Here is a 57,671-nt window from a genome sequence, read left to right as displayed (position 1 = left end):
CGACCTTGACCTCGCCGTCCGGCGGGACGTCGCCCTTCTTCACGACGTTCGCATAGATGTCGTGGGCGAAGGACGCCGCCGCCGTGATCGTCAGGCCGGCGACGACCGCGAGGATCGTCGCGAACGCGACCGCCGAGATGAACCCGAGCAGCAGCGGTCCGCCGAGAGCCGCCGCCAGCAGCGGTGCCGCGCTGTTCACGCCGCCCGGTGCCGCCCGGATGACGTCGGGGCCGACGAGGTAGGCCGCGCCGTAGCCGAGCACGAGGGTCAGCAGGTAGAAGAGACCGATCAGCCAGATCGCCCACACCACGGAGCGACGGGCCTCCTTCGCGGTCGGGACCGTGTAGAAGCGCATCAGCACGTGCGGCAGACCCGCCGTGCCCAGCACGAGCGCGATCGCGAGCGAGATGAAGTCCCACGGGTTCGCGCCGTACTGCAGGCCCGGAGCCAGGATGTCGGCCGGGTTCTCCGCCGTCGACGCCTCGACCGCCTTGCCCAGGAGGGCATCGAAGCTGAACCCGTTGATCGCGAGCACCCAGATCGTCATGACGATCGCGCCGCCGATGAGCAGGAAGGCCTTGACGATCTGCACCCAGGTCGTTCCCTTCATGCCGCCGATCAGCACGTAGACGATCATCAGGACGCCGACGACGGCGACCACGATCGACTGGCCGATCTGCTCCTGGATGCCGAGCAGCAGCGACACGAGTCCGCCGGCGCCGGCCATCTGCGCGAGCAGGTAGAAGAAGCAGACCGCGAGGGTGGTGATCGCGGCCGCGAGCCGGACGGGACGCTGCTTGAGACGGAACGACAGGACGTCGGCCATCGTGAACTTGCCGGTGTTGCGCATGAGCTCGGCGACCAGCAGCAGCGCGACGAGCCACGCCACCAGGAAGCCGATCGAGTACAGGAAGCCGTCGTAGCCGTTCAGCGCGATCGCACCGCAGATGCCGAGGAAGGATGCCGCCGACAGGTAGTCGCCGGCGATCGCGAAGCCGTTCTGCGGGCCGGTGAAGGACCGGCCGGCGGCGTAGTAGTCCGCCGCCGTCTTGTTGTTGCGGCTGGCGCGGATCACGATGAACAGCGTCACCGCGACGAAGGCGCCGAAGATCGAGATGTTCAGGATCGGGTTGTTCTCGGCGGTCGAGCCGGGAACGGCTGAGAGCAGGACCGGGTTCATCGCTTCTCCTGCTCCTCGAGCTCCTGGCGGATCTCGGACGAGATGGGGTCGAGCCTGCGGTTCGCGAACGACACGTACCCCATCGTGATGGCGAAGGTCGTGACGAACTGGCCGAGCCCGAACAGCAGCCCGACGGTGATGTTGCCCCAGACGTGCTGGCCCATGAAGTCGGGGGCGAACGACGACAGCAGGACGTAGACGAAGTACCAGACGAGGAACAGCACGGCGAGTGGGAACACCACGCTCCGATGTTTCCTCTTCAGCTCGACGAACCGCGGGGACGACTCCACCGCGACATAGTCGATGGCTGTCCCTCCCGCGGTCTCACGGGGTGACGGACGCCGGTGCCGCCGTCTCGCGCACGAGGTAGAGGCCGATGGGCATCGGGCCCGTGGCGGACTCGAACGCCGCGGTGCCGGTCGGTCCCGTGATCGCCGTCCAGCTCTGGCCGGTGGCCAGCGGAGCGGCTGAGGTGGGCGTCAGGCTGTCGGCCCGGGTCCACCCGGCGGCCGTCTGCAGGTTGACGTCGGGAACGAGCGTCGCCGTGAAGGTGACGCCCTCGATCGGCACGCCGTTCGGGATGCCGCCGGGGATCTCCTGACCCGTGCCGCTGACCTGCGGGCTCGTAGGGCCGAGCTCGTACTTGTGCACGGTGAGGCTGCGCGGGATGGACGGGTCGATGTTGCCGGGAGCGGCGCTGGCGGGTGCGGCCGCGCCGAGGCCGGCCAGCACCGCGAGGGCGGCCACCGCGAGGGTGGCGCCGACGCGCCTGGTGAACGTGGTTGACATGGTGTGTCTCCTGAGTGAGGGATCTGAGGTGAGTGAGGTGAGTGGGGTGGTCGAGGGATCTGGGGATCGGTCGGGAAAGGGGAAAGGGGTGGGAGCCGCGAGGTCGATCAGATGGCGCTCCTCCCCCGCCGTCGCCATGAGTAGGCGGCGGCCAGGATCACACCGAGGGCGACCGTGGCGCCCCCGGTGATCAGGAACGCGTCGGCGCTGAGCCCGCCGGTGAGCGGGAGGATCGTCGGCGGCGCGATCGGCGCATTGACGAACCGGTAGGTCGCCGACCCGCCGGGCGCCGGGGCCGAGACGGTCCCCGAGGCCACCGGCGTCCAGCGGGACCCGTCGAGGCGCTCCAGGCGGAGCAGGTCGAAGGCGAGGCGGCGCGAGGGATCGCGGACCGCCTCCGTCAGCGTGTAGCTGTGGCCGGGCCGGACCTCGAACGTGTTGGCGCCGTTGCCGCCGGCGTCGTAGTCGGCGCCGATGCGGGTCTGCGGAGGCAGCAGGCCGCCTGCGAGCGCAGCCGGCGTGGCGGTCAGAGTCCAGTCGGAGGGCTGAAAGCCGGGGACCGCGCCTTCCACCCGCTTCAGCACGGTGAGCGTCGCCGTGGCGTTCGTCACGGTGCAGGTGACGGCGCTTCCGCGAGCCGGGGCGACGTCGCCCGCGGCCGACACCGGGACCGTCTCGCCCGCGGCATCCGTGCACTGCCACGACCCGGACTGCACGTAGGTGGCGGGACCGCCGGTCTCGGAGAGGCGGTAGCCGGCGTCGGCGCTGACCTGGACGCCGGATGCCGTCGCCGAGCCGCTGGCTCCTGCGGGCCCTGCCAGGGCGCCGGTCGGCCCGGTGGCCGCGAGCCGCCACTCCGCCGGCTGGGCGGACCCGTTGGCCACGCGCTTGACGAGCGTCAGGGTGGCGACGGGCCGGTTGGTGAAGGCGCAGTCGACGGTCGCACCGGGGCTGACGTCGACGTTCACGGTGCCGCGCACCTGGCTGGTCGTCTGCGTCACCGTCGTGGCGGCCGTGGTCCCGTTCACCGTGCAGACGAGGCTCTGGTAGCGGTAGCCGGACTGGGCGGTCTCGGCCACCGTGATGCGGGCGCGGTGCGTGGACGCGCCGAACAGCAGCTGCCACGTCGCACGGCCGTCCGTCCCGGTCTGCTGCGACGGCTCGCGGGCCGGGAGGCTGGTGACGGTGCTCCCCGCGTTCGCCACGGCGGTCGTGGTCATCGTCCACCCTGCGGCCGGGTCGCGGTCGGCGCCGTTCCAGGCCTCGACGAACTTGGTCACCCGGACGGTCGCGATGGGCGAGGGCGAGTTGGTGAAGGTGCAGGCGACGCCCACGCTGAGCCGGTTCGGTATCCGCACCGCCCCGGACTTCTCGGTGCCGGTCGCGATGCGCACCCCGCCGGCCCAGCATTCGTAGACGGTGGTGTACGCGGCGAGGCTCGAGGCCGACCCCGCCGTCATCGTCTCGGCGATGGTGATCGTCGTGTCGATCTGGACCGGGATCGGCCCGATCGACACGCCGCCCGTTCCCGTGGTGGTCGTCGCCGCCGCCTCGACGGATCCGGCCGACACGGAGATCCGGAACTGGTCGGTCGCGCTCACGCGCCCGACGACGCGCTTGTCGAGCGACATCGTCGAGGGCGAGGTGCACGCAGCGAGGTCCGTCGCGGCCATGGTCGTCGTGCCGATGGTGGTGCGCGCGGATCCCGGGATGCGCGCCCACGTGGTGGGGTCGAACTGGTAGCCCAGCGTGCTGTTGCCGAGGTATACGGTGCCGCGGGGCGAGAAGGCCATGCCGTTCACGGCGGTCAGGTCGGAGCCGGCATCCGTGGCGCTGAGCGCGCGCCGCGTCGTGGCGGTCGACGACAGCAGGCCGCCGTTCGCCGCGGCGAGCGTCTCGCGGGTGACGCTGAACATGCCGACGTTCGTCGACGCCGCGCCGGTCTGGACCATGTGGAGGTTCCCCTCGCCGTCGAACGACAGGTCGCCGTTCTCGGCGGCGCTCGTTCCGGTGGCGATGCGGCCGAGGTAGAGGAATGCGCGCGAGCTGGCGCCGGGCGTGTACTCCCACAGGTGCACCGCTCCGGCCGCCGCCTTGCCGATGATGAACCGGTCGTCGTCCGCGACGGGGTCGACGGCGCCCGCGATGATCGAGCCGGCGACCGTGGCGCCGTTCCGGTCGACGAGCGCGCCGCGAGACGATGACAGCGTGGTGCGGGATGCCTGCACCGTCGTCCCCGGGATGGTGTACGAAATGACGGCCGCGACTCCGGTGTCGTCGGCATTGCGGTCGACGGCGTAGGCGGCGGTGCCGCGGCTGTTGACACCGAGGGCGTTCACATCGGTCGCGCCCGTGACGGCGCCGGAGAGCTGGGTCGCGGCGGCGGAGGTCGCGGCGTTCACCTGGGCGAGCGAGCCGTTCGCACGGACGGCGTAGTAGTACGTGGTGTCGCAGTACAGGGTCGCGGCCTGAGGCGTGTTCGTGAAGGTGCAGACGATCTCGGCGCCCGGCTCGTCGGGGATCGCGAGGACGCCCGTGACGGAGGTGCCGGTCGCGATGGTGACGTCGCCCCGCACGCATCGGTAGCTGCTCGCGTAGGTGTTCAGCGCGGACGACCCGACCGCCGTCTCGGCGATCGTGTACGACGCGCCTCGGGTGACGGTGATCGGTCCGATGCGCTGGGGCTGGATGCCGGTGGCCGTGCCCGCTGTCGTGATGGCGGCGATCTCGCCGCTGCCCGAGGCGACCGACAGCCGGAACTGATCAGCGGATGCGGCGCGGCGGGTGATGTCCTTCTGGACCGTCAGCGTGGTGGCCGGCGCCACGGTGATCGTCGCGGGCTCGGGCGCGTTGAGGACGGAGACGACGGCGTCGGGGTCGGTGGTGTACGTGCCGGCGGCAGCCGCCACGACGTCGACGGTGACGGTGCAGCTCGTCGCACCGGCGGTCAGGTCGCCGCCGGCCACCGCGATGGTGGATGCCCCGGCGGACGCCTGCACCGAGTAGGCGGTGCCGGTCACGCTGGTGCAGGTGCCGCCGACCGCCGGTGCGGGAGCCACGACCATCCCGGCCGGGAGCGGGTTCCGGAAGGTCCAGTTCGGCTTCGATGCCAGCTCCGACGTGTTCGTCACCGTGAATGTCAGGGTCGTCGGCGTGCCGGCCGTCGCGGTGTCCGAGTCGAACGCGACGTCGAGCGAGGGCGTCGCGTCGAGAAGGCGAAGCGTGTCGATCGCGAAGTCGTTGCCGCCGCTGGAGAGGTTGAGGTTCCGGACGACCGGGCGCAGGGCGGCGAGCTGCGCCGGGGTCAGCAGGATGCCGGCATCCGAGGTGAAGCGTCCGGCACGCACCGAGGCGCCGCCGTTGACCCAGCCGGACTGCCCGCTGATCGTCGGCGACGTGTAGAACGAGGCGCGGGAGTCGGTGCAGGCCGTGATCGGCGAGCTCGTCGCCGTCGTGGATCCCGTCAGCGAGATCGTCAGCTGGGAGCGGCTGGTCGTCGTCAGGCACGACGCTTCGACCGCGTCGATGGATGCCGTGTAGTAGCGATCCGACGGCGCCGTGACACCGAGGCTGGTGGTGCGGGCGAGCACGCGCGTCGCTCCGGAGGCACCGGAACCGGCCGAGGTCCACTCGGCGAGCGCCCGGTTGCTGCGGGTGGCGGCGGTGGAGCCGTTGACCGGCGCGCCGGCCGACGCACCGCCGGCGACGCCCGCGTTCAGCTGTCCCAGGACGTCGGCCATCCGGCGCACGTTGAGGCGCGCGTTGAGCTGGTTGTCCGCCGACGTGGACGTGCACTCCCCCGAGCCGAACCCCGTCGTGTTGTAGGTGACGATCACGCCGTTGCACTGGGCGTAGTCGAGCCAGTAGGCGTCGGCGGTGTACGCGCCGCCGCTGTAGGCCGGAAGCCGCAGGAGTCCGTCCCCGGCCGCGTCGAAGCCCTCCACGGCGACGACGGTCGGGTCCTCGGGGGCGTCGGCTGCGGCGATCGCGAGCCGCGACTCGCGGGCGCTGCGGCGAGCCGGAGCGGACGGCGCGTCGACCGGGGGGAGCACGACGGTCGGCTCCGGCGACGGCGACGGCGACGGCTGAGGCGACGGGACCGGAGCGGCCGACGGCGTCGGCACCGGCGTCTCGGGCGCGGGCGACGGAGCGGGGGCTGCCGATGTCGGCGAGGGCGACGGAGCGGGGGCTGCCGATGTCGGCGTCGGCTCAGGGGTCGCCGACGCGACGTCCGCGAGCGCCGGAGCCTGACCCACTCCGACGAGACCGGCGACGAGGGCGAGGATGAGGACGCCGACGAGTGCCGGCACGCCGGAGCGGGGCACGCGCGCGTGAGCACGCCGAAGAGGGGTCTTCGCGGGGGGCATGGAGCAGCCAGAGGAGAGCGGGCGAGCAGACCGGCAAGGCGCCCAGTCTGCAGGAGGGGAGACGGGCACGATGTGCGAAATCCCCCCGAATTTCACTAGACAGCCTACGCATAGGCTTCTCCCAGCGTCAACATAATTTCCCGTAGACGCTTCGTCGCGTTCTCGGAGGGGGGTCGCCGGCGCTCGGCGATGGAGCCGCTACGTCGCGAATGCCGCGTCGAAATCGCGCGGCTCCCGGCCCGGCGGCTGAGTCGGCCGCTCCTCCGGATCCGCGAGCGGCGGCGTCGGCACGGTCACGTCGGTGTCGGGCTCGAGCACGAGCGGCTCGCCGAAATGATGGATCGTCAGCGGCTCGCCGGCGGTGATCCGGTAGCTCGCGGCGTCCGGCGTGATCTCGACGCGCAGGGTGCGGCCGTGAACACGGATGCCGAAGCTCAGGCCCGCCAGCTGCGGCGGCAGCCGCGGCGCGAACCGCAGGCCGTCCGCCGTGTCGCGCATGCCGCCGAACCCGGCGGTGAGGGCCGTCCAGATGCCGGCGAGCGACGCGATGTGCAGGCCTTCCTCGGTGTTGTCGTGCAGATCGTCGAGGTCGATCGTCGCCGCCTCGGCGAGGTAGTCCGCGGCGAGGTCGAGGTGGCCGACTTCGGCCGCGATGACCGCCTGCACCGCCGCCGACAGCGACGAGTCGCGGACGGTGAGCGGCTCGTAGTAGCGGAATGCCCGCGCCTTCTCCTCGGCGGTGAAGTCGTCGGTGCAGAAGAACAGCGCGAGGACAAGGTCCGCCTGCTTGACGACCTGCTTGCGGTAGAGGTCGAAGTACGGGACGTGGTTCTGCAGCAGTTCGCCGTCGTAGCTCATCGCGTCGAAGTCCCACCGCTCGCGCTCGGTGAAGCCCGCCGACTGCGGGTGCACCCGGCGCTGTTCGTCGAACGGGACGTGCATCGCGTCGGCGGTGAGGGTCCACCCGCCGATCTCGTCGTCGTCGACCCCGAGGCTGCGGGCGACGTCGGGATGCCGGCGCGCGGCATCCGCCGCACTGAGCAGGTTCGCCCGCGCCATGAGGTTGGTGAACACGTTGTCGTCGACGATCGCGGAGTACTCGTCGGGGCCGGTGACGCCGTCGATGTGGAATCGGCCGGCGTCGTCGTGGTGGCCGAGCGACTCCCACAGCCGGGCCGTCTCGACGAGGATCTCGACGCCGGCGTCCCGCTCGAAGTCCACGTCGCCCGTCGCCCGCACGTAGTGGACGACGGCGGCGGCGATGTCGGCGTTGAGGTGGAAGGCGACGGTGCTGGCCGGCCAGTATCCCGACGACTCGCGGCCGTCGATCGTGCGCCAGGCGAAGGCGGCACCGCGCAGGTGCAGCTCGCGGGCACGCGCGCGCGCGTGATCGAGGGTGGCGTGCCGCCAGCGGAGGGCCTCTTTCGCGGCGCCCGGCGCGGTCGAGGTCAGCACCGGCAGGACGAAGGCCTCGACGTCCCAGAACGTGTGTCCCGAGTATCCGGCGCCGGTCAGTCCCTTGCCCGGCACGGAGCGCGCTTCGGCACGGGCGGATGCCTGGAACACCGAGAACAGGGCGAAGCGCACCGCCTGCTGCAGGCGCGGTTGCCCGTCGATGCGGACGTCGGCGCAGGCCCAGTAGTCGTCAAGCCGCTCCCGCTGTCCGGCGAGGAGACCGTGCCACCCGTCGCGCACGGCGTCGGCGACCGCGGCTTCGGCCCGGTCGCGCAGAGCGCCGACCGACAGGTCGCGGCCCCATTCGTGCCCGACGGTCTTGACGACCTCGAGCCGCTCCCCCGGGTCGATCCGCACCGTGACGGTGGTGCGGGCGAGGTCGCCGGACGCCTCGGTGCGCACCTCCGGGGTGGCGGAGCCCGACGCGGCGACCCGGTGGTCCATGCTGACCGCGACACCGAGCCTGCTGGTGCGGGTCTCGTGGACGAGCGTCGCGCTCGTGCCGAGGACGAAGCTGCCGGCGGTCTGCAGCGGACGCTCGAGGACCTCCTGCACGCGCGGGTCGGGATGGGGTTCAGGAAGGGGCTCGTTGGCGACCAGCTCGGACTGCAGCGTGAGGGTGACGGCGTGGTCGATCGCCTCGACCTCGTAGCGGACGGCGGCGACCGCGCGGTGGCCGAGCGACACGAGTCGCTCGGTGCGGACGCGGACGGTGCGCCCGGCGGGCGAGGTCCAGGTGAGGTCGCGTACGAGCGTCCCGGAGCGGAAGTCGAGCCGCTGCTCGTGCGCGGCGAGGGTGCCGCGCCGGACGTCGAGCGGCTCGTCGTCGACGGTGAGCCGCAGGACCTGGCCGTTCGGCACGTTGATGACGCTCTGACCCGCTTTCGGGTACCCGTAGCCGCCCTCGGCGTAGGGCATCGGGTGTTCCTCGAAGACGCCGTTGAGGTAGCTGCCCGGGATGCCGTGCGGCTCGCCCTCGTCGAGGAGGCCGCGCCATCCGACGTTGCCGTTCGAGAGCGCGAACACCGACTCCCGGTGCGCCAGCTGGGATTCGTCCACGCCGATCAGGCCGATGCTCCAGGGCGAGATGTCGAAGGGCAGAGCTCGAGTCACGCCTTCACGCTCTCACACGCCGGCGCGGGACGACGCGGGGTTGCACTCGGCGGATCAGCCCGTTCGGCGGTAGTGCCGCACGCGCTCGTCGCGCGTGAGGAGGAACTCGTCGTCCTCGGGATAGAACACGGCCCGGTCGGGGTCGTCTCCGGCGAACGCGACGATCGCGTCCCGGTTCTCCCATCGCGAGACGGTGGTCACCTCGGTGCGGCCGTCGCCGAGGTCGCGGGTGAGGAGCCAGCAGTCGAGGTTGCCGGGCGTGGCCCGATAGGCGGTCATCCCGGTGCGCTCGACGTAGGCGACGTATCGGTCTCGGTCGGCGGTGCGCACGACGCCGGTCCACATCCGCACGATCTGCTCATCGGTCATGGCCGGAAGGATGCCACGGCCCTCGGACACGCCGCTCACTCGTAGGTGTCGATCCACGAGGCGATGTCGACGCCGTGGTTGTCGGGAGAGGCGAGCGACCACCAGGCGGGGGCGCTCGAGTCGTCGACGAGGCGGCCGCCCGCGGCGAGCGCGGCGTCGACGCGCGCCTGGGCCTGGTCGGCGGGCACGAAGACGTCGAAATGGGTGCGGCCGCGACCGGGGGTGTCACCGGTGAGGGCGTTGAAGGCCAGTTGCGGTCCGCGGCGGAGCGGGTCGACGGCGTCGCCGTCGTCGACCGGTTCGTAGCCGAGGGCAGCGAGGAAGAACGGGCGCGCGTCGACGGCGGAGTGCTGGGCGATGTAGATGTCGACCGCCTGCACGCGGGACGGATCCGCGCGGAGCTCCAGTTCGGCGGCAGCGAGGGAGACGGCGGCGGCGAAGTCCGGCGTGGCCGCAGGGATGTCGGTCGCCGGGCTGCTCGGGATGCGCACGATGATCGCCTCGGGTCGGAGGTCGATGTCGGGCAGGACGTCGAACTGGTCCGCCGCCTCGAGGATCGCGGGGACGAGTTCGGCGGCCGCCGGGAGGGACGAGGCGACGAACACCGCCTCGGTCCCGGTCGCCGTGACGCGCCAGTCCGCGACGCCGGGCGCGCGGTGGAACTGTGCCGCCGTGAGCCGGGGCGCCTCGCTCGCTGATCCGCTCATGACGATCCTCCTCGGGGGTGCGCTGCCGCGCCGCTGCGGCATCCTGGGACGAACGGTACGCGCGCGCCGGGGAGCGCGCGAGGGCGATGGCGGCGAATCCGCCGGATCCGCACCTCCGCGCCTGCCCCGGATCAGGACGACGCGGGTTGTCGGACCGGCCAGGCGGTGACCTGCGTCACCGCGCGGGCCACGGAACGGATGCCGCGGGCCAGTCCGACCGACGGAGCTCGCCGAGCGCGTCGCGCTGGCTCTGCACGGCCTCGAGCGAGTCGGTGCGGAACGCCGTCGCGATGACGACGTCGCGCCAGTACTCGTCCCAGCCGCGGTAGGTCTCGAAGGCCTTGGCCGCGATGGGCTCGAGGAGCGCCCAGGTCTCGTCGGCGGTCAGATATCCGGCGACGTAGGCGTAGCGGATGCCGCCGACCGCACGTTCGATGTCGGCGGCGAGCAGCAGCCGGGCGGGTTCGGTGTCGCCGGCGCGTGCCAGGTCGTGGATGTCGAAGACCGGGAGGCCGGTGAGCGCGGCGATGCGCGACATCATGTGCTCGGCGCTGTCGCTCTGCGCGACCTGCGCGAAACGAGCCGAGTTCGGCCCGAGGGTGAGCGTGTCGGCGACCATCATCTCGGCATCCGACCGCGACACGATCTTGAACTGGTCATCGAGCGCCGCGCGGAGCTGGCGGAGCGACGACATCGGCAGCGCGAACCAGGGCCGGCCCTCCTCGCCGTCGCGGTGCGTCGCACGCACGTCCTGCGGCAGTTCGGCGAACGTGGGCGTGAAGGCGAGGGACGAGTTCCAGCCGCGGGCCGCGAAGTCGCTCGCCGCGTCGAGGGCGAGAATCTGCTGCTGGTGCGGCGTGAGCGCCGTGAGCCCGGCGCGGGCGAGGTACTGCCGCTGCGCACGTGCAGGCGCGCCCGCGTCGACGACCGCCAGGATGATCGAGGCGACCAGCAGGCCGAGGCACATGCCGATGAAGAAGGCGAAGAGGTTCAGCCCGAACTCGGTGACGTCCCACACGAGCGAGAGGGCGAAGGCGGCGATGCCGAACGGCGCCGCGATGAGCGTGACCGGGAGCGCCCGGCGCCGCATCTCCGCCGGATCGGCCCGGCGCCGCGCCTCGAGCAGCCGGGCGTACTTCCGCCGCATCCGCACCGGGAACTCGACGTCACCGGGATGATTCTGCAGCGCGGAGGCGGATTCGGTCACCGCACCATCCTGGCATCCGGCGGAGAACCGCGGTCGCCGGCGTCGCTCCCGCCCCGGCGTCGCGTCCGTCACGTCCGGATCCGACCCGGGCGGCCGGGCCGCGCACTAGCGTTGACCGCGCCAGGGCGATCTTTCACGAAGGAGCATGCGATGCCGGACACGCGCGCGGGAACGGTCAGTCTCGATCTCACCGGGAAGACCGCGGTGGTCACCGGATCGACGCAGGGCATCGGGCTCGCGATCGCCCGGCGTCTCGGCGAGGCGGGCGCCGACGTGGTCGTCAACGGCCGCAACGAGGAGCGGGTCGCCGACACCGCGGCCTCGCTCGAGGCGGACGTCGCCGCCTCGGTCCGCGGGATCGCCGCGGACGTGACGACGGCGGACGGCGCCCAGGCTCTCATCGCCGGCGCCGGACGGGTGGACATCCTCGTCAACAATCTGGGCATCTTCGGATCGACGCCCGCGCTCGAGATCGACGACGACGAGTGGCGTCGCTTCTTCGACACCAACGTCATCTCGGCGGCGCGCCTCACCCGGCTCGTCCTCCCCGGCATGATCGAGCGCGGCTGGGGCCGGGTGCTCAACATCGCGAGCGACTCCGCCATCGTCATCCCGGAGGAGATGATCCACTACGGGGCGTCGAAGAGCGCGCTGCTGGCGATGTCGCGGGGGTACGCGAAGGCGGCATCCGGCTCGGGCGTCACCGTGAACTCGGTGATCGCGGGGCCGACGCACACCGAGGGCGTCGAGGACTTCGTGTACGAGCTCGTCGACCGGTCGCTCGGGTGGGAGGAGGCGCAGCGCGAGTTCATGCGGACCGCCCGGCCGCAGTCGCTGATCGGGCGCCTCATCGAACCGGTCGAGATCGCGAACATGGTCGCGTACCTCGCCTCGCCGCTGGCGTCGGCGACCACGGGCGGTGCGGTGCGCGTGGACGGCGGCTACGTCGACAGCATCCTGCCCTGACCGCGATGTCGTCCTGGCGGAGCAGCAGCTCGGTCTCCGTGCCCGGACGGTGTCCGGGTGCGGGCTCGCGGCGATCGCGCGAGCCCGCACGCCCGGTCAGCTGCCGAGTTCGGCGAGCTCCGCGTACTCCGCATCGGTGAGTTCGATGGTCGCGCCCTGGAGGTTGTCCTCGAGGTGGGCGACGCTCGACGTGCCGGGGATGGGGAGCATGACCGGCGAGCGCTTGAGCAGCCAGGCGAGGGCGACCTGCGCCGGCGTGGACTGCTTGCGCTCGGCGATCTCGGTCAGCGGCGAGTCCGTGCCGGTGAGTCCGCCGGTGGCGAGCGGGAACCACGGGATGAAGCCGATCCCCTGCTCTTCCGACCAGTCGAGCAGCGCCTCGGAGTCGCGGTGCTGGAGGTTGTAGAGGTTCTGGACGGACACGATCGTGGCGATCTGCTGGGCGGCCTTCACCTCGTCGATCGAGACCTCGGAGAGTCCGATGTGGCGGATCTTGCCCTCGTCCTGCAGCTTCTTCAGCTCGCCGACCTGGTCTTCGAGGGGCACCTTCGGGTCGATGCGGTGCAGCTGGAAGAGGTCGATGCGCTCGAGTCCGAGGCGGCGGAGGCTCATCTCGGCTTCCTGGCGCAGGTACTCGGGGCGGCCCACGGGCGGCCATTCGTTGGGGCCGGTGCGGGTGAGGCCCGCCTTCGTGGCGATGACGACGTCGTCGCCGTAGGGGTGCAGCGCCTCCTTGAGGAGCTCTTCGGCGACGTAGGGGCCGTAGGAGTCCGCGGTGTCGAAGAAGGTGACGCCGAGTTCGACCGCGCGCTTGAGCACCCGGATCGCCTCGTCGTGGTCCTGGGGCGGTCCCCACACGCCGGGGCCGGTGAGCTGCATGGTGCCGTAGCCGAGGCGGTTGACCTCGAGGTCGCCGCCGATGCGGAACGTGCCGGACGAAACTGCGGGCTGCGTGGTTGAGCTGTCAGTCATGAGGGGGTCCAGCGCATCGTGACCCCGGATAATTCCCCTTGATGCGCGTGACCGTGCACCCAACCCGAATGACGGGGGCCTCGACCACGGCCGGGAGACACGTGCCCGAGATCACGCCGGCGACAGGGGCGCTCCGGTGCGCCGCCATTCCTCGCCGAAGTGCTCGCGTCGCTATTCGGGCCGTGGTCCTTCCACATCGGTCGCCGGATCTCGCGCGTCCACGTCGACAGCACGCGGCAGGATCGCGCGGCAACGGCGCGGCGTCACTGAGCGGACGCCAGTCAACCGGCCGGTGCGCTCCCCCACGCGGCTGCGTCCACTGGCCGCCGATCGTCAAGGCCGCGATCGCTTCGGCGATCGTCTCGAGCGCGGCGACGACAGTATGGCCGGCGATGACGTCCCGAGCGGAGCGGGAGGAGCACGATCAGAACGGCGGTGCTTCTCCCGCGGGATCGATCGTGCCGACGGATGCGGGGCTGAGGGCAGGTGCGAAGCCGACGGCCGGGGTGGGTGCGTCTTCGCGGTAGATCCTGCCGACGGGTGAGGTCCATTCGAGGACTCCACCCTTCAGTTGTCGAACCCTCCAGGCGGTGAACTGCTTCATGGAGTGGTGTCGCTGGCACAGGCAGCCCAGGTTGCCGGTTTCGGTCTTGCCGCCTTTGGCTGCGTCGTACGTGTGATCGATCTCGCAGCGGATCGCGGCCATCCGGCATCCGGGAAACCGGCAGTGCTGGTCTCGCGCCTGCAGGTACCGCCGCATCGGCATCGGCACGCGGTAGCTGTCGACGGCGAGGACCGTTCCCCTCACCGGGTCGCTCACGAGCCGCTCCCACGTCGGAGTGCCACCGGCGAGCTGACGCGCGGTCTCGGCGTCGATGGGCGAACGGCCGACGAGGTCGCACGGCTCCTCCGCCCCCGCGATCGAAAGCGCCGGGATCACGACCTGCACCCGCGCCCGGATCGCCCCCAGCGGACCTGCGGTGGTGTCGCGGGTGTCGTCCAGCGCCGGCGTCCCGGCGAGCAGCAGGTCGGTGAAGACGTCGGCACGGACCTGGTCGGTGGTGCGCGCATCGGTCGAGATGGCCTCGCGACGGTCGTCGGCCCGGGTCTCGCCGCCGTTCGCCGCGTCCTCCGCTGCGGCCGTTGCCGCGTCGGCCCGCTCGCCGCGTGTGTCGATGATCGCCCGAGCCTGCCGTGTGAGGCGGTCGTGAATGCCCTCGGCGATCACTGTGGGGAGCGTCGCGGTGAGGTCGGACATCCCGTCCCGTCCGGGGATCAGGCGCACGCACCGCTGGGCGGCAGCCGCCTCATGCCGTTCGGTGAAGGAACGCGGGTGCATCTGCTGGGCGAGGATCTCGAGGCCGGCGCGCACGCGGTTCGGGGTGTCCTTGCGGCAGCGGGCGATCGCTTCGGATTCGAACGCGGCACGGACGTCGGCGGGGACGACCGACCCGGCATCCACGATCACCATCACGTGCGAACGGGTGATCTCGCCGCGCTCCCATGCGGCGAGGACGCCCGGGTAGTCGTCGACGATGATTCGGGCCTCGCCGATCCGACGCTGCACGGTGCGGTCGGAGACTTTCATCGCGCCGCCGAGTTCCGCCGAGATCGCGCGGACGGCCATCTCGTGCGCCTGCACCCGGGCGGATGCGCCGGCGGCCTGCTGCTCGGCGAGTCGGCCGGCGCAGGCGAGCAGGCGGAGCTGGACAATCTGAACCAGGGCCAGTCGCCGCTCGACGCCCGCGACCTCGTAGACGAGGTCCGCAAGCGCGGTCCCGTCCGGGTCTGCCCCGGGAAGCTCGGCGGTGCTGGTCATACCTCGATTCTGGTGAGGGCCTCCGACATTCAGAGGCCCGATTGCCGCCCTCGAGGTGCCCGGGAAGATGAGAATCACTTCATCTTGTTGCGCCCTGAACTGGCTGCCAACATACGCCCCCGCCTCACCCCGCGACCACGACCGTCTTCCCGATCGCGTGCCCGGTGTCGAGGTGCGCGAGCGCCGCGCGTGCGTCGCTCAACGGGAACGTCCGCTCGATGTGGGGAACGAGCGAGCCGGATGCTGCGAGGTCACGGAGCCGGGCCGTGATCGCGGGTGTCGCCGTCGCCGCGAGCGGTCGGATCCGCCGCGAGGCGCCGATCGACATGACCGCAGCACGCGCGATCGGACCGATCGGGCCGGTGACCCGGTTTCCGCCGCCGCTCACGAGGACGACGATCCCGCCCGCCACCACGAGCCGGCGGAGCGCTCGCAGCGGATGCGAGCCGGCGATGACGATGACGGCGTCGAACCTCCCGGTGCCCAGGTCGGCGATGTCGGTGCGCCGGTAGTCGTGCACCGCGACCGCGCCCATGTCCCTCAGCAGTGGCAGCGCCCGCTCCCCCGTCAGAGCGGTCACTTCGAGGCCGCGCAGGACGGCGAGCTGCACCGTCAACGTGCCGACACCGCCGCCCGCGCCGACGACGAGGACTCGACCGGCGGCATCCGATCCGCCCAGCCCCGCCTTGTCGAGTGCCTGCCAGGCGGTGCCGCCGGCCATCGGCAGGGCGGCAGCGGTGATGGCCTCGAGATTCGGAGGCCGGCGCACCAGCTTGGCTGCCGCCGCGACCGCGTACGGCCCGAGGCCGCCGCCGGTGATCTCGCCGAACACCTCGTCGCCCACGCGCAGACCGCTCACGGCGGTGCCTGCAGCGACGACGGTGCCGGCGACGTCGCGCCCCTGGACCGTTACGCGCGGGCGTCGCAGGCCGAAGGCGGCACGGATGAGCAACGGATCTCCGCGAAGCACGCGCACATCCGCCGAGTTGAGGCCGACGGCCCGGATCCTCACCAGCACGTCGCCCGGGCCGGGAACGGGCACGGGCACGTCCTCAAGTGCGACGTCATCGGGTCCGCCGTACCGGTGCTGGGTCCACGCCGGCATGGTGGCGGGGATCGCCGTGGCATCCGTGCTCATGACTGGTCTCCTTCGGGATAGTGGAAGACGTCGTCCAAGCCGACGCCGAAGACGCGGGCGATCTGGAAGGCGAGTTCGAGGGTCGGCGAGTACTTGCCCTGCTCGATCGCGATGAGGGTCTGGCGGGTCACCCCGATCCGCCGAGCGAGTTCGGCCTGGGTGAGCCCCGCGCCCTCGCGGAGGGGCCGGATCACGTTGACGACACGCGTCGGCTTGACCATCAGGCCAGCCCTCGGCGGTAGGCGATGACCTGTGCGATGCCGCCGACGAAGGCCGACAGGGCGAAGCCGGCGAACATCGTGTGCGCGATCCAGAACCAGTCCGCTTCGACCGCACAGAGGGCGAGGACGCCGAGGCCCGCGATGACCATGAACGTCTGGCCGACGCGGGAGCCCATCTGGGAGATGTCGCGGTCGCGGACGTCGGTCACGCCGACGCCGTCGGGATCGCGGGAGCCGGCGATGATCCCCCACACGATGCTGATGAGGATCGAGCCGAGGATGCTGCCGACGATCGTCCAAAACATGATCGGCCACCACTGCACGTCGACGAGCTGCCCGCCGCCGGCCGCGTGCGCGATCAGGGCGACGTACAGCGTCGTGGCGACCAGTGTGGCGATGAGCATCGACCACGTGTTCCGCTCGTGATAGACCATGGTCTGCTCCTCGGGATGACAAGAATGTTTGACATTCCGAGTGTGCTCGTCGCGATGGTCAATGTCAAGAATTCTTGACCTCGAGATCGGCGGTGGATCCGGACGCCTTCGGAGAGGCCTAGATCGGCGTCGCCAGCTCCCCGTAACCCATCGCGATGAGGAACGACAGCGCAGCGAGAACGGTCGCGACGGGGACCATGACGAATCGCTCGGGCTTGCTGCGCGAGACGGCGTTCATCAGGATGCCGAGCGCGAAGTACGCAAAGATCACCCACATGGCCACGTGGGCCACGTGGGCCACGATCTCCGGGATCGCATCGATCACGCCGACGCGACTCCAGGCCACGACGGCGATGAGGGTGTAGATGACGATTGACACCGCGCTGCCGACACGGAGCCTGGTCGGCAGAACGCGATGCGCGCCACCCCAGGCGAACTGACCGATCGGCGCGCCGAAGGCGAGCGCGATCTGGAAGACGGCGAGCAACGCGAGAACGATGGTGAGGGCGAGCGCGAAGGGCACGATGCTCAAGCTAGCGGTTGACCGTCAGGACATCGCGCCGGGGCTGGAGGTCGGTCCACTCGTGTGTGAAACGACGGGGGAAACGGACCTGAGTCCACTGGAGGGACTCGAACACGTCTTGAGCATATTGCATAGCGACGTCCAACGGCAACTTCCGCGGAATTACGCGGGCGTTTGGAGATCAGACGACATCGCGCGACTTCCGAAAATAGCTAGCAGCGAATGGAATGCGGCCAAATTGCGGGCAAGAATCGCCGCCTGTGGAGCGGGTATACGGTCCACATGCCGAGCGGATACGGTCAAGTTCATTTTGAGCACTCTGTGGAAGCGCCCCGTCTTGGGCAGTCTGATAAGAACAGTGGTCATTATCTAGCAACATGCCCAAACGATTCTCGGCGTCGCGTCGGCGGGATCGCGGACCAGACGGCGTCCCCACTGCGTCTCTCATCGGCCGATCGAAGGCCCTCCGGGCTGAGCCGGCCCCTGGTGTGGCGCCGCAGGGTCAAGGACCCCGCCCGTTGCCGCCGATGGGTCGTAAACGGATGCCAGCAAGTCTGCCGCGTTGGAAATCGCGGCATCAACGAGTTCACCGATGTGGCGCGCAGCATCCTCCGGGTTCTCGTGCTCCCAGTACTCCGCGACTGTGAATCCTTCGGATTCCCACGCCTGCGCGGAAATCAGATCCATTGCCTGTGCCGAAGCGATTCGCGCAGCCCACCATTTGCTGACGGACTTGGTGTCTCTCTTGTGCATGGGACAACCGTGGAGGAAGCAGCCCTTTACGAGCACTACTGTCTTGACGCTTTCGATGACGATCTCGTGCTCGTCTCGGCCGCCAGGGACGTCTAGTCTCCGAAACTCGTGTATCACGTCCAGCCCTGCGAGGGCCGCTCGCACGGCTTCCTTGGCGCGTTGATCCTGATTGGCGGCCGCACGAGCGCGTTCCTGGGCTGCGCGTCGCGCGCCTGGATTCGCCTGCGCACGCGATCGCTTGATGATGGGAGCGGGGCGGTAGTGCGTCGTTGCTGTGTGGTCGAGATGCGTGGCGAGGCGGTACGCCAGAACGTGCGCAAGAAGGGGCGGAACCGCGTTTCCGATCTGTCGACAGCGCGACTGCAGCGAGCCGACAAAGCGGTACGTGTCCGGGAATGTCTGTAGCCGCGCACCCTCTCGAACGGAAAGGGTTCGGTTCTCGACGGGATGCGTCACGCATCCTGTTGTCACGTTGTTGAACTGAGTCGTCACGGTGTACGAAGGAAGGGCCCAGTCCAGTCTGCCCAACAGGTTGGTGCTGTCGGTGCGTCGCATCCCGCGATAGCGGTCGGGAAGCTTGTGGGGCGGGATGTCGCGCCATGTTCCGCCGGCGGGGATCTCCGCGATGAGTTCGAGCGTCTCGGCGCCGAGTGCCTGTACATCGTGGTCGCGTACGACGCGGCTGCCTCGCCTGATGTAACGGGCGAACGGCGAGGTGCTGCGAGTGGCCGCGGCGTAACTCGCCGTTCTTCCTTCCGGTACCACCCCAGGGAGTCCGGATAGAGCGTCGGCGACCGTGACGTGCTCCAGGAGGCCGCGCTCGCGCCGACGCGTCTCCCACAGCTCGAGCGTGTCGCGCCGCCAGCCTCCCAAATGGGTCGGTTCGGGAAATTCGAACGCTTCACCGTCACGAATCCCGACGATGAACAGCCGTCGCCGCCGCTGCGGAACTCCCCAGTCGGCAGCGAGCAGGATGTCTTTAGTGACGTTGTACCCGATGCTGCGGAAGCGTTTGAGAATCTTGTCGCCGAACGCTCCGTCGCGCCACAGCACCATGCCGGGCACGTTCTCCATTAGGAAAGCGCGAGGTCGCACATGTTCGACGATCCCGAACATGTGCTCCCAGAGGTCGTTGCGCTCGTCGTCTTCGGAGACCCATCCGGACTTCCGCCCGGCGGTGCTAAACGACTGACAACTCGGTCCGCCGAGGACGACATCGATCGGGCCGTCCACGATCTCGGTGATCCGAGCCGGGTCAAAGTCGACGATCGAAGCGTGCTCCACGTGGGTCTCCGGGTGGTTCGCTCGGTAGGTCGCGACGGAATCGGCATCGAAGTCGAGCGCGAACGGTACCTCATACCCAGCGTCGCGGAACCCTTGGCTCAAGCCCCCCGCTCCGCAGAAGAGGTCGATCGCGCGGAAGGGTCGGTCGGGGGAGTTGGGCATGGGATAACCGTACGAGAGGCATCCGACTCTCGTCGAGTCCCCTCGCCGAGGAGGACTCGATCGTTACAACCAGTGTCCCGGACGCCAGGGACGCTTTCGATGAGCGCCAGTCTCGGAACCCTGCGATCGCCCACACCGATTGCAGCGCTTGCTCCCATCTTTCGCCGTGGTAGCCGTCGGCACCGATCGATAGGCTCACAGCCCAACCGGCCTCCGCCCACGAAATGCACCCCCGCGCGTAGGCGAGCAGCCGTCGCCGGGTGTCGAGGTTACCGGGAGTCTCGGTGCCCTTTGCATCTGCGATCGCGACACGCGGGGTTCGCGGATCGAAGCGGGCGACGTCAGGCTGCATGGATGCGCGCAGTCGAAGTTTGGACGTGAGCCCGGCGAGGACGAGGATCGTGTCGAGCTCGCGACGCCGATCCTCGTGATCATCGCCGGGCATGAGACCCCCTAAGTGTCACTACCAGTTCATTGAGCATCATCTGCCTGGTGAAGAGCACGGGCTCGGGATCGCGGAGAAGCTCCGCCTGCTGCGACGCCTTGGTCTTGAGGCGTTCAAATTCCCGGGCCTCGAGGGTGTCCGCGGCGAGCAAGGTCACATACTCCACGTCGCGCGTCTGGCCCCGCCGATGTGTGCGGTCGAGCGACTGGAGGTAGTGGGCGGCTTGGTTTGACATCGACTCGTAGACGCTTACCGCGGCGGTGTGCAGGGTGATTCCCGCGCCAGCGGCGGCCGGATTGCCGATGAACACCCGGGTTGCGGCGTCCTGCTGGAAGGAACGAACCGCCTCACGGCGCGCCGAGACGTCGTTGACCGAGCCGTCGACTCGTGCCACGCCGTATTCGGCGTAACGCCGTTCGAGAAGGTCGAGAGTGGCGCGGTAGAACGACCACACTACGACCTTCTCGCCCGCGGCGATCCAGCCGGCAAGAAGTGTGTCGAGCGCCGTGATCTTGGCGGGCGTGCCCGTGAACGCGGAGTCGACGCCGGCCGGGTCCGAACATGTGCGCAGGAGGCTGGCGCGGCGAGCGAGGAAGTGTGTGTAGCGGGCCGCGAACTCGGCGTCGCTCGCGATCGAGAGTTCATCGATGAGTTCCCCGGCGACCATGTCGTAGATCGCCCGCTGGCTCGGCTCGAGTTCGATGTTCAGCTCGGTGAACGTGCGGCTTGGCAAGTCCGGGAGAACAACTCCCTTCAGATTACGGGTGAAGACCACGCTGCGGTCTAGTACTTGGGCGATCGCCGCGCGCCGGGCGGACGGTTCGTCGGGCAGTCTCGCGTCCGAGAACGCACGCCCGTAGTCAACGAAGTTCACCTGCGCCACGATGTCGTCCGGGCGGTTGGGTGCGGGGGTTCCGCACAGCACGAACGCGCGTACGCACCACTCTCGTAGCGCTGCGACCGCCGCGGTGCGCTGCGCCTGCGGATTCTTGACGTTGAACGACTCATCGACTGCAACGACGGTCCGCTTGCGCTCACACATGAGGCGCAGATCGTCCGCGCTCGACAGGACCGTCTCGTAGTTGCAGACGAAGACGTCTGCGCCGGACCCGAGCTTGCGCGACTTCGCCCGCCGCGGACCTTCGAGCGTCTCCACCTTGTACAAGCCGTCGGTGAACTTTGCGATCTCGTTCGCCCATTCGCCAACCATCGACTTCGGAGCAACCACGAGCAGGACGTCGGCGCTGTTGTGCTCAACGAGCAGGTCGAAGGCGGCGATGAGCGACACGGTCTTCCCAGTGCCCTGCTCATCGAAGAGGCAAGCGCCCAGCGACCCGGGGACGGTCATGAGGGCGACGTTGCGAACCTGGTGGTCGTCCAGCACGTCGGCGAGGCGTGAGTCCTGCACGAGCGGCCGCAGCTCATCGACGGCGAGCGCCTTCAGACGATGCGACTGTTCGACGTCGTCGGGATTCGGCGCGGCCCGATTGCGGACGAACCGGCGCGCGCCTGCGCTCCAATCCAGCTCGAACGCCGGCGTCGCATCGAGCAGCGCGGTCGCCTCGCGGGTGTCGAGCGCCACCGATCCCGACACGACGCGCACCGATCGGTCTGCGCCGAGTTCTCTCCGCACAGCCTGGGCGAGATCCATAAGGTCGGTGCCGGACTGCGGACGCAGTTCGACTCCTCTGCCGGAGCGGCCCACGACGGCCGTCGCTCGCATCGTCAGTCCCCCTGCACCGGGAGATGGACATCGCCACGACGGGAGAGCTCGCCGTTTATCGCACCGAGTGCTCCCAGGAGCGCGCGCCGCACCTCGACCAGCACCTCGGTGCCGAGCACCTCCCAAGAACCAGCGGGCGTTTCACCGAGACGCTTGGACATCTGCTTCGAAAACTCCTCGAGAGTCACACCCTTCTTCGCGCGAGCCCGCTGCCGCGCATCGTTGATCGCGTCCTTGACGAGTTCCTGCGCCTCGTCGCGGCGGTTCTCGCGCATCTGGTGCGCGTCGATGAGCTGACGGTACGCCTCCGGGTCGGCCGCAACGAGGTGCATCGCGCGGACCTGAGCGCCGCTGTCGAAGGTCGCGTCGTACATGAGGTCGTACAGAAGCGAGCGGATCTCGGGGTCGGCTTCGAACTGGTCCGTAACCTTGCTTCCGGCCTTCCCTGCCTGGATCTCGTAGAACCACTGGAAGATCGAGTCGGTCCGGTACGTAACCTCGGCGCGGTCCTTGCCGGCCTCGATCTGGTAATCCATGAAGTCGTCCGCCCACTTCACCATCTCCACATAGCGGGTGACTTCCGCCCGTCCAATGGCGTAGTGCTTGGCGACCTCGTCCTTCATCTTGTTGAGGGCGGCCGCGCTGAGCACCGCTTTCGGGCTCTGCTCCCGAAGGGTCTGGAACCGTTCGACCACCATCCGCGCCTTCACATACTCGGGCCACGGCTCCTTCAGATCGACTTCGAAGTTCAGCGCGACAACGACTGCCTCGAGCTGGTCTTCGGTGACTTCGCCTGTCTGCCAGACCTTGATCCAACGCGCGCGATCTTTCTCCTCGTCGGAGTAATGGTCGCTCATCAGCACGAGCCGCGATGCGGCGATGCGGCGGTTGCCGTCGTACGGCACGCCGTCGGCGGTGATGATCGGCGGCTTCTCCACGCCCTTGCGGGCGATGCTGCTCGCGAGGGGGCGAAGGCGGAACGGGTCGCGTTCGCCGTCCCCAAGGCTGATATCACCTGTCAGGATCTTGAGCAGCTCGTCGGGACCCGGCGCACGGCCGAACTTCGACTCGAATTCGTCAACGTAGAGCTGAGCGCGAGCGTTCCCTTCCCACGGATCGAGGAGACTGACGTCGACGTAGCCTTCGCGCATCTCGACGGTCTTGCCGTTGAAGACCGGCGTTGGCTTGACGTCGCGGACGCTGAGGCCGTTGTAGGCCTGCAGCTGCACTCGTCCCTGCGGCAGGTCTTCGTGGCCCGTGCCGACAGAGTCGGCGGGCGGGCGCGGAACCGACTCCAGAATCGCGCGAACTTCGGCGCGAACTCTTTCGACATCGACGTCGACGTCGCCGATCGCCTGCGTCGCCAGGACGAGGAGACGAGTATAGAGGCGCTCGGCGGTCGCCTCATCGAGGGGTTCGTGCGCGGCGGCAGCCAGCTCCTTGTCGAGGTCGACGCCGAGGTCCGAAGCGACCGCGGCCGCGCGATCGATGTACGCGAGGGCCAGTTCCAGCGGAACGTCGGGGTGCGAGGTGTTCATTCGGGTTCTCCATCCGTAGAGGTGTGAATCTGATCGAGGTCGTGCGCGAAATGAGCGGTCACTTCGTCCCGCAGCCGACGTAGCGCGCGGCTCTTCCACTGGCGCGCGTTGACGGGCGTGACCGGCTGCATGAGTACTGACTCCAGCTCCGTCGCCAGCTCTTCCGAGGTCGGCTCGTCGTACTCGATCGAGAACGCGGCATCGAGGGCGATGTCGACCGTGACGCGCAAATTCGTATTCCAGTCGCGGGTCAGGCTCTTGAACCAGTCCAGGAGATTCTGTGCGTCCACGTCCGAGTGCATAGGTAGGCGGTCATCGAACTCGTCGTCGCGGGGATGCTCGAGTTCGTCGAATTCGCTGTGCCGATTCGACGCCATCAGCAGACGTTTTAGCTTGTTGTCCGCGGCCCGGAAGAAGTAGCCGGCGACATCATCGATGTCGTGCGCCGCCGAGCGTTCGAGCACGCTCACTGCAGCAGAACTCACGGCGTCTTCGACCATCACGAGCGGTGCTCCGTGCCGACGGGCGAGCATGCGCACCATGCCGTCAATACGACGGTCGCGCACCATGTCCGCGATTTCACGGCCCACTCGCGATTTCGAACCTGCCATCTTGCTCCCTTCTGCCGCCTAGACACACGAGCAGCAGTGTTTGTGACAGTCCGCACGAAATTCCTTGCCGGACTCGGCGGGTTGCGCGTCTTCGGTGCGTTCGGCCGGCGCCACAACCGCTTGTACGGCGGCCGCGACCGAGTCGGGTTGCTCGTGGCTCCAGAATCGAGCCGTAGTCCATCCGTGCTCGCGCAGAAGCTCGTCCGTTTGAGCATCGCGCTCGATATTGCGGGCGATCTTGGGCTCCCAGTACTCGGCGTTGGTCCTGGACGCGACGAAGTGGATTGGACAGCCGTGCCAGAAGCAACCGTCGATGAAGACCGCGACCCGCTGACGAGTGAAAACGATGTCCGCGCGACGATTGATCGTCGGAACCGGCCGGTAGTCGACTCGGTACCGAAGCCCCGCGGCATGCAGACGACGTCGGACGGCGAGCTCGGGCTCAGTGTCTCGCGAGCGGTTCCCCTTCATCGGCTTGCGAACGATTCGCTCGATGCCCACGATGCAATCATGGGTAACAGGCTATTGATGCATTGTCGTCGCGCCCGTTGCGCCCCTAGCAAAAGACCGGTGTAGCTCCGGCTAGATGATCGGCGCGTGGGGGTGCGATCCGGATCCCGCTCGAGTCAAGAGACCTTCCAGCGCCGACTGAGGCTGTTGACGCTGTCCCACGATGCCCCGGGCCGGTACTAGATCAGAACAGGCGAAGAGATGGCGCGGAGGAACCGATGCCCCATCGGACCCCGCCCGGATAGCCGGCCCGACCGCTTGTCCGTTGCACCGGCGAATCCAACGCCTCTACATCCCGACCCCACGACCTACCACCGGCGACGCCCCAACAACCGGCCCGGTCGCAATCACCGCCAAGTCCCGTGCCCGCGCCGCGCGCCGCATCTCCGCCTGGGCCGCGCGTACAGCATCCCGCGTCGTCAACTCCGGAGTGCCGCGCTGCATCGACTCGGAGAGGCACTCGCGGGCCGAGGCATCTGTCCGCGCCACGACGATTGCGACGTTGCTCAGCCGCCCGCGCGTGAGGCCGACGTAAAGTCCAGCAGCGTCGACATCCGGCCCGACCACCGACGCGTCGGCAGTGTCGCCCTGCACGCCGTGCACGGTGCACGCGTAGGCGAGCTGCAGGTGCTCGCGCGCGTACTCGGCGGACACGCGCGCCACCTCGCCGCTGTCGCTCACGGAGACAAGAGTCAGGTACTCATCACGGATGCCGCGCACAATCCACTGCGCGCGATTCTCGACTCCCGTTAGCCGGTCGTTGCGGCGGGTCTGGACGGTGTCGCCGACGAGGATCTGCTGCTGCCCGATCCCCCAGGCGGCGACGCGGACGTCGAGCTCGCCCTGTTCGACTCGCCGCTGTTGGATGGCGTCGTTGATCGCATCCGCCTCAGCATTCGTGCCAGATACCAGCGTCACTCGCTTGCCGCGTGCGTGCCCGTCGAAGTACGCGTCGATCATCCGCTCACGCGCCGCGTCGTGATGTTCGACCGGTCGACGTGACCGCGTTCGGCAAGCTCGCCGGCAACCACCCGCGCGCGCCCGCGATCACCCGCATCCCGAAGCCGCAGTGTGAGCGCCGCGTAGTCGGGATCGCGGAACCGGTGCACCGTGTCGAGCTCGATCGCAGCATTCGCGTGCCGGATCGCAGAACCCATAGCGCCCGCATGTCCGACCGGCAACGCCTGACGCGTATCACCCACGAACGCCAACCCGACACCCTGCTCGATCGCGAGCTCGACGAGGACGTTCGCCGTTTGCAGGTCGACCATGCCGTGTCGCGCTGACTCAGGCTCGAGGGTGAACCGCTGTCACTGAGGTGGGCGAGGCCCGACCAATCAGTTTGTTATTGGTCGGTGAAATCTGAAGACCTTACAGCAGGGATGACGTAGGAAAACACGACCTGGGGCTCGCCAGTGGGGCCGGTGTCGCGGACGTAGACCTCCTCGACGAACACCACCGCCCAGTGCTCATTCCGGTTGCGCAGGAGGATCGCGTCACCAACGTGCGCGGTTCGCACTCGCGAGGATGCGTCGTAGCTCCCTGCGTCTCCGATCTCCTCCGGCCTACTCACATGGGGCGCCAGCGCGATCGACGCGATATCGGAGGGGTCTGACGTGACATGGATCGCCCCGTATCCCGCCGTATGGAAGCTGATGGTGAACGATCGATCTGCGGCTCCGATGACGTAGCGACCGTCGTTGTTGTCATAGTTGAAGACGACCCTCTCGGAGAAAGCCGGTTGCACGTAACGTGCCGGATCTTCCCGGACTGTTTGCCGAGCGTCGTCATGTTTAATCGCGAGGAACGGGTTGCGACCAAGAGGCGGCCTGGGCGTCGGCTCCACTCCGTGGAGGTCCTGAAGCAACTCGAAATACGCGCTCTCCACATAGGGGTTGTCGCGAAAGTCAACGAATCTGGCGGCGCCGAGAAACCGCGGGATCCTCCCGGCGGGGTTGTCTCGCAAGATCGGAACGACCCGGTTTCCACGGAGATCGGCCATGAGGCTGGGCGTTACCATCTTGCGCTCATAACCGACCCCACCCTCGGCGGAGTCGGCCTTCTTCACGTACGTCTCAGTGGCCACCGCGATGATCCGATACGAAGTATCGGCGGCGCGCTCCATGAAGAGGCTCAGGTCACTTCCGAGGTCGGTATCCCAGCGATCGAGGACGACGTCGACTCCGTTCACGCGCAAACGGGTGGCAAGTTGCAGCACCCAGTTGATGTGCTCCTCGCTATCCCACGAGTAGGACATGAACACGCGAGGCTCCGCTGCATCTGCGGCACTGCTGGACAACTCCACAGTGTGATCGTCGCACAACGCAGTCTTCGCCGTGACCGGTATACCCGAGCCGGTCGGTGGAATGCTCAAAGGGCGGTCTAGGCACGCGCTGCTGCCGCTCAAGCGGTAACCGGAGTAGTCATCGCGCGGGAACACCCATACTGGCCATTTGCCTTCCGGGTGCGGCTCGGCGATACGACCCGCCGCGACTCTACCAACCTGAAATAATCGCTCTGCGTGTCGAATTGTGCTCGCCGGCGGGACGCCGGCCGAGGGTGGAAGATTCCGCTCCGGGAACCTCCCCGGGTTACGTGAGTGCTTCGATCGTGTCGGCCCAGCGCGAATCGATCGCCTGCTTCGTGGCGAGGAACCCGGGGAACCTGGCGTGAGGCTTGAGCTGGCTGGTACTCGCGTACTTGAACTCCCAGTCGCCGGTCACGGAGAACATGCACGCCGCAACCACATCGAAGGCGTCGAAGCTGTATAGACGTCCGGTCGGGTCATCTCTACTGTTGCGCGTCCGCTGGGTCTCGACCTGCACCGTGCCGTCGGCAAGCACCGTCGGGCTCACGTTCTTGCACTCCACGACGAAGGTCCTGCCGGACGCTAGTCGCACGTCGAAGTCAGCTCCACGATCGTCGGTCCGCCGGTCCACTGAGGAGACAGCTGGATCCAACTTGAGGAGTTGCTCGAGATGGGCTTCGGCGACCCCGCCCTTGACCGCAGTTGTGAGCATTCTCCGTTCTGCAATCAGGTCGAGGATCCTCGGAGCTGAAAGCCCGAACTGTTTCTCCAGCGGGTGGATACCGCCGGCCATCTTTCTAGCCGCTGACGACTGTCGAAACTCTGCCGCGAGGTTCACGCGGAGCGCAGCGTCTAGTCCCAGATCGGTGGCCCGCCGTTCAAAGCGAGCAAAGTCCAACAAGCGGTTTGGCGTGAATGCCACCCGGGATTCGAATCCTTCAGGCGTACGCGCGGCGTGGCGGTGTCCGCCCCGAGTATCTACTTCCCATACGTGCCATCCGTCGGCGCCCATCTGATCGAAGTCTCGCTCGTAGGCGTAGAACGAGACGCCCAGCGGCATCGGATTCCACAAGGTCGGGTCGAGTCCGACGAGCTTGTCCTCGTCCGCGTTGATCCCCAGGAACAGAGTCGTATCGACTCCCGCCACATCGAACGCAACGGGATGAATCTCCGACTTCCAGGTGCTGTCGGCGCCGAACTTGACCTGCGCATGGTGCTCGTCGGTGGGCCTGCCTCTCGTAACTTCCCTGGTCAGTCGGATGGGGTAAATGAGCAGGCCGAGGCTCTCGCCACGGTCGGTTTGCACTCCGAAGTAGAACGGAGCCCGCTTATGATCGCTCGCCCAGACGACTCGGCCGCCACTCTCCGTGATCGCGCGTCTCAGCAGAGCATGCATGTCCCCGCGACCGCTCGCTCGATAGACGCGGGCATAGACCCTGCCAGCCAGGTCGTCCGTCAACAAACCGTTCAATCGCGCTCCTCGGGGCAGTCATGATGGAGCGGCTCATCCTCCCCAGGCCGCATCTACTCGAAGTCTCCACAGATAAGGCACCGCTACGGCGCATGTCGGGTGTCTGGGTCACACTCTGTCTCGACGATACTTGGATGACGTGTTCATCCGTCCTTTCGGACGGTGCACGTCGTGTTGGAATGAGGTGGCAAGTGGCTGAGCAGCTCCCCGTCGTGAGTTTGTTCTCCGGAGCGGGCGGACTCGACCTCGCTGTCGAACGCGTTGACGGGGAGCCGCTCGCGGGCGATGACCCTGGAAGTGGTCTTCTTCGGATCAGTGTTGCAACGGACTACAACGAGTCCGCGCTTCAGACTCTCAAGGAAAACTTCCGGGACACCTCGACTCTGACCGGGGATATCCGCAACGTCTCGACTGAGCAGATTCTTGCTAGTGCGGGCCTTAGATCGAGCGAGCCGGTGCTCCTAGTAGGAGGTCCGCCATGCACGCCGTTCAGCAAGTCAGGCTTCTGGCTTGAGCAGAAGCGCGAGAGTCGCGATCCCAACGCGTCTCTCCTCGACGAGTATGTGCGCGTGGTACGGGAAGCGCGACCCGAGGCATTCATCCTTGAGAACGTTCAGGGTCTGACCTACAAGACACACAAGGCTCAGTTCGAGCGGCTCCTCAGGGCACTCGGCGAGCTGGGCTACAACCCGCAATGGAAAGTTCTGCTAGCCGCGGACTATGGAGTTCCTCAGCTGCGACGACGTGTCTTCGTGGTCGGCCGCCGAGACGGCGAGAAGTTCGAATTCCCCGAACCAACGCATTCCGGATGGAGCGAACACTCTCGCGCGTTTGATAAGAGCAAGCTTCCGCATGTCACTGCTGGCCAAGCATTCGAGGGTTTACCCCGCCTCGCACGAGCAGCGGCCGATGAAGTAGTCGACGGAAGCTACGGAGAACTCGCCGCAGAGGTTCCCCCCGGTCAGAACTACCTTTGGCACACCGATCGGTACGGAGGCCGCAATCAATTCGAGTGGCGTAGCCGTTACTGGACGTTCCTCCTCCGACTGGACCCCAACCGTCCCTCAACGACCCTGCAGGCTCAGCCGGGCCCCTGGGTAGGGCCGTTTCACTGGGAGAACGTGCTCACCACAGCGGGCGTCGAGCGTGCGCGCCGTCTTAGAGTCAACGAGATGCTCCGTCTCATGTCGTTCCCTGACGATTTCAAGATTTCGGGGGCGCGCGCGGACGTGCAACGTCAACTCGGCAACGCGGTGCCCCTCGAACTCGGCAAAGCTGTAGTGCGGGCACTGATGACTCAGCTCGGATACATTGACGTGGTACAGCGGCGAATGGTCGAAGCGGGCTAACGGACGCCGGTCTGGCAAGTTCTTCAAGCAGCCAACTCCGTCGAGAAGATCGCGGACGAGTTCGTAAAGCGAGTTCGTTTTCTGGCGGGAGCGCGCGTCACAAATGAGCGACGTTTCTCTTGCACGTTGTCGCCGGGTCAGCTTCGGCAGGTCAAACCTCTCTAGTCTCCATACGGTTGTGGTGCTCGACGACGAACGCCCTATCGATTCGAACGGCCTCCGACTGGCTGGGTATCCAAACCCTGCGGATCTCACTGCAAGAGCACGGCGGTCGGACCTGGCAGGATGACCTCATGGTGCCTCAAGGACCGCTCGGCGCCAGACGATCGGCGCGGTTCTTCGCCTCCCTGGCTCCCCGGGCTGGTTCGCGAATGCGGTCCGGCGTGCGCAGGCCGTCGACCCGTCGATCCCGCGGCTGACTCCGCACGACCTCCGTCACACGGCCGCGTCGCTCGCGATCAGCTCGGGTGCGAATGTGAAGGCGGTGCAGCGGACGTTTGGGCATGCGTCCGCGGCCATGACGCTTGACCCATACGCCGATCTCTTCGACGACGATCTGGATGCCGTCGCGACGAGGCTCAACGACGCGATGCCGCTGGCCGCACTTCCGGCCGGTCCGCAGACCCGCTACGCCCGACCTCAGCGGCCGTAGAGAGCAGATTGCTCGGTTTTTCGATCGGACGCTGCGCTCAGAAATGTCCGATTTCGGCGTTCTGAGGCTTCCGGCGAAGCCCTTTGAAGGGCATCGAATCTGCGTCGGGATCGCCCTCCGAGTTTTCAGAATGCGGGCAAAAAGCGGGCAAGAACGGATTCTCGGCGATTTTCCGTCAAAGGAATACCTGGTCAGAGGGAAAAATAGGGTGTGCCCCTGGAGGGACTCGAACCCCCAACCGTTTCCTTAGGACGGAACTGCTCTTCCATTGAGCTACAGAGGCTGGCCCGTCGAGTCTACCGACCAGCCGTGTCCGGTAGGTTCGCGGCATGACCGTTCGGCGCGCACTGCCCCTCGCCGCCGCGATCATCCTGGCCCTCACGGGCTGCGCGAGCCAACCGCCGCACGACCCACCCGCGGGACCGCAGCTCCCACCCGCCGCCGCGACCCTCGACTACCAGCTCGGCGGCGCGTACGACCCGCCCACTGACGTCGAGATCGTCGTGCGAGACCGGACCGCGGCATCCGTCGACGCCGCCTATTCGGTCTGTTACGTCAACGGATTCCAGACGCAGCCGGGCGAGCTCAACCTCTGGCCCGACGACCTGCTGCTCCGCAATGGCGACGGTGACGTCGTGTTCGACCCGGACTGGCCGGACGAGGCGATCCTCGACACCCGCGAAGCCCACGAGATCGCCGCCATCGTCGGCCCCTGGATCCGCGACTGCGCATCCGACGGGTTCGACGCCGTCGAGTTCGACAACCTCGACACCTACACCCGTACGGACGGCGCCCTCACCCGCGACGACGCGCTCCAGCTCGCCGCCCTGCTCGTCGACACCGCCCACGACGTCGGGCTCGCCGCGGGCCAGAAGAACGCGGCCGAGGACGCCCCGCTCCTCCGTTCCCGCGCAGGCTTCGACTTCGCCGTCGTCGAGGAGTGCGCCGCCTACACCGAGTGCGCGGCGTACACGGAGGTATACGGCGACGCCGTCCTCGCGATCGAATACACCGACAACGTCCCCCGCCCGTGGGACGAGGTGTGCGCGGATCCGGAGACACCGGCATCCGTCGTCCTCCGCGACCGCGACCTCGTCACGCCGGACGACTCGGCCTACGCGTTCGAGCTCTGCGAGTGAGCCCGGCGACGGCCGCCGGCTAGCTCGGAGGCCCGGGATCCTCCGGCGCGGCCCCGCCCCGCTTGCCTGCTCCCGTCTCCCGACGGAGCTGCACGAACCCGGCAGCGATCAGTCCCAACGCGATCACAAGGAACACGATCCGCAAGAACACGTTCGGATCGGAGAAGAACAGCGTCGGGCCGACGCCGGCAAAGGTCGCACCGACGAAGTACCAGACAGCCACCGGCTGGCCATTCGTGTCATTCGTCATCTCGGTCTCCTTTCGCGTCCTCCGACGCTAGCCATGCCAGCCTGCAGCCACTTCCCCCGCGCGACGGAGATGGGCGCACTGCACGCCGGGCGCAGCCGAGACCCTCGGCGCCTGCTCGCGCCGCTCCACTTTCGCTCACTCGGCTCCCGGCGCGGCGAACGAGGCGAGCTGGATCAGGTTGCCCACCGTGTCGTCGAGCACGGCCGTCGTGACAGGACCCTGCGCGAGCGGCGCCTGCGTGAACGTCACCCCGGCCGCCGTCAGCCGCTCGTACTCCGCGTGCACGTCGTCGACCGCGAACGAGCAGAACGGGATGCCGTCCGCCACGAGCGCCTCGGTGAACGGCGGCACCGCCGGATGGTCCTTCGGCTCGAGGGAGAGCTGCGTGCCCGTCGGTGCATCCGGGTCCATCACCGTCAACCACCGGTGCTCCCCCATCGGGATGTCCGCCGCCACCGCAAATCCGAGCTTCTCGCTGTAGAACTCCAACGCGCGCTGCTGGTCGTCGACGAACACGCTGACTGCCTGGATCTTCATGATTCTCCTGAGGTGATCGGCCACCGCTCTGCGATCTGCGCGAGCGGCCGGGTATCGATTCGGTGGAACTTGTAGCGGCCACGACGTTCGCTGTGCACCAGCCCCGCAGCCTCCAGCACGTCCAGGTGCTGCGAGACCGCCTGCCTGCTCGCCGTGCGCCCACGGTTCGACAGGCGCACGCACAGCTCGAACAGCGTCTGCTCGTCCCGCTCGGCGAGGTCGTCCAGGATCAGCCGCCGCGTCTCGTCGGCCAGCGCCTTGAACACATCGCCCATGACCGCATCATAGGCAAGTATCCACTTGCCTATCAAGGGTTCACCGCTTCACGGGACAGCTCCCCGCCCCCGCTTCGCAACCCCGCGGCATCCGACTTGCCAATCCGCGGCATCCGTGGGGTGATGGATGGTCAGTCTTGAGCACGGAGGTCGAATCCGAATGGTGTTGCGCGCGAGTGTCATCGTGCCGGTGTACGAGCCGAAGGAGAACTTCGACGACCTGATCCGCTCGTTCGACCGGCAGACCCTCGACACCGCAGAGTTCGAAGTCCTCCTCTGCGACGACGGCTCCGGCGAGGCCACCCAGGCCCGCCTCGCCGAGGTCGCCCGCACCCGCCCGAACGTCCGCGTCCTCACCCTGCCGCACACCGGCTGGCCGGGAACGCCCCGCAACGCGGGCATCGACGCCGCCGAGGGCACGTACGTCTTCTTCGCCGACCAGGACGACCGGCTCTTCGACGGCGCCCTGCAGGCGATGTGCGACTACGCCGACCGCAACACCTCCGACGTCGTCATCGGCAAGGTCGTCGGCGTCGGCCGCAAGATCCCCGCGGCGATGTTCCGCCGCGACATCCCGTCGGCCGAGCTCGGGCGCGACCCGATCCTCGACATGCTGACGCCGCACAAGATGTTCCGGACGGCGTTCCTGCGCGACCACGGCATCCGCTACCCGGACGGACGCGTGCGCCTCGAAGACCACCTCTTCGTGATGCGCGCCTACTTCGCCGCCCGCACGATCTCGGTCCTCGCCAGCACCCCGTGCTACGCCTGGCTGAAGAACCCGGGCAGCGCCAGCTCGGCGCGCATCGACCCCGACACCTACTTCCCCCACCTCGAAGCCGTCCTCGATCTCGTCGAGAGCAACACCGAACCCGGACGGCTGCGCGACACCCTCCTCCGCCACTGGTATCGCGGAAAGATCCTCAACCGCCTCAGCGGCAAGCGCATCGCCCGCTACCCCGACGAGTACCGCACGCGCTTCTTCGACGCCGTCATCCCCCTCATCCAGCGGCACTTCGGACCGGGCGTCGACGCGAAGCTCTCGCTCCCGCTGCGGGTGCGCTCGGCGTTGCTGCACGCCGACCGCCGCGACGACCTCCTCCGCTTCGCCGAGTTCGAGGCCGGCCTCACCACCCGACCCCAGGTCACGAGTGCCCGCTGGACGCGACGCGGCACCCTCGCGCTCACCGTCGAGGCGCGAATCGTCACCGCGGACGGCGAGCCGCTCGCCTTCGAGTCGATCGCGACGGATGCCAGCGGCCCCACCAGCACCTGGCAACCGCCCGCTCACCTCGCGCTCGGCGACCTCCCCGCCGAGACCCTCGACGCGACCCGCGACCTGACGAAGGACCGGATCGAGCTCGCCATCCGGAACAAGGCGGCGGGAATCGACCGCCGCATCCCCGGCGACCAGCGCCCCGACGGCGCCGCCCGGCACGCCGACCTCGACCCGCTGTTCGTGTTCGGGCGGGACGAGACCTACACGAGCGGGCGCCTCCACGCGACGGTCACGCACGGCGGCTTCGAGATCAGCACCCCGCTGCACGCGGACCCCGCGATCATCGCCGCGCTCGGCCCCTCTCCCCTGCTGGCCGGCCGTCGCTGCGAGCTCGTGCTCGACGAGGACGGCTCCCTCGAGCTGCGCCGGGAGTGGCCGGGCGGGAAGGCGCGGAATCTCATCGCGCGGACGGTCGGACGCCTGCGCCGGACCGTCACCCGACAGGACTAGGACCCTCGCCCCGGCAGGCGTGGTCTCAGCCGAACCGGGTGAAGCCGCCGAGCTGCTGCACGGCCGTCGCCGCGGCATCCGCTCCGCGCTGCCCGACCGAGAACGGGTCCTCGTCGGCGAGGAGCCCGGCCACGAGACCCGCGATGAACGCATCGCCGGCGCCGGTCGGGTCGACGATGGCGGATTCCCGGTGCGCGAAGAGGTGCGACCCCTCCGGCCACACCACCAGATCGCCCTCGCCCGGCACGGCGAGGGCCACGAGCCGAGGGCCCCGCTCGAGCAGGTCGGCCGCGGCGCGCTCGGCATCCGCCCGCGACGAGACGGTCCGTCCCGTGAGCATCTCGGCCTCGGCCGCGTCGGCCCGCACGACCGTCGCCCGGGGCAGCAGCCGATCCCGCGCGGCACCTCCGGTCGCGCCGTCGAGCACGAGGACGGCTCCGGCGTCGTGAGCGATGTCCGCGGCCTCGACCAGCGCCTCCGCATCCTGCTGCAGCTGCAGGACCACGACGCCCGCCGCCCGGAGGACGGATGCCGCCGCCCGCACATCCGACGCCGTCACTATCGCCGCGGCGGGAACGTGCTCCAGCAGCCGACGCTCGCCGCGCCCGTCCGTGACGTCGACGAGGAGCGAGGTCTCGCCGCGCCGCGCGACGGCGGCGATGTCGAGGCCGAGGTCCGTGGCATCCGTCGCCGCCGCATCGCCTGCCGCGTCGGCGCCGAGCACCGCGATCAGCGACACGGCTGCGCCGGGAATCAGCTGAAGCACGCCGGCGGCGATGTTCGCGCCCTTGCCGCCGAGCCGCTCGATCACGCGGGTCACCGGGGCGCTTGCGCCGGCGCCGGGAAGGGCGGCCTGCACCACGAGGTCGCGGGCCGCGGCGCCGACCACCGTGACGCGCCGCCGGGCGGCATCGAGGTCGGGGTGCGGCGGTGCGGGGACCTTCTCGTCGGAGGACATCGATGACAGCCTCGCGCGTCGACCGCTGCGACACCAAACCCGCCGCGTCCGCCGGACCGCCGCGGCTCGTGCCTACGCTTAGTCGGCTTCCGCCTACGGGGTGTAGGATAGGGGTCATGCCCCGCGCCTCACTCTCCCCCGCCGCCGTCGTCGACGCGGCGCGCGACCTCATCGACGCCGAGGGCGCGACAGCCCTCTCGATGTCGGCGGTCGCCCGCCGGGTGAACGTGCAGCCGGCCAGCCTCTACGTCCACATCCGGGACCTCGCCGCGCTGCGGGCCGCGCTGCAGACGTCGATCCTCGCCGAAGTCGCCGACCAGACCGCGGACGCCGTGGCCGGGCGGTCCCGCCTCGACGCGCTCCGCGGCTTCGCGCAGGCGCAGCGCGACTACGCGTTCGCCCACCCGGCGCGGTGGGCGATGCTGCAGGAGCCCGTCGAGGATGCCGCGGCCGCCTCACCGGCGGCATCCCGCGTGTCCTCCCTGCTCCTCGCCGTCCTGCGCGGCTACCGGCTGCCCGAGAGCGAGGGCGTCCACGCCGCGCGCTTCGTCGGCGGCGCCGTGGCCGGCTACCTCGCCCTCGAAGGCGCCCGTTCCTTCGCCCACCGCGATGATTCCACCGAGACGTCCTGGGCGCGCGCGGTCGACGCCATCGACCGGGCACTCACCTCATGGCCGCAGGAGGCACACTCATGATCACGGTTCCCCTCGACGGTTCGATCGTCCGCGGCGCGGCCGAGCTCGAGGCGACGCCTCGCGGCATCCGTCCGCATCGCCTGCCCGCGCACGTGCGCACCCGGTTCCCCGAGCCGCAGCTGCTCGGCGTCGAAGCGCAGCCCGCCGGCGTGAGGGTCGCGTTCCGGACGCCGGCGACGTGCGTCGAGCTCGTGCTGCACGCGACCCGGGCGACGATCCTCGGCGTCGGACGCGCCCGCGGCTGCGTCGACGTGCGCATCGACGGCGAGCTGCACACGAGCGCCGAGCTGGTCGGCGGCGACGTCACCGACACCGACCCTCGGACCGGGCAGACCACCCTGGCCGAGGGCGCGCCCCAATCCGTGGTGCTCGAGGGGCTCGACGCGTCCGACAAGCTCGTCGAGATCTGGCTCCCGCACACCGAGACGGTCGACCTCCTCGCGCTGCACGCCGATGCGCCCGTCGTACCCGATGCGCGCGAACGGCGCCGCTGGGTGCATCACGGCAGCTCGATCAGTCAGGGGTCGAACGCGACGCGGCCGAGCGGCACGTGGCCGGCGATCGCGGCGCACCGCGGTGACGTCGAGCTGCGCAACCTCGGGTTCGGCGGCAGCGCGATGGCCGACCCGTTCCTGGCGCGCGTCATCCGCGACGCGCCCGCCGACCTGATCAGCGTCGCGCTCGGGATCAACGTCGTGAACGCGGACGCCATGCGGCGACGCGCGTTCGTCCCCGCGGTCCACGGGTTCCTCGACACAATCCGCGACGGCCATCCCGACACGCCGCTCGTTCTGATCACGGCGATCCACTGCGCCATCCACGAGAAGACGCCCGGACCGGGGGCGATCGACCCGGAGGCCTTCGCGACGGGCACGCTGCGCTTCACGGCGAGCGGGACGGAGGGCGATACCGCGCTCGGTCGGCTGACGCTCGAGGTCGTCCGCGACGCGCTGCGCGAGGTGTTCGCGCTCCGCGACGACCCGAACCTGCACCTGCTCGACGGCCTGGAGCTGTACGGCGAGACGGATGCCGCCCTCATGCCGCTGCCGGACGGCCTGCACCCGGGCGCCGACGCGCACGAGCTCATCGGCGAGCGCTTCGCCGCCCGTGTGTTCGACGTGGGCGGGGCGTTCGCGGCCGACGCCTGAGCGGCGCCGAACCTCCGTAAACCGTGTGAGTCATGCGGCAAGGCGTGTCAGTGTTTGCATGACGGCGTGGTTCTCGGAATCGTGGCGGGCTCACGCAATCCACGGAAGGGAGCACCATGCTCACACTCACCGAGAACGCCAGCAGTGCCGTCAAGAACCTCGCCTCGCAGATCCCCACCACCACCGGTGGCCTGCGCATCGCCGAGGCCGCAAACCCCGAGAGCGGCTACGCCCTCTCTCTCGCCCAGGCCCCCGAGGCGGGCGACACCGTCGTGGAGAGCGACGGCGCACGCGTCTTCGTCGACGAGGCGGCGAACGTCGCGCTCGACGACCGCATCCTCGACGCCCGCGTCCAGGAGGACGGGTCCGTCGGCTTCGCGCTCGCGCAGGCCGTCTGACGCCACACCCAGGCTTCGAGAGCCCCGGTCCCCTGCGGGATCGGGGCTCTCGCCGTTGTGAGGGACGTCGTCGAGGCGGGCGCGCCGGCATCCGTCAGTCGAAGATGCGCCGCCACACGTTCGTGTCGGCGAGGTCGAGAAGCTCGTCGCCGCGACCCGACAGCACCGTCTTCAGGGCCCACATCGTGAAGCCCTTCGCCTGTGCGACGGTGATCGCAGGCGGGATCGACAGTTCGTCGCGGGCCGTCACGACGTCGACGAGAACGGGACCGGTGCTCGCGAACGCCTGCTCGAGCGCCGGACGCAGATCCTTGCCGCGCTCGACACGGATGCCGGTGATCCCCATCGCCTGGGCGACGTCGGCGAAGTTCGGGTTGGCCAGCTCCGTCCCGAACGTGACGATGCCGGCGGCCTTCATCTCGAGCTCGATGAAGTTGAGCGACGAGTTGTTGAACACGACGACGACCACCGGAAGGTCGTTCTGCCGTGCCGAGAGCAGGTCGCCGAGGAGCATCGTGAGGCCGCCGTCGCCGGCGAGCGCGACGACCTGGCGGCGGCGGTCCGACGCCTTGGCGCCGAGCGCCTGCGGCAGCGCGTTGGCCATCGACCCGTGACTGAACGACCCGATCAGCCGGCGCCGGCCGTTCATGGTCAGGTAGCGCGACGCCCAGATGACGGGGCTGCCGACGTCCGCGGTGAAGACGGCGTCGTCCGCGGCGAGCTCGTCGACCATGCGCGCGACGTACTGCGGATGCATCGGGGCCTTGCCGTCGTCGACGGCGAGGTCGTCCAGGGAGTTCCGGGTCTTGGCGTAATGGTCGACGCTGTCCTTCAGGTGCCGACCGCTGCGGCCGGTATCGATCATCGGCAGCAGCTCGGTGATCGTCTCGCGGACTCCCCCGACGATGCCGACGTCGATCGCGGTGCGGCGGCCGAGCTGCTCGCCGCGGATGTCGACCTGCACGATCTTCGCGTCCTGCGGCAGGAACTGGCGATAGGGGAAGTCGGTGCCGAGCATGAGCAGGGCATCGCATTTCTCCATGGCGCGGTAGCCCGAGGCGAAGCCGAGGAGCCCCGTCATCCCGACGTCGTAGGGGTTGTCCCACTCGATGTGCTCCTTGCCGCGCAGGGCGTGCACGATCGGCGCCTGCAGGGCTTCGGCGAGCGCGATGACCTCGTCGTGCGCGTCGGCGACGCCGGCTCCGGCGAGGATCGTGACCTTCTTCGCCGCGTTCAGGACGTCGGCGGCGAGGTTCAGCTCACCGTCGAGCGGCACCACGCGGCGCAGCGCCCTGCGGATGGGGGCGGTGGGCCGACGTTCGGGCGCGTCCTGGAAGAAGACGTCACCGGGGACGGCGACGACGGCCACGCCGCGCTTCTCGACGGCGCTCCGCATCGCGATCTCGAGGACGTACGGCAGCTGCACCGGATCGGCGAGGAGCTCGGAATAGACGCTGCACTCGCGGAACAGCTCCTGCGGGTGCGTCTCCTGGAAGTAGCCGCCGCCGATCTCGGCGGACGGGATGTGCGAGGCGATCGCGAGCACCGGGACCCGGTTGCGGTTCGCGTCGAACAGACCGTTGATGAAGTGGAGGTTGCCGGGGCCGCTGGATCCCGCGACGACGGCGAGATCGCCGGTCATCTCGGCATCCGCTCCCGCGGCGAAGGCGGCGGCCTCTTCGTGGCGCATGTGCAACCACTCGATGCGGCCGTCCCTGCGGAGCGCGTCCGTGAAGGCGTTGAGGGAGTCGCCCGCGAGACCCCAGATCCGGGTGACTCCCGCGCGGACCAGGCTGTCGATGAAGAACTCTGCGACGTTCGGCATGGCCGCCACGGTACGCCGGGCTCCTTGGATGTCGACCCCCCTTGCGGAACGGGCCTCGCGCGAGACGGACGATCCGGTGCGAGACGGACGTCGCCGCCGTGCGTCTCGTCGCAGAACGTCCGCCTCGCCGAGACGGATGCCGCCGGCACCGGCATCCGCTCACCGGAAGTCGCGGGAGCGGTGCTGCACGCCGACGCGCAGGTCCTCGAAGCCGTCGGCGACGAGGTTGGTCACGCCCTCCGGCGAGCGCTCCAGCATCCCGCGGGCGATCAGCGCAGGACTGTCGCGCAGGATCCGCCGATACCGGTTCCACACCCCGACCGAGCAGATCACGTTCATCACCCCGTGCTCGTCCTCGAGGTTGAGGAACGTGACCCCGGATGCCGTCGCCGGCCGCTGCCGGTGGGTGACGAGCCCCGCGACCTCGATCCGCCGCCCGATCTCATGGGTGCGCATGCCGCGCGAGGTCACGACGCCCCGGGCATCCAACTGCGACCGGTAGTGCGTCACCGGATGGTCATCGGCCGACACCCCCGTCGCCCAGAGGTCCGCGGCGAGCACGTCGTAGCTCGACTGGTCGGGGAACAGCGGCGGCTGCACCGACACCAGCGACCCCTCGAGGAACTCCTGCCGGTCCTGCGCCGCATCCCCGGCCAGCCAGATCCCCTCCCGTCGGCTGATCCCGAGACACTCGAACGCCCCGGCGGTGGCGAGCGCCTCGAGCTGCGCCGTCGTCGCGCCGGTGCGCCGCACCAGGTCGCGCAGATCCCGGAACGGGCCCGCCGCATCCCGCTCCGCGATGATCTTCCGCGCCAACGGCACTCCGATGCCGGTGACGGATGCCAGTCCCAGCCGCACCGCGAACGCCCCATCGCGCCGATGGGCGGCCGACTCGTCCGGCTTCGACGCGTCGAACACCGGCACCGGCGGCTGGATCCTCTCGCCGCACGACGGACGCCCCGTGGGGACGCGGCGGTGCGCGCCCGGCAGCACCGACTCGATCCCGGCATCCACCCCCGACGCGTGCAGGTCGGGTCGCCGCACCTCCACGCCGTGCCGGCGGGCGTCGGCGGTGAGCGTCGCCGGCGAGTAGAACCCCATCGGCTGCGCCCGCAGGAGTGCGGCGAGGAACGCCGCCGGATAGTGCAGCTTCAGCCACGACGACGCGTACACGAGCAGCCCGAACGACAGCGAGTGGCTCTCGGCGAAGCCGAAGTTCGCGAACGCCTGGATCTTCGCGTAGATGTCGTCCGCGACATCGCCCTCGAGCCCGTTCGCGGCCATGCCCTCGTACAGCTTCTTCTTCAGCGAGTCGATCCGCTCGATGCCGCGCTTCGAGCCCATCGCGCGTCGCAGCAGGTCGGCATCCTCCCCCGTCAGCCCGCCGACGGCCATGCCCATCTGCATGAGCTGCTCCTGGAACACCGGGATGCCGAGGGTCCGCTCCAGCACCGGCTTGAGCTTCTCGTGCGCGTAGGTGACCGGCTCATGACCGAGCTTGCGTCGCACGAACGGGTGCACGGCGCCGCCCTGGATGGGCCCGGGCCGGATCAGCGCGATCTCGATCACCAGGTCGTAGAAGGCGCGTGGCTGAAGCCGCGGCAGCAGCCCCATCTGCGCCCGCGACTCGACCTGGAACACCCCGATCGAATCGGCCCGGCACAGCATGTCGTACACCGCCGCCTCCTCCTTCGGCATGGTGTCGAGGCTCCACCGCTCCCCCGTCGCCGCCTCGATCATGTCGAAGCAGTACTGCAGCGCCGCGAGCATCCCGAGGCCCAGCAGGTCGAACTTCACGAGCCCCATCCATGCCGCGTCGTCCTTGTCCCACTGGATGACGGTGCGGTTCTCCATGCGCGCATGCTCGATCGGCACCACCTCGCCGACGGGCCGGTCGGTGAGCACCATGCCACCGGAGTGGATGCCGAGGTGTCGCGGGGCCTTCAGCAGCTCGGACGCGTACGCGATCACCCGGTCGGGGATGTCGTGATCGCCGGGAGTGTCCACCGTGCCGCCCCAGCGCTCCACCTGCTTCGACCAGGCGTCCTGCTGTCCCGGCGAATGCCCGAGCGCCTTCGCCATGTCGCGCACCGCGTTCTTCGGGCGGTACTGGATGACGTTCGCCACCTGCGCCGCCCGGTCGCGCCCGTAGGTCTCGTAGACCCACTGGATGATCTCCTCGCGGCGGTCCGAGTCGAAGTCGACGTCGATGTCGGGCTCCTCCTCGCGCAGCGCCGACAGGAACCGCTCGAACGGCAGGTCGTAGAAGATCGAATCGATCGCGGTGATGTCGAGCAGGTAGCAGACGGCGCTGTTCGCCGCCGATCCGCGCCCCTGGCACAGGATGCCGCGGCGTCGCGCCTCCTGCACGATGCCGTGCACGATGAGGAAGTATCCCGGGAAGTCCTTCTGCTCGATGACCCCGAGCTCCTTCTCGATGCGGGCGCGGTTCTCGTCGGTGGCATCCGGATACTTGCGCGGCACCGCCTCCCACACGAGGTGCCGCAGCCAGCTCATCGGCGTGTGCCCGTCGGGCACCGGCATCTTCGGCAGCGCGGGCTTGGCACGCCGCAGCGGGAACGCCAGCTCATCGGCGAGCTCCACGGTGCGGGCGATCGCCGCCGGGTGGCGGCGGAACCGCCGCGCCATCTCGGCGCCCGACCGCAGGTGCGCGCTCGCGTTGGACGGCAGCCAGCCGTCGAGCTCGTCGAGGCCGCGGTTCGCGCGGACCGCGGCGACCGCCGCCGCCAGGTGCACCTTCTCGGGGACCGCGTAGTGCACGTTGTTGGTCGCGACGACCGGCAGGCCGCGCTCGGCGGCGAGCGCGGCGAGCGCGTCGTTGTCGCGGGAGTCGGTCGGGGCACCGTGGTCGATGAGCTCCACCTCGACCCGGTCGGAGCCGAACAGGCCGACGAGACGGTCGATCTCGGCCCCCGCGTCGTCGGGGCCGCCGTCCCGGAGGGCACGGCGGACCGCACCCTTCCGGCATCCGGTGAGGACCGTCCAGTGCCCGCCCGCACGCTCCGCCAGCTCGTCGAGGTCGTAGACGGGTTTGCCCTTCTCGCCGCCGGCGAGCTGCGCGGCCGTGATCGCCGCGGCGAGCCGGTGATACCCCTCCTCGCCGCGTGCCAGGACCAGCAGGTGCGTGGCGTGCGGGTCGGCCTCGCCGTTCTGCGGGCCGGGCAGCCCCAGCGACAGCTCCGCGCCGAACACGGTCTTCACGGTCAGATGCTCGGCCGCCTCGGCGAACCGGACGATGCCGTAGAACCCGTCGTGGTCGGTCACGGCGAGCGCGTGCAGACCGAGCCGCTCCGCCTCCTCCACGAGGTCCTCGGGCGATGACGCCCCGTCGAGGAACGAGAACGACGAATGGGCGTGGAGCTCGGCGTACGGCACGACGTCGGCGGGCCGCTCGATCTCGGGCGGACGGTACGTCCCGCGCTTGTGCGACCAGGCGGGACTGTCGCCGCCGTCGGCGCCGCCGGGGGTCGTCTTGGGGCGCCGCCGGTCGCTGAGGAGGCGCTCCATCTCGGACCAGCTCACCGACGGATTGTTGCCCCAGCCCATCAGTCGTACCTCCCCTCGGCATGCCAGACACCCTCTTCGCAGACCAGCAGCCACGCGGTCTGCGCGTCGTCGACCACCTGGAACCGGTGTGCGCGCCGGGCGCGGGCGGCATCCCACCCCCGTTCCATCACCGGCCACGGCCCTGCCCAGGTCTCGATGCGCCGCGGATGCCGCGGGCGCGGCGATCCGGACGCGTCCGGCGCGCCGGGCAGTGTCAGGGCGACCGGGTCGGCGGTCAGCTCGCCGCGTCCGTCGACGGCCACCATGTCGCCGTCGGCGTCGGTCACGGCGACCGGGACCGGCTCGGGGAACACCGTCGCCGGCAGCGGGTCGGGCAGGCTTCCCGGCCACGGCCGCGCCCGCTCCGCCACGGCGGCCCGGTCACCCCACGGCACGAGCACCTGCCGCTCGTTCAGCCACCGCCCGCCGCCGACCTGCGGCGTCACGACACCGCGATGGCCGAGCATCGCCTGCACGCGCGACAGCGCCGAGTGCACGCGCTCCTCGGGCCCCGACCCGAACAGCCCCTTCACGTGGTGCGACGCCTCGTCGACCGTCTCGGGCTCGATCCGCACCGCCGCGACGGGGCTCCGGAGCCCCCGCTCGGCGAGCTGCCAGCGCACCCGGTCGACGACGGCCGCCGCGTCGAACGCGCCGGGATGCAGCCACACCCGCTCGCTGTGCTCGCCGCGATCGCCGGTCAGCGCGACACGCAACTCGGTGCAGACGAGGTCGACGGCGCCGAGCGCGGCGATGAACTCCTCGGCCGCGACGCGCACGCCGAACGCCACCTGGTCGGCGATCTCGAGCGGCGGCTCGAAGGTCACCTCGCGGTGCAGCTCGGGCGGCGGCTTCCGCGGCTGCACGGGCTGCGAATCGCGACCGGATGCCAGTGCGTGCAGGCGCGCGCCGCGCGGGCCGAGCCGTTCGACGAGCCGCTCGGTCGGGAGGGCGGCGAGCTGACCGAGAGTGTGGATGCCGAGCCGCGCGAACAGGCTCGCGATGGCCTCGTCCTCGAGCGCCGTCACCGGGAGCGGCGACAGGAACGCGGCGGCCCCACCCGGCGGCACCATGCGCAGCGGCGCATCGGGACCGGTGGAGCGGGCCGCCTGCTCGGCGGTGAACGGACCGTCGGCGACCCCGGCCCGCACGTCGTGCACGCCAAGCTCGGCGAGCGCGCCGGTCAGTGCGGTCGCGGCACCCGCCTCGCCGCCGTAGAACCGGGCCGGTCCGCGCACCCGCAGGGCGCAGAGCCCCGGCTCACGCAGCTGCACCCCGGGGGCGATCTCCTCGAGCTTCGCGATGAGCGGGGCGAACGTGCGGTGATCGCGGGTCTCGTCGGCGTCGACGACGACGAGCTGCGGGCACCGCGCCTGCGCGTCGCGGCGTCGCTGCCCGCGCCGCACACCGTCGGCGCGGGCGGCGGGCGAGCATGCCGCGACCATCCCCTTCGCGAACACCGCGATCGGCTGGCCGACCTCGGCCGCCCCCTCGCGGGCCAGCGCGACCACCGGCCAGTCGGGCACCCAGACGACGAGGCTGCGCACCGGCCCGGTCCCGGGAGCGACCGTCGCGGCGCGGGCCGTCACCCCGGCCATCAGCTCACCGCCCGCATCGGCCGCAGCTGCTCCACCGGCTGCACCGGCTGCTCCGTGACGGCGATCGATCCGTCCGGAGCGGGCAGCAGCAGCCGCGACGACCGCGGCATCGGAAAGCGACGACTCGACACCGTGACGGTCAGCTCCCGGTCCGACAGGACGCCGTAGCCGTCGCCGAGGCCCGACCAGCGGGCATCCGTCACGTCGATCATCGCCTCGGTCTGCGGCCACGGTCCCTGCACCAGCAGGACCACGCCGCGCTCACGCATGCGCGCCGCGAGGCGGGAGACGTCGGCGTCCTTCGCCCGGCTCGGCGGGCGCACCGCGACCACGGGCAGCACATCGGCGATCGTCGCCGTCACGGTGAGCCAGCGCGGTCCCGGCTCGGGGATGAGCACCAGGTGGGACAGATCCACCCCGGCGCTCTCTGCCGCCTCGGCGCCGAGTCCCGGCATCCCGACCACCCCGCACCAGCTGCCGGTCTGCGACGGCTGCGCGAGCAGGGCGAACAGCAGCGACATCGACCGGCCCAGCGAGTAGGACGATCCCGGTCGCAGTCCGCCGCCCGGCAGCAGCTCGGCGAGGGCAGGATGGGTGGGGAGCGGAGGCGCATCGAGCTTGCGCCCTTGGATCTGCGCGAGCTGCGCACGCAGACGCTGCACTTCTTGTGCAGTCGCAGTGTCGCGCACGATAGATCTCACCTCGACATGGTAGAAGCTTTGTTCGATGACCTCAACCGGTCGAGATCGAAGATACGCACGACCTCCGACATCACGACGAGCCTCTCATGTGGCAGAAACACCGCTGATCTGGGCGTCGCATCGGGCGCGCGGCCGTCCCTCCCGGCGTGTCGCATCGCCGGCGATTCCTCGCCTGCGGCGCAGCCGGGCGGATGCCGCTCCTCCGCCGTCCGGGCGCGACGATCATCGCCTGCCGGCGGAAGCGATCCGAGGACCGGTCAGGCGGCGAGTGCCAGGTACGGCTCCCAGGCGGGTTCGGTGCGCTCCGTGCCGCGCACCCGCCACTGCGCGCCGGTCGGCGGCATCGGCAGCCAGCGCAGCTCCCACCGCATCTCCTGCGGCGTCCGGTCGCCCTTCGCGTTGTTGCAGCGCAGGCAGGCCGCGACGAGGTTCTCCCACGAGTCGGCGCCGCCGCGCGAGCGGGGAAGCACGTGATCGATCGTCGTGGCCCCCTTGCCGCAGTACGCGCACCGGTGCCCATCGCGCCGCAGCACGCCGCGCCTCGTGACCGGGACGCGACGCCCGTTCGGGATGCGCACGTACCGCGTCAGCAGGATGACCGCCGGTCTGTCGAACACGTCGTGCGCGGCCCAGACCGGGTCGTCCTCGACGCGCTCGATGATCCGCGCCTTGTCGGTCATCACGAGCACCAGGGCCCGCTTGAACGAGACGACGGCGAGGGGTTCGTATCCGGCGTTCAGCACCAGTGTGCGCATAAGGGTGTCCTCTCGAACTGCCCTGACGGATTCAGGGAGTGTTCGGGTCTGGACGCCCATGCGGGCCGAGGTGCCGGCACGAAAAAAGGCGCTGTCATGAAGACAGCGCCTTTCGTGCACGACCGAGGTCGCGGCACTCGTGCCCGCGATGCTGAAGGACATGCCGACCTAGCGCATTCCGGGTGTGGATGCGGGGTTGGATCTCCATCAGCGCCCCCTCGATTCGTTCGAGCGTCGGGGACAGGCTATTACACCCGGCGACACGCCCGGGCGGAATTCCGGTGAACGGATGCGGCGTGTCGGTCAGCCGGCGTTGGCCTGCAGCCACGACTCGGCGTTGACGTACCCGTTGTTGACCCGGATCTCCAGGTGCAGGTGCGTGCCGTTCGCGCGACCGGTGTCGCCGACCTGGCCGATCAGCTGACCCGCCGAGACGGTGTCGCCGACCGAGACGCGACGCGTGCCCCAGTCCATGTGGGCGTACAGCGAGGTGACGCTCTTGCCGCCGATGTTGTGGGCGATCTTCACGTACACGCCCCAGCCCGGGCCGGACTCGGACGAGGCGACCACGGTGCCGTCGGCGACGGAGTAGATGCCCGCGCCGCGGCCGACCATGTAGTCGGTGCCCTTGTGGCCGGCGTACGGGCGGCCGAAGTTGTCGAAGCCGCCGAGCGGACGGCGGACGACGCCCGAGCCGGGCGACACCAGCGGGACCGCCGACGAGAACGAGGACGAGGATGACCTGCTGCTGGCGGTCGACGAGTTCGCGGATGCCGCGAGCCGGGCGGCGAGGGCGGCCTTCGCCGCCTTCTCGGCAGCCTCGGCATCCTTCTTCTTCTGGATCTCTTCCGGCGTCGTGGCGGAGTAGCCGCCGCGCTCGAGCGCCTGGGGCGTCGCCTCGGAGGCGACGACGAGTTCCTGCGCGTCCGCGGCGGAGAGGTTGTGCAGCGTGCGCGCCTCGGCGGAATCGCCGTGATCGGCGGCGACGAAGGCCGGGATCGCAACCGTGGCGACCATGCCGGCGACGGCGGCGAGAGTCACGAAGCTGCGGACGGGGTGGGGACGGTTCGCGGCGCTGCGGGGTGCGGGGGTCTTCGCAGCGTGACGGCGCGAGAGCCGTGCCTTGCGGGCGGGTGTCGACGCTTCGATCGCTTCGGTCGACGGGTTCTGTTCAGCCAAGCTATCCTCCGGCGCCTCCGCATCCGGGGGGAGGATGCTGGCTCGTCGGGTTATCCGCGTCGGGCACGGATGTACGGGTTCACTGCGCGAATGACGAGCCGGAAAGGCAACTCGCGAAGCGGTCCGTGGCGGGCTTCTCGCCGTTGGACGCTCCGACGCTACCGGAAGATAACGAATATGTCACGCCGCGGACACCTGAGCGGGCCCGCTCGGAGGGGATCCTCAGGCAGCGCGCGCGTCGACGATGAAGATGTGGGATGCCACTTCGACCGGCAGCTCGAGCGCGTCGTCGACGCCGTCCATCTCGACGAGGACGTATCCCTCGCTGTATCGGAACGACCCGGACTTGCCGGGGACGACCCCGGCGTCGCGCAGCTGGATGAGCAGTTCGGGGTCCACCTGCACGGGCTCGGCGAGGCGACGGACGGTGCCCGTGATCGGCCCGTCCGACTCGTTCATGTGGCGCACGAGACCGACGACGCCGTCGTCGAACGTGATCGCCGGCAGGTCGCCCAGCTGGTCGAGCCCGGGGATCGGGTTGCCGTACGGCGACTCGGTCGGGTGGTCGAGGAGCTCGATGAGCCGGCGCTCCACGAGCTCGCTCATGACGTGCTCCCAGCGGCAGGCCTCGTCGTGCACGTACGCCCAGTCGAGTCCGATGACATCGCTGAGCAGCCGCTCGGCGAGGCGGTGCTTGCGCATCACGTCGACGGCCTTCTGGCGGCCGGTGTCGGTGAGCTCGAGCTTGCGGACCTCCGACACGATGACGAGGCCATCGCGCTCCATGCGACCGATGGTCTGGGACACCGTCGGGCCGGAGTGGCCGAGGCGCTCCGAGATGCGGGCGCGCAGGGGCGTGATGCCCTCCTCCTCGAGTTCGAGGATCGTGCGCAGGTACATCTCGGTGGTGTCGATCAGGTCGGTCATACACATGCCTTCTCGCGCGGTAAACAGGGCGGAGTCCAGCCTATCCGTTCCCTCACCCGGCGGGCAGGCCGCGGCATCCGTCCCCGCCGTCTCGCGCCGTCACGCGGCCGGGACCGGTGCGCCGCGCGTTCTAAGATCTCTGGCATGGCCACTGTTCCGCTCCCCCGCGAGATCCTGCCCGTCGACGGACGATTCGGCTGCGGCCCGTCCAAGATCCGCGCCGAGCAGCTCGAGCAGCTCGTCACGCAGGGGGCGACGCTGTTCGGCACCTCGCACCGCCAGGCTCCCGTCAAGGACCTCGTCGGCCGGACCCGCACCGGGCTGGCCGAGCTGCTCCGGCTGCCCGAGGGCTACGAGATCATCCTCGGGAACGGCGGTTCCACGGCGTTCTGGGACGCCGCCGCCTTCGGACTCATCGAGAAGCGCGCGCAGAACCTCGTCTCGGGCGAGTTCGGCGGGAAGTTCGCGAAGGCGGCCGCCGCTCCCTGGCTCGAGGCGCCGGACGTGCGCTCGGTCGAGCCCGGCACGAGCACCGTCGCCGAGCCCGTCGAGGGGGTCGACGTCTACGCGTGGGCCCACAACGAGACCTCGACCGGTGTCGCGAGCGCGATCGCGCGGGTCGTCGGCGACGAGGGCGCCCTGACCGTCATCGACGCGACGAGCGCCGCGGGCGGCATCGACTTCGACGTCACCCAGACGGACGTCTACTACTTCGCCCCGCAGAAGAACCTCGGCTCGGACGGCGGCATCTGGTACGCCGCCGTGTCGCCGGCGGCGGTCGAGCGGATCGAGCGGGTCGCCGCGTCGGGTCGGTACATCCCCGAGTTCCTGAGCCTGAAGAACGCCCTCGACAATTCGCGCCTCAACCAGACGCTCAACACCCCCGCGGTCGCGACCCTGCAGCTGCTCGACTCCCAGCTCCAGTGGATCAACGGCAACGGCGGCCTGGCGTGGGCGGCATCCCGCACGAGCGAGTCGTCGGGCGCCCTGTACGAGTGGGCGGATGCCGCGTCCTTCGCGACCCCCTTCGTCGTGAACCCGGCCGACCGCTCGCCCGTGGTCGTGACGATCGACTTCGACGAGTCGGTCGACGCCGCCGCGGTGGCGAAGAGCCTGCGCGCGAACGGGATCGTCGACACGGAGCCGTACCGGAAGCTCGGCCGCAACCAGCTGCGCGTCGCGACGTTCGTCTCGATCGAGCCGGACGATGTCCGTCAGCTCATCCGCGCCATCGACTACACCGTGGAGCGCATCGCCGACTGACCCCGGCAGACGCGAACGACCCCGGGGCCGAAGCTCCGGGGTCGTCGTGGTCGTGCCGCTTCCCGCCGGCGGTGTCGGGCGGGACGTCAGCCGTGGCAGCGGAGGCGGCCGAGCCGCCGGTCAGTACTCGCGCAGCTCCTCGACGTCCTCGTCGTCCGAGTCGTCGTCGTCCGAGTCCTCGTCGGAGTCGTCGTCGTCCGAGTCCTCGTCGTCGTCCTCGTCGTCATCGTCCGAGTCGTCGTCGTCGTCGTCGTCGTCGTCCGAGTCATCGTCGTCGGAGTCCCCGTCGTCCGACTCGGCATCGCCGTCGTCGTTCGACTCGTCGAGCTCGTCGATGTCGACGCCGTCGACGTCGCCGGCGTGCAGGATCGGCGAACCGTCGGTGTCGAAGTCCGCGGCGTCGAGGTCGTCGACGTCGTCATCGTCGTCGGAGTCCTCGTCGGACGCGTCGGCTTCGGCCTGGACGGCCTGCGCGGCGTGGTACTCGGCGAGGCGCTCGGCCCACGGCACCCACTCCGGGGCGAGCAGGGCACCGTCGCCGGGCATGAGCTCGACCTCGAGAACCGTCGGCTCGGCACCCGCCACGACGGCGACGCTCACGGTCCAGAACCAGCCGGGATAACCCGGCAGGAGGTTCGCGAACCGCAGCGACACGACGCCGCCGTCCTCGACCGTGTAGTCGGCGGCCGCACCGATCGTCGACGCGGGCGTCACCTCGATCAGCGCGGCGCGCGCCTGATCGTGCGCTGCCAGCAGGCGGGGGTCGACCACGACGGGTTCCGCCGGCTCGATCGGCGCGGATCCAGCGTCCGCGCCAGGATCAGCCGGCGGCTCGGTCGCCGCAGGCTCGCTGTCGGCGTCCGCAGGCTCGCTGTCGGCGTCCGCGGGCTCACTGTCGGCGTCCGCGGGCACGGCGGAGTCGGCGTCCGCGGGCGCGGCGGAGTCGGCGAGGCCGGCCTCCGACGCCTCGTCGGCCGGAGCGGCCGTACCCGCCTCACCGGCGGACTCGGCGACGATGTCGAACAGGGTCTCGCCCGCACCGGCATCCGTCGACGCGTCCTCGGCCGCGACGGCCTCTTCGGCTGCCGCATCCGCGATCGCGTCTTCGGCGGCCGCGCTGTCGGCGTCGCCCGACGCGAGGGATCCGGTGTCGACGGACTCGGACTCAGGCGTCGAGGTCATCGGCTACCTTGCGCAGGACGGCCGCGATCTTCTTGCCGTGGGCGCCGCTCGGGTAGCGACCGTGACGCAGGTCGCCGCCGATGCCGTCGAGGAGCTTCACGAGGTCCTCGACGATGATCGCCATGTCGTCGGCGGGCTTGCGGTTGCGCTTGCTGAGGCTGACGGGCGCGTCGAGCACCCGCACCGCGAGCGCCTGGGCACCGCGACGGCCGTCGGCGACGCCGAACTCCAGGCGCGTCCCGGGCTTGATGGTGCTGGTCCCGGCGGGAAGAGCCGTGGCGTGCAGGAAGACGTCCTGGCCGTCATCAGTGGTGATGAAGCCGAACCCCTTCTCTTCGTCGTAGAACCTGACCTTGCCGGTGGGCATGTCATCAACCTCGCTGCTCGAGCCCGCGTGCGGGCATAGGAAAATCGGACCGTCTCAGCCCGGCCTCCAGCCTACGGCACGGCGGCGAGCCGCTACTCTGAAAAGATGAGCACAAAGCCCGCGCCCGGCGACATTCCCGTCCGCCGGATCGATCGCATCCTGGCGTTCATGTCCCTGGGTCTGCTGGTGCTCTCGATCGTCTGCTTCTTCGCGATCATCATCGCGACCGGAACGGGCATGGAACAGGCGGATTTCGGCGCCGGCATCTGGCCGACCGTGACCGCGATCGTCTACATCGCACCCCCGGTCGCCTTCGCCCTGCTCCTGGCGCTGCTGATCATGACCTTGGTCCGAAGGGCACGGGCCAACAAGGTCCGATGACGTGACCGCCTCGGACGCTCGTGCTCTCGCGCATCGCCTCGCGCAGCTGGACACGGGCGCCCTGGCAGCCCTGTTCGACATCCGGCAGGTGACGCCGTCCGCGACCTGGGCCGACTTCTTCGATGTCGCCGAGGGCCTGCTCGAGCCCGCCCAGATCACCCGCGCGGTCCAGACCCTCAGCGACCGCGAGGCTGCGGCCCTCACCCGGGCGATCGCGACCGGCGACCCCGTGACCGAGCCGGAGCGAGGGCTCCTGGCGGCCCGCGCCCTCGTCGACGACGACGGACGTGCGTACGACGCCCTCCGCGACGCCCTCGCCGACGTCGAGGCGGTGCCCGCGCCGGAGGTCTTCGCCGGCCCCGCGGAATCGGATGCCGGCAGCGCCGAGCGCGCGTTCGAGGCCGTGGCATCCCTCGCCGACATCCTCCACCTCGCCACGAAGGCGCCACTCGCGCGCATCGGCACCGGCGCGCTGAGCGCGACCGACCGACGACGGCTCGTCGAGTCGGGCGCCGTGACCACGGGAGCGGACGCCGACGAACTCGTCGCGATCGCCGACCTCGCCGGCCTGCTCGTGGGCGGCGAGCGCGCCTGGCTCGTCACCGACGCGGGGATGGAGTGGCTGACCACCCGCACGGTCGAGCGCTGGCACCTCGTCGCGCGGCGCCTGACCGAACGGATGCCGCCCGCGCTGCTGACCGCGGACGGCGGCTGGCGCCCGGCGGCCGAATGGGCCGGCGCCTCGCCCTACGACCCGGCGTGGCCCGAGCGCCTCGCCGTCATCGTCGCGCTCGCCCAGCGGTGGGCCCTCATCGGCCCCGACGGCGTCTCGCCCGCGTGGGCCGCGGGCGTGACGCAGGGCGGCGACGCCGACGTCGAGGCGCTGCAGGCGCTGCTCCCCCACGAAGTCGACAGGGTGTACCTGCAGAACGATCTGACCGCGATCGCGCCGGGTCCGCTCGAGCCCGGTCTCGACCTGCGGCTGCGCACCGTCGCGCGGCGCGAGTCCCGCGCCCAGGCGTCGACGTACCGGTTCACCGCCGAGACCATCGGCGGCGCCTTCGCGGCCGGCGAGACGGCGGCATCCCTCACCTCGTTCCTCACCGAGCTGTCACTCACGGGCGTACCGCAGCCGCTCGCGTACGAGATCGAGCGCTCCGCGGCGCGGCACGGGCTCATCCGCGTCGGCCCGGACCGGGAGGGACGCACCCGCGTCACCGGCGACCGCGACCTGCTGCAGGCGCTCGCGGTGGACCAGGCCCTGCGCCCGCTCGGACTCGTCACCGACGGCGAGGATCTCGTCACCGGCTCGGCGCCCGACACGGCGTTCTGGATGCTGGCGGACGCCCGGTACCCGGTGCTCGCCGTGGACGCCGCCGGTGAGCCGCGGGCGCTCGACCGCCACCACGTCGACGGCGACCCGGCACCCGCTCCGACCCCCGCGGATCGGTACCGCACGCTGCTCGGGCGGCTGCAGGACAGCCAGTCCGGCGATGCCGACGCCGCCTGGCTCGAGCGCGAGCTGGAGCAGGCGGTGCGCGCCCGATCGGTCGTGACGATCATCGTCCGGATGCCGGACGGCTCCGACCGCGAGGTCACCGTCGAGGCCGCCGGCCTCGGTGGCGGGCGTCTCCGCGGGCGGGATCGGGCAGCGGACGTGGAGCGCACGCTGCCCCTCTCGAGCATCATCAGCGTCCGCCCCGGCTGAGCGCCGCGGCATCCGCCCGGGTTGAGCGCCGCGGCATCCGCCCGGGAGTGCCCGCGACGGCGCACCCCGTTCACGGGCCGCGTAGACTGACACGTTATGGCTAACGGCCCCCTCATCGTCCAGAGCGACCGCACGGTCCTCCTCGAAGTCGCGCACCCGGACGCGGAGAACGCGCGCCACGAGCTCGCGATCTTCGCCGAGCTGGAGCGCGCACCCGAGCACATCCACACCTACCGCGTCACGCGCCTGGGGCTGTGGAACGCGCGCGCCGCCGGCCACGACGCCGAGGACATGCTCGCGACCCTCGAGCGGTGGGCGAAGTTCCCGGTGCCGCCGTCGGTGTCGATCGACATCCGCGAGACGGTCGGGCGCTACGGCCGCCTCGTGATCGAACGCGACGACGAGGGCACGCTGATCCTCCGCTCGACCGACAAGGCCGTGCTCGCCGAGATCGCCCGCAACCGCCGCATCCAGCCGCTGCTGATCGCGCATCCCTCCCCCGACACGTACGTCGTCGACGCCTGGGCGCGAGGCCAGATCAAGCAGGAGCTCCTCAAGATCGGCTGGCCCGCCGAGGACCATGCCGGCTTCACCCCCGGCACGCCGCACGAGATCGAGCTGCACGAGGACGGCTGGTCGCTGCGGCCGTACCAGCGCAAAGCCGTCGACATCTTCACCGAGGGCGGCTCGGGCGTCGTCGTCCTGCCCTGTGGCGCCGGAAAGACCCTCGTCGGCGCCGCCGCGATGGCCGACACCAAGACCACGACGCTCATCCTCGTCACGAACACGGTGAGCGCGCGGCAGTGGCGCGACGAGCTCCTGAAGCGCACCTCGCTGACCGCGGAGGAGATCGGCGAGTACTCCGGTCAGTCGAAGGAGGTCAAGCCGGTCACCATCGCGACCTACCAGATCCTCACCGCGAAGCGGAAAGGCGAGTACGCCCACCTCGCGCTGCTCGACGCCCTCGACTGGGGGCTCATCGTCTACGACGAGGTCCATCTGCTGCCCGCGCCGGTCTTCAAGCTGACCGCCGACCTGCAGGCGCGCCGTCGCCTCGGGCTCACCGCCACGCTGGTCCGCGAGGACGGCCGCGAGGGGGATGTGTTCAGCCTCATCGGTCCCAAGCGCTTCGACGCCCCGTGGAAGGAGATCGAGGCCCAGGGCTTCATCTCCCCGGCCGTCTGCTACGAGGTGCGCATCGACCTGCCGGCATCCGACCGCCTCGAGTACGCCGCGTCGGCCGACGACGAGCGCTACCGCCTCGCGGCCACCGCGCACGCCAAGATCGACGTCGTCCGCGACCTGGTCGCCAAGCACGAAGGCGAGCAGATCCTGGTGATCGGCCAGTACCTCGACCAGATCGACATCCTGTCGGAAGAGCTGGGCGCACCGAAGATCACCGGTTCCACGCCGGTCGACGAGCGCGAAGAGCTCTACGACGACTTCCGCAACGCCCGCATCCCGGTGCTCGTCGTCTCGAAGGTCGCGAACTTCTCGATCGACCTGCCCGACGCGTCGGTCGCGATCCAGGTGTCGGGATCGTTCGGATCCCGCCAGGAAGAGGCCCAGCGTCTCGGCCGCCTGCTCCGTCCCAAGTCGAACGGGCACAAGGCCAGCTTCTACACGCTGATCGCGCGCGACACCGTCGACCAGGACTTCGCGCAGAACCGGCAGCGCTTCCTCGCCGAGCAGGGCTACAGCTACACGATCCTCGACGCCGAGGAGCTGCGCGCCGCCTAGGCCCGCTGCCTTCCGCGGGTGCTGCAGTGGCTGGGCGTCGTCCGGGTGCTGCGGCGGCTGGGCGTCGTCCGGGTGCCGCGGCGGCGCGCGACGGTGCGCCTCGACGTGAGGGCGACGACTGCACGACAGCCGTCCCGGGGACGCCTCAGGCGTCACTCGCGGCCAATCCCGCACCACCGGTCGTGCATGTGCATCGTGCCGAGCGGCCGCATCGCGCCGGGCGCGGGCCCGGCTGCGGCTTCCCCTCGACCTCCGTCGCCCGGCGGCGGCGCCGGCATCCGAGACGCGAGGGCGACGACTGCACGACAGCCGTCCGGGGATCGCCTCAGGCGTCGCTCGCGGCCAATCCCGCACCACCGGTCGTGCATGTGTATCGAGCCGAGCGGCCGCATCGCGCCGGGCCCGGCAGCGGCTCCCGCTCTGCCCTCGTGGCCCGGCGGCGGCGCCGGCATCCGGGACGCGAGGGCGACGACTGCACGACAGCCGTGCCGCAGGACGCCTCAGGCGTCACTCGCGGCCAATCCCGCCCCACCGGTCGTGCATCCGCAACCTGCGGGGCGATCGGACTCAGTCCCGGGACGGTTCAGGCGACGATTCCTGCTCCGGCTCGGGCGCCGGCGTCGACTCCGACTCGGAAGCAGGCGTCGTCCCAGGCTCGTGTGCAGGCTGCCGATCCGGCTCGGCCGGGACGGCAGCCGATTGCGGCGCGGGTGCGCCCGGCTCAGCCGGCGCGGCACCGGGCTGCGGCGGGGTCTGCTGCGGGACCGGGTATCCGGGTGCGTACTCGCCCCAGCGCGGCGCCTGGCGCGGCGCTTCGGTGGGCGGAGTCGGGAATCCCGGCTGGCCGTATGCCGGTGCACCGGGCTGCCCCGGGACCGGCGGCTGACCGTACGGCGGGACCGGCGGCTGACCGTACGGGGGGACGGGCGCCTGACCGGACGGCGGGACCGGCGGCTGGCCGGACGGCGGGACGGGCGCCTGACCGTGCGGGGGGACCGGCGCCTGACCGGACGGCGGGACCGGCGCCTGCCCGTACGGGGGAACCGGCTGACCATAGACCGGGGCACCGGGGTGGCCGTATCCCGGCGCGACCTGCGGCAGGCCGTACCCGGGGTAGCCGGCAGCGGCCGGGTACCCCGCGAAAACGGGGGCGGGCGGCGGCGTGAGCCGCACCCGCCGGCGGCCGTCACCACGGCGCCACAGCAGCTCGACGAGGCCCGCATAGATCCCGATCATGACGATCGACATCACGAGGCTCAGGATGCTGGTCTCGGTCGCGTTCACGTCGCTGAGACCGAAGACCCCGAGTCCGAAGGCGGCGAGATTGTTGATGACGTGCAGGGCGATCGCGGCCTCCAGACCACCGGTGCGCCAGGTCAACCAGCCCGCCGCGACCGCGAAGACGGCGACGCTCGTCTGGCCGATGACGTCGTACAGGTGTCCCAGCACGAACAGCGGGACCGGGAGCAGGATCGCCCACGCCGGGTGGCGCAGCCAGCGGCCGACGGCCTGCTGCAGATATCCGCGGAACACGAACTCCTCCGCGGCGGCCTGGAAGGGCACGAGGAGCAGGATGACCAGGAGCGCGACGAGGAACGCGGGATTGCGCGACGGCTCGATCACGTCTCCGGCGGCGACCTCCTCGCCCGGCAGCACCATCGAGATCGCGGTGAGGACGACGTACACGACCACCGCGACGCCGGCGCACAGCAGCATCCATCGCCAGCGGAGCCGGCCCGCGACGGACGAGAGGAAGCCGATCCCCTTCCCGTTCACGATCAGCGACGCGAGGGTGTAGGACGGCCACAGCAGCGCGATCGAGCCGAGCAGCACCGCGATCAGCAGCGGATCGGTGAGGTCGAACCTGACGAGATCCGTGAAGATCAGCTTCTCGGCGTACGCGGGGTCGGCGAGCGCGACCACGACGAGGATCATGACCACCGCGAGCGACAGCACCAGGTAGAACGCGAGCCCGAGAAGGCCCGTGACCAACGGTGTCCACCAGCCCCAGCGCTGGCGCGCGTACACGAGCCGGTGGAACTCGAGACCCGCTCCGGTCGCGTCGTCGGGCAGCGGTCGGGGGGCTCGGGCCGGGATCGCAGTCACCCCTCCATCCTGACCCACGATCTGCTCGGACGGGTGCAGGGAGAGCCTCCCAGCGTACCCGCAACGGATGCCGCGGCGGAATATCCAGGAAACCGATCGATTCCGATGCCAGGATGAAGACATGACCGCAGCGCGCATCCTCGTCGTGGACGACGAGCCGAACATCCGGGACCTGCTGGTGACCAGCCTCCGGTTCGCCGGCTATCAGGTCCGTGCCGTCGCCAACGGCGCACAGACGATCTCGGCCGTCCTCGAAGAAGAACCCGACCTGATCATCCTCGATGTGATGCTCCCCGACATGAACGGGTTCAGCGTCACGAAGCGCCTCCGCGGCGCCGGCTACACCGCGCCCATCCTCTTCCTCACCGCGAAGGACGAGACCGAGGACAAGATCGAAGGCCTCAACGCGGGCGGCGACGACTATGTCACGAAGCCGTTCAGCCTCGACGAGATCGTCGCGCGCATCCAGGCCATCCTCCGCCGAACCATGCAGGCCGACGAGGAGTCCGTCATCAAGGCCGGCGAGCTCACGATGGACCAGGACACGCACGACGTCCAGGTCGGCGATGCGTCGATCGACCTGTCCCCCACCGAGTTCAAGCTGCTCCGCTACCTCATGCTCAACCCGAACCGGGTGCTGAGCAAGGCACAGATCCTCGATCACGTGTGGGAGTACGACTTCAATGGGGATGCCGGCATCGTCGAGAGCTACATCTCCTACCTCCGTCGCAAGATCGACCCGCACTCGTCCGAGCCGCTCATCCAGACCAAGCGCGGCTTCGGCTACATGCTGAAGGCCGACCGCACCTCCTGAGCGGGGTCTGACTCCGGAGGCCGTTCTGGCGCACACAGGTTCGCACGACCGGGTCACCCGCTGGTGGCGCGGAATCAGCCTGCGCGCGAAAGTGACCGGCGTGACCGTCAGCATCCTCGCCTTCGGCCTCACCGGCGCCGGTGTCGGAACGATGATCTTCCTGCGCAACGCCCAGCTGCAGGCCGTCGACCAGTCGCTCACCCAGACCGTCACGACCGATGTCGCGAGCAGTCTCTTCGAGGTCGACATCGAGGACGGCGAGGCATCCTTCACCCCGAAGGCGACGGCGCCGACCGACTTCCTCGTGGCCGTGTACGACGCCGAGGGCCGGCAGGTGGCCGTCGCCGGCGGCGAGAGCGTCTC

General features: G+C 69.8%; 50 protein-coding genes, 1 tRNA gene and 1 pseudogene (2 of these 52 only partly in view). 14 read left to right on the top strand and 38 right to left on the bottom strand.

Annotation, left to right across the window (positions count from 1 at the left end; all coding sequences use genetic code 11):
- The 8 genes from AB3M83_RS12210 to AB3M83_RS12175 all read right to left on the bottom strand — a co-directional run.
- On the bottom strand, positions 1-1,180 hold the 5' portion of the coding sequence (locus AB3M83_RS12210; RefSeq protein ID WP_412948488.1) for a solute symporter family protein. The gene continues 440 nt to the left of window position 1, outside the view; the window shows 1,180 of its 1,620 coding nt (coding positions 1-1,180); its start codon is at positions 1,178-1,180; its stop codon lies off the left edge, out of view.
- Complete coding sequence (locus AB3M83_RS12205) at positions 1,177-1,485, bottom strand: DUF485 domain-containing protein (RefSeq protein ID WP_412948524.1); 309 nt, start codon at positions 1,483-1,485, stop codon at positions 1,177-1,179. Before AB3M83_RS12205 ends, AB3M83_RS12210 begins: the two co-directional genes overlap by 4 nt.
- A 19-nt stretch (positions 1,486-1,504) precedes the next feature.
- Positions 1,505-1,969: a pilin N-terminal domain-containing protein gene (locus tag AB3M83_RS12200; protein ID WP_412948486.1), complete on the bottom strand. Its 465-nt coding sequence runs from the start codon at positions 1,967-1,969 to the stop codon at positions 1,505-1,507.
- A gap of 107 nt (positions 1,970-2,076) precedes the next feature.
- On the bottom strand, positions 2,077-6,336 hold the full coding sequence (locus AB3M83_RS12195; protein ID WP_412948483.1) for a DUF7933 domain-containing protein: 4,260 nt from the start codon (positions 6,334-6,336) through the stop codon (positions 2,077-2,079).
- A gap of 198 nt (positions 6,337-6,534) precedes the next feature.
- Positions 6,535-8,904, bottom strand: a complete 2,370-nt coding sequence (locus AB3M83_RS12190; protein WP_412948481.1) for a glycoside hydrolase family 65 protein — start codon at positions 8,902-8,904, stop codon at positions 6,535-6,537.
- A 54-nt stretch (positions 8,905-8,958) separates the two neighbouring features.
- A complete protein-coding gene (locus tag AB3M83_RS12185) occupies positions 8,959-9,273 on the bottom strand; it encodes a hypothetical protein (protein WP_412948479.1) in 315 nt (104 codons plus the stop codon).
- A gap of 35 nt (positions 9,274-9,308) precedes the next feature.
- On the bottom strand, positions 9,309-9,980 hold the full coding sequence (locus tag AB3M83_RS12180) for a VOC family protein (RefSeq protein ID WP_412948476.1): 672 nt from the start codon (positions 9,978-9,980) through the stop codon (positions 9,309-9,311).
- 175 nt (positions 9,981-10,155) lie between these two features.
- The gene (locus AB3M83_RS12175; protein ID WP_412948474.1) at positions 10,156-11,187 is read right to left on the bottom strand and encodes a DUF1266 domain-containing protein; all 1,032 of its coding nucleotides are present in this window, start codon (positions 11,185-11,187) and stop codon (positions 10,156-10,158) included.
- Positions 11,188-11,337: 150 nt separating this feature from the next.
- Here AB3M83_RS12175 and AB3M83_RS12170 point away from each other — a divergent pair, with 150 nt between their 5' ends.
- Positions 11,338-12,153 carry an SDR family NAD(P)-dependent oxidoreductase gene (locus AB3M83_RS12170; RefSeq protein ID WP_412948472.1) on the top strand — a complete coding sequence of 272 codons (816 nt, stop codon included), beginning with the start codon at positions 11,338-11,340 and terminating at the stop codon, positions 12,151-12,153.
- 96 nt (positions 12,154-12,249) lie between these two features.
- Here the strand turns inward: AB3M83_RS12170 and AB3M83_RS12165 are convergent, their stop codons facing one another.
- From AB3M83_RS12165 to AB3M83_RS12095, 15 genes are all read right to left on the bottom strand, one after another.
- Positions 12,250-13,125 carry an aldo/keto reductase gene (locus AB3M83_RS12165; RefSeq protein WP_412948470.1) on the bottom strand — a complete coding sequence of 292 codons (876 nt, stop codon included), beginning with the start codon at positions 13,123-13,125 and terminating at the stop codon, positions 12,250-12,252.
- A gap of 424 nt (positions 13,126-13,549) precedes the next feature.
- Positions 13,550-14,944: an HNH endonuclease signature motif containing protein gene (locus AB3M83_RS12160; RefSeq protein ID WP_412948467.1), complete on the bottom strand. Its 1,395-nt coding sequence runs from the start codon at positions 14,942-14,944 to the stop codon at positions 13,550-13,552.
- Positions 14,945-15,068: 124 nt separating this feature from the next.
- A complete protein-coding gene (locus AB3M83_RS12155) occupies positions 15,069-16,082 on the bottom strand; it encodes an NAD(P)-dependent alcohol dehydrogenase (protein ID WP_412948464.1) in 1,014 nt (337 codons plus the stop codon).
- Positions 16,079-16,303 carry a helix-turn-helix transcriptional regulator gene (locus AB3M83_RS12150; protein ID WP_412948462.1) on the bottom strand — a complete coding sequence of 75 codons (225 nt, stop codon included), beginning with the start codon at positions 16,301-16,303 and terminating at the stop codon, positions 16,079-16,081. Before AB3M83_RS12150 ends, AB3M83_RS12155 begins: the two co-directional genes overlap by 4 nt.
- Complete coding sequence (locus tag AB3M83_RS12145; protein WP_412948460.1) at positions 16,303-16,737, bottom strand: hypothetical protein; 435 nt, start codon at positions 16,735-16,737, stop codon at positions 16,303-16,305. Before AB3M83_RS12145 ends, AB3M83_RS12150 begins: the two co-directional genes overlap by 1 nt.
- Positions 16,738-16,855: 118 nt before the next feature.
- Entirely contained in the window at positions 16,856-17,260 is a 405-nt protein-coding gene (locus AB3M83_RS12140) for a hypothetical protein (protein WP_412948521.1), read from the bottom strand.
- A gap of 444 nt (positions 17,261-17,704) precedes the next feature.
- The gene (dcm, locus tag AB3M83_RS12135; RefSeq protein WP_412948458.1) at positions 17,705-19,459 is read right to left on the bottom strand and encodes a DNA (cytosine-5-)-methyltransferase; all 1,755 of its coding nucleotides are present in this window, start codon (positions 19,457-19,459) and stop codon (positions 17,705-17,707) included.
- A gap of 431 nt (positions 19,460-19,890) precedes the next feature.
- On the bottom strand, positions 19,891-21,627 hold the full coding sequence (locus AB3M83_RS12130) for a DEAD/DEAH box helicase (RefSeq protein ID WP_412948456.1): 1,737 nt from the start codon (positions 21,625-21,627) through the stop codon (positions 19,891-19,893).
- Between the two features lie 2 nt (positions 21,628-21,629).
- Entirely contained in the window at positions 21,630-23,165 is a 1,536-nt protein-coding gene (locus tag AB3M83_RS12125; RefSeq protein WP_412948454.1) for a hypothetical protein, read from the bottom strand.
- Complete coding sequence (locus tag AB3M83_RS12120; RefSeq protein WP_412948451.1) at positions 23,162-23,776, bottom strand: sigma-70 RNA polymerase sigma factor region 4 domain-containing protein; 615 nt, start codon at positions 23,774-23,776, stop codon at positions 23,162-23,164. The genes AB3M83_RS12125 and AB3M83_RS12120 overlap by 4 nt, the downstream gene beginning before the upstream one ends.
- An 18-nt stretch (positions 23,777-23,794) precedes the next feature.
- The gene (locus tag AB3M83_RS12115; RefSeq protein WP_412948449.1) at positions 23,795-24,277 is read right to left on the bottom strand and encodes a very short patch repair endonuclease; all 483 of its coding nucleotides are present in this window, start codon (positions 24,275-24,277) and stop codon (positions 23,795-23,797) included.
- 297 nt (positions 24,278-24,574) lie between these two features.
- The gene (locus tag AB3M83_RS12110) at positions 24,575-25,246 is read right to left on the bottom strand and encodes a hypothetical protein (protein ID WP_412948447.1); all 672 of its coding nucleotides are present in this window, start codon (positions 25,244-25,246) and stop codon (positions 24,575-24,577) included.
- On the bottom strand, positions 25,243-25,557 hold the full coding sequence (locus tag AB3M83_RS12105; RefSeq protein ID WP_412948445.1) for an AAA family ATPase: 315 nt from the start codon (positions 25,555-25,557) through the stop codon (positions 25,243-25,245). The genes AB3M83_RS12110 and AB3M83_RS12105 overlap by 4 nt, the downstream gene beginning before the upstream one ends.
- Before the next feature lie 74 nt (positions 25,558-25,631).
- Entirely contained in the window at positions 25,632-26,543 is a 912-nt protein-coding gene (locus AB3M83_RS12100) for a toll/interleukin-1 receptor domain-containing protein (protein ID WP_412948443.1), read from the bottom strand.
- A 334-nt stretch (positions 26,544-26,877) separates the two neighbouring features.
- On the bottom strand, positions 26,878-28,053 hold the full coding sequence (locus AB3M83_RS12095; protein ID WP_412948440.1) for a hypothetical protein: 1,176 nt from the start codon (positions 28,051-28,053) through the stop codon (positions 26,878-26,880).
- Between the two features lie 203 nt (positions 28,054-28,256).
- On the opposite strand from AB3M83_RS12095, the gene AB3M83_RS12090 reads away from it, so the two are divergent.
- Together AB3M83_RS12090 and AB3M83_RS12085 are read left to right on the top strand one after the other, a co-directional pair.
- A complete protein-coding gene (locus AB3M83_RS12090) occupies positions 28,257-29,414 on the top strand; it encodes a DNA cytosine methyltransferase (protein ID WP_412948437.1) in 1,158 nt (385 codons plus the stop codon).
- A gap of 358 nt (positions 29,415-29,772) precedes the next feature.
- A pseudogene (locus AB3M83_RS12085) lies at positions 29,773-30,066 on the top strand (tyrosine-type recombinase/integrase); the annotation flags it as partial.
- A 211-nt stretch (positions 30,067-30,277) separates the two neighbouring features.
- On the opposite strand, the gene AB3M83_RS12080 reads toward AB3M83_RS12085, so the two are convergent.
- A tRNA-Arg gene (locus tag AB3M83_RS12080) sits at positions 30,278-30,349 on the bottom strand.
- A gap of 46 nt (positions 30,350-30,395) precedes the next feature.
- Between AB3M83_RS12080 and AB3M83_RS12075 the strand changes: the two genes are divergently transcribed.
- The gene (locus AB3M83_RS12075) at positions 30,396-31,205 is read left to right on the top strand and encodes an endo alpha-1,4 polygalactosaminidase (protein WP_412948435.1); all 810 of its coding nucleotides are present in this window, start codon (positions 30,396-30,398) and stop codon (positions 31,203-31,205) included.
- A gap of 19 nt (positions 31,206-31,224) precedes the next feature.
- Here AB3M83_RS12075 and AB3M83_RS12070 read toward each other — a convergent pair whose 3' ends face one another.
- The 3 genes from AB3M83_RS12070 to AB3M83_RS12060 form a co-directional block, all read right to left on the bottom strand.
- Entirely contained in the window at positions 31,225-31,455 is a 231-nt protein-coding gene (locus AB3M83_RS12070) for a hypothetical protein (protein WP_412948432.1), read from the bottom strand.
- 135 nt (positions 31,456-31,590) lie between these two features.
- Entirely contained in the window at positions 31,591-31,992 is a 402-nt protein-coding gene (locus tag AB3M83_RS12065; protein ID WP_412948429.1) for a VOC family protein, read from the bottom strand.
- Positions 31,989-32,267, bottom strand: coding sequence for an ArsR/SmtB family transcription factor (locus AB3M83_RS12060; protein WP_412948427.1), 279 nt, complete (start codon positions 32,265-32,267; stop codon positions 31,989-31,991). The genes AB3M83_RS12065 and AB3M83_RS12060 overlap by 4 nt, the downstream gene beginning before the upstream one ends.
- Before the next feature lie 163 nt (positions 32,268-32,430).
- On the opposite strand from AB3M83_RS12060, the gene AB3M83_RS12055 reads away from it, so the two are divergent.
- A complete protein-coding gene (locus AB3M83_RS12055) occupies positions 32,431-33,996 on the top strand; it encodes a glycosyltransferase family 2 protein (protein ID WP_412948425.1) in 1,566 nt (521 codons plus the stop codon).
- 25 nt (positions 33,997-34,021) lie between these two features.
- Here AB3M83_RS12055 and AB3M83_RS12050 read toward each other — a convergent pair whose 3' ends face one another.
- On the bottom strand, positions 34,022-34,954 hold the full coding sequence (locus tag AB3M83_RS12050) for a PfkB family carbohydrate kinase (RefSeq protein ID WP_412948423.1): 933 nt from the start codon (positions 34,952-34,954) through the stop codon (positions 34,022-34,024).
- Between the two features lie 116 nt (positions 34,955-35,070).
- On the opposite strand from AB3M83_RS12050, the gene AB3M83_RS12045 reads away from it, so the two are divergent.
- From AB3M83_RS12045 to AB3M83_RS12035, 3 genes are all read left to right on the top strand, one after another.
- Positions 35,071-35,649, top strand: a complete 579-nt coding sequence (locus tag AB3M83_RS12045; protein ID WP_412948420.1) for a TetR/AcrR family transcriptional regulator — start codon at positions 35,071-35,073, stop codon at positions 35,647-35,649.
- Positions 35,646-36,797: a GDSL-type esterase/lipase family protein gene (locus AB3M83_RS12040; RefSeq protein ID WP_412948417.1), complete on the top strand. Its 1,152-nt coding sequence runs from the start codon at positions 35,646-35,648 to the stop codon at positions 36,795-36,797. The genes AB3M83_RS12045 and AB3M83_RS12040 overlap by 4 nt, the downstream gene beginning before the upstream one ends.
- Before the next feature lie 116 nt (positions 36,798-36,913).
- Entirely contained in the window at positions 36,914-37,195 is a 282-nt protein-coding gene (locus AB3M83_RS12035) for a HesB/IscA family protein (protein ID WP_412948415.1), read from the top strand.
- Positions 37,196-37,289: 94 nt separating this feature from the next.
- Here AB3M83_RS12035 and poxB read toward each other — a convergent pair whose 3' ends face one another.
- From poxB to AB3M83_RS12000, 7 genes are all read right to left on the bottom strand, one after another.
- Complete coding sequence (gene poxB, locus AB3M83_RS12030; protein WP_412948413.1) at positions 37,290-39,020, bottom strand: ubiquinone-dependent pyruvate dehydrogenase; 1,731 nt, start codon at positions 39,018-39,020, stop codon at positions 37,290-37,292.
- Positions 39,021-39,179: 159 nt separating this feature from the next.
- The gene (locus AB3M83_RS12025) at positions 39,180-42,587 is read right to left on the bottom strand and encodes an error-prone DNA polymerase (RefSeq protein ID WP_412948410.1); all 3,408 of its coding nucleotides are present in this window, start codon (positions 42,585-42,587) and stop codon (positions 39,180-39,182) included.
- Positions 42,587-44,185, bottom strand: coding sequence for a DNA polymerase Y family protein (locus tag AB3M83_RS12020; protein ID WP_412948408.1), 1,599 nt, complete (start codon positions 44,183-44,185; stop codon positions 42,587-42,589). Before AB3M83_RS12020 ends, AB3M83_RS12025 begins: the two co-directional genes overlap by 1 nt.
- Positions 44,185-44,874: a hypothetical protein gene (locus AB3M83_RS12015; RefSeq protein ID WP_412948406.1), complete on the bottom strand. Its 690-nt coding sequence runs from the start codon at positions 44,872-44,874 to the stop codon at positions 44,185-44,187. Before AB3M83_RS12015 ends, AB3M83_RS12020 begins: the two co-directional genes overlap by 1 nt.
- A 269-nt stretch (positions 44,875-45,143) precedes the next feature.
- Positions 45,144-45,641: an HNH endonuclease gene (locus AB3M83_RS12010; RefSeq protein ID WP_412948403.1), complete on the bottom strand. Its 498-nt coding sequence runs from the start codon at positions 45,639-45,641 to the stop codon at positions 45,144-45,146.
- A 303-nt stretch (positions 45,642-45,944) separates the two neighbouring features.
- Entirely contained in the window at positions 45,945-46,820 is an 876-nt protein-coding gene (locus AB3M83_RS12005) for a M23 family metallopeptidase (RefSeq protein WP_412948401.1), read from the bottom strand.
- Positions 46,821-47,042: 222 nt separating this feature from the next.
- Positions 47,043-47,747, bottom strand: a complete 705-nt coding sequence (locus AB3M83_RS12000; RefSeq protein ID WP_412948399.1) for an iron-dependent transcriptional repressor DtxR — start codon at positions 47,745-47,747, stop codon at positions 47,043-47,045.
- A gap of 144 nt (positions 47,748-47,891) precedes the next feature.
- Here AB3M83_RS12000 and serC point away from each other — a divergent pair, with 144 nt between their 5' ends.
- Positions 47,892-49,010 (top strand): phosphoserine transaminase, encoded by a 1,119-nt coding sequence (gene serC / locus AB3M83_RS11995; protein WP_412948396.1) that lies wholly within the window; start codon positions 47,892-47,894, stop codon positions 49,008-49,010.
- Positions 49,011-49,130: 120 nt separating this feature from the next.
- Here the strand turns inward: serC and AB3M83_RS11990 are convergent, their stop codons facing one another.
- Positions 49,131-50,192, bottom strand: coding sequence for a DUF3027 domain-containing protein (locus tag AB3M83_RS11990; protein ID WP_412948393.1), 1,062 nt, complete (start codon positions 50,190-50,192; stop codon positions 49,131-49,133).
- Positions 50,176-50,559, bottom strand: a complete 384-nt coding sequence (locus AB3M83_RS11985; RefSeq protein WP_412948391.1) for a cold-shock protein — start codon at positions 50,557-50,559, stop codon at positions 50,176-50,178. The genes AB3M83_RS11990 and AB3M83_RS11985 overlap by 17 nt, the downstream gene beginning before the upstream one ends.
- Before the next feature lie 105 nt (positions 50,560-50,664).
- Between AB3M83_RS11985 and AB3M83_RS11980 the strand changes: the two genes are divergently transcribed.
- The 3 genes from AB3M83_RS11980 (at position 50,665) to AB3M83_RS11970 (ending at position 54,388) form a co-directional block, all read left to right on the top strand.
- Positions 50,665-50,940 (top strand): multidrug ABC transporter ATPase, encoded by a 276-nt coding sequence (locus tag AB3M83_RS11980; protein ID WP_412948389.1) that lies wholly within the window; start codon positions 50,665-50,667, stop codon positions 50,938-50,940.
- A 1-nt stretch (position 50,941) separates the two neighbouring features.
- Positions 50,942-52,648 carry a helicase-associated domain-containing protein gene (locus AB3M83_RS11975; protein ID WP_412948386.1) on the top strand — a complete coding sequence of 569 codons (1,707 nt, stop codon included), beginning with the start codon at positions 50,942-50,944 and terminating at the stop codon, positions 52,646-52,648.
- Positions 52,649-52,744: 96 nt separating this feature from the next.
- Positions 52,745-54,388, top strand: coding sequence for a DNA repair helicase XPB (locus AB3M83_RS11970; protein ID WP_412948384.1), 1,644 nt, complete (start codon positions 52,745-52,747; stop codon positions 54,386-54,388).
- A gap of 567 nt (positions 54,389-54,955) precedes the next feature.
- Here the strand turns inward: AB3M83_RS11970 and AB3M83_RS11965 are convergent.
- Positions 54,956-56,494 (bottom strand): CPBP family glutamic-type intramembrane protease, encoded by a 1,539-nt coding sequence (locus AB3M83_RS11965; RefSeq protein WP_412948382.1) that lies wholly within the window; start codon positions 56,492-56,494, stop codon positions 54,956-54,958.
- Between the two features lie 121 nt (positions 56,495-56,615).
- Here AB3M83_RS11965 and AB3M83_RS11960 point away from each other — a divergent pair, with 121 nt between their 5' ends.
- Together AB3M83_RS11960 and AB3M83_RS11955 are read left to right on the top strand one after the other, a co-directional pair.
- A complete protein-coding gene (locus AB3M83_RS11960; protein ID WP_412948379.1) occupies positions 56,616-57,308 on the top strand; it encodes a response regulator transcription factor in 693 nt (230 codons plus the stop codon).
- 100 nt (positions 57,309-57,408) lie between these two features.
- Positions 57,409-57,671, top strand: the 5' portion of a protein-coding gene (locus AB3M83_RS11955; protein ID WP_412948376.1) for a sensor histidine kinase. 1,381 nt of this gene lie beyond the right edge of the window; only the first 263 of its 1,644 coding nucleotides appear in the window; its start codon is at positions 57,409-57,411; the stop codon falls past the right edge of the window.

This window comes from Microbacterium pasadenense (genome assembly GCF_047246565.1).
Classification (GTDB): domain Bacteria; phylum Actinomycetota; class Actinomycetes; order Actinomycetales; family Microbacteriaceae; genus Microbacterium.
The sequence above is the reverse complement of the archived record's forward strand: the minus strand, read 5'-3'. Positions and strand labels throughout refer to the sequence as shown.

Coding starts and splice junctions, on each gene's coding strand:
- AB3M83_RS12200 (WP_412948486.1), bottom strand. CDS start 1,969: ATGTCAACCACGTTCACCAGGCGCGTCGGCGCCACCCTCGCGGTGGCC.
- AB3M83_RS12195 (WP_412948483.1), bottom strand. CDS start 6,336: ATGCCCCCCGCGAAGACCCCTCTTCGGCGTGCTCACGCGCGCGTGCCC.
- AB3M83_RS12185 (WP_412948479.1), bottom strand. CDS start 9,273: ATGACCGATGAGCAGATCGTGCGGATGTGGACCGGCGTCGTGCGCACC.
- AB3M83_RS12180 (WP_412948476.1), bottom strand. CDS start 9,980: ATGAGCGGATCAGCGAGCGAGGCGCCCCGGCTCACGGCGGCACAGTTC.
- AB3M83_RS12170 (WP_412948472.1), top strand. CDS start 11,338: ATGCCGGACACGCGCGCGGGAACGGTCAGTCTCGATCTCACCGGGAAG.
- AB3M83_RS12165 (WP_412948470.1), bottom strand. CDS start 13,125: ATGACTGACAGCTCAACCACGCAGCCCGCAGTTTCGTCCGGCACGTTC.
- AB3M83_RS12160 (WP_412948467.1), bottom strand. CDS start 14,944: ATGACCAGCACCGCCGAGCTTCCCGGGGCAGACCCGGACGGGACCGCG.
- AB3M83_RS12155 (WP_412948464.1), bottom strand. CDS start 16,082: ATGAGCACGGATGCCACGGCGATCCCCGCCACCATGCCGGCGTGGACC.
- AB3M83_RS12150 (WP_412948462.1), bottom strand. CDS start 16,303: ATGGTCAAGCCGACGCGTGTCGTCAACGTGATCCGGCCCCTCCGCGAG.
- AB3M83_RS12145 (WP_412948460.1), bottom strand. CDS start 16,737: ATGGTCTATCACGAGCGGAACACGTGGTCGATGCTCATCGCCACACTG.
- dcm (WP_412948458.1), bottom strand. CDS start 19,459: ATGCCCAACTCCCCCGACCGACCCTTCCGCGCGATCGACCTCTTCTGC.
- AB3M83_RS12130 (WP_412948456.1), bottom strand. CDS start 21,627: ATGCGAGCGACGGCCGTCGTGGGCCGCTCCGGCAGAGGAGTCGAACTG.
- AB3M83_RS12125 (WP_412948454.1), bottom strand. CDS start 23,165: ATGAACACCTCGCACCCCGACGTTCCGCTGGAACTGGCCCTCGCGTAC.
- AB3M83_RS12120 (WP_412948451.1), bottom strand. CDS start 23,776: ATGGCAGGTTCGAAATCGCGAGTGGGCCGTGAAATCGCGGACATGGTG.
- AB3M83_RS12110 (WP_412948447.1), bottom strand. CDS start 25,246: ATGATCGACGCGTACTTCGACGGGCACGCACGCGGCAAGCGAGTGACG.
- AB3M83_RS12105 (WP_412948445.1), bottom strand. CDS start 25,557: ATGGTCGACCTGCAAACGGCGAACGTCCTCGTCGAGCTCGCGATCGAG.
- AB3M83_RS12100 (WP_412948443.1), bottom strand. CDS start 26,543: ATGTCCTACTCGTGGGATAGCGAGGAGCACATCAACTGGGTGCTGCAA.
- AB3M83_RS12075 (WP_412948435.1), top strand. CDS start 30,396: ATGACCGTTCGGCGCGCACTGCCCCTCGCCGCCGCGATCATCCTGGCC.
- AB3M83_RS12070 (WP_412948432.1), bottom strand. CDS start 31,455: ATGACGAATGACACGAATGGCCAGCCGGTGGCTGTCTGGTACTTCGTC.
- AB3M83_RS12065 (WP_412948429.1), bottom strand. CDS start 31,992: ATGAAGATCCAGGCAGTCAGCGTGTTCGTCGACGACCAGCAGCGCGCG.
- AB3M83_RS12060 (WP_412948427.1), bottom strand. CDS start 32,267: ATGGGCGATGTGTTCAAGGCGCTGGCCGACGAGACGCGGCGGCTGATC.
- AB3M83_RS12050 (WP_412948423.1), bottom strand. CDS start 34,954: ATGTCCTCCGACGAGAAGGTCCCCGCACCGCCGCACCCCGACCTCGAT.
- AB3M83_RS12045 (WP_412948420.1), top strand. CDS start 35,071: ATGCCCCGCGCCTCACTCTCCCCCGCCGCCGTCGTCGACGCGGCGCGC.
- AB3M83_RS12040 (WP_412948417.1), top strand. CDS start 35,646: ATGATCACGGTTCCCCTCGACGGTTCGATCGTCCGCGGCGCGGCCGAG.
- AB3M83_RS12035 (WP_412948415.1), top strand. CDS start 36,914: ATGCTCACACTCACCGAGAACGCCAGCAGTGCCGTCAAGAACCTCGCC.
- poxB (WP_412948413.1), bottom strand. CDS start 39,020: ATGCCGAACGTCGCAGAGTTCTTCATCGACAGCCTGGTCCGCGCGGGA.
- AB3M83_RS12025 (WP_412948410.1), bottom strand. CDS start 42,587: ATGGGCTGGGGCAACAATCCGTCGGTGAGCTGGTCCGAGATGGAGCGC.
- AB3M83_RS12020 (WP_412948408.1), bottom strand. CDS start 44,185: ATGGCCGGGGTGACGGCCCGCGCCGCGACGGTCGCTCCCGGGACCGGG.
- AB3M83_RS12010 (WP_412948403.1), bottom strand. CDS start 45,641: ATGCGCACACTGGTGCTGAACGCCGGATACGAACCCCTCGCCGTCGTC.
- AB3M83_RS12000 (WP_412948399.1), bottom strand. CDS start 47,747: ATGACCGACCTGATCGACACCACCGAGATGTACCTGCGCACGATCCTC.
- serC (WP_412948396.1), top strand. CDS start 47,892: ATGGCCACTGTTCCGCTCCCCCGCGAGATCCTGCCCGTCGACGGACGA.
- AB3M83_RS11990 (WP_412948393.1), bottom strand. CDS start 50,192: ATGACCTCGACGCCTGAGTCCGAGTCCGTCGACACCGGATCCCTCGCG.
- AB3M83_RS11985 (WP_412948391.1), bottom strand. CDS start 50,559: ATGCCCACCGGCAAGGTCAGGTTCTACGACGAAGAGAAGGGGTTCGGC.
- AB3M83_RS11980 (WP_412948389.1), top strand. CDS start 50,665: ATGAGCACAAAGCCCGCGCCCGGCGACATTCCCGTCCGCCGGATCGAT.
- AB3M83_RS11970 (WP_412948384.1), top strand. CDS start 52,745: ATGGCTAACGGCCCCCTCATCGTCCAGAGCGACCGCACGGTCCTCCTC.
- AB3M83_RS11960 (WP_412948379.1), top strand. CDS start 56,616: ATGACCGCAGCGCGCATCCTCGTCGTGGACGACGAGCCGAACATCCGG.